Below are 57404 nucleotides of genomic sequence, written 5' to 3' on the forward strand. Positions count from 1 at the left end.
GTTTCCAATCTTGCCAAAAGGAGGCTGTCTATGAAAATGTTGCAGGGCTTGCTGGGCGCAGGGGTTCTGGGTGTGGTCTCTATTTTGCCTGCTGCTGCCGGAACCCTGATTTCTGATAGCGGTCTGACTGAAATCTACGACTACCAATTTAGCCACTTTCCGGGAGATGTCCTGAGCTACACCACCAAGATTAATGGCCGAGTCTATCAGGGCACCATTAACGTCACGGGAATAGGTAATGGACTTGTGCGCGGTTTTTTCAGCGATCGCGATCTTGGTGGTAATTTTGGCTGTAGTGGCGAAGTAACCATTCAATGGGTACGGGATAACCGCTATATTTCCGTGTGGCGAGTTGGCGGTACCTATACGCCGCGTCTGCAATGTCCGCAAGCGGGCACCACAGCTCGTCTGAATATGCGCCTTTACCCCTAGAGAAATCAACCATACTCCTGTTCCGTAATACGCCAGCGCGCCGAAAGAACACTGGGTTCTAAACTCAAGCGGCTCACCAGCCCTTCTACAAAATCATCATTGCGCTCTTGACTGAGGAGTTCTGCCTCAATATGGACGCGATCGGGGGTATCTTCAATATCCTCGCTGAGGAGCGATCGCAACTTCAGCCGACTGCCCGCTAATGACTGCAACAGCAGTGCCCGCAAATGAGCCTCTGCCTCAACACGGCAGACAACATCACAGCGATAGCACAACTCTACTTCAGTGCCCTTGAGGGGCTGCTGATTAATGCGATAGCCGAGGGGACGCAAGAGCAGATTGGCCATGAGCACTGCCACTGCCCCTAAGGTTGCCTGATAGAGTAATCCCGAACCACACAGTGCCCCCACCGCCGCTGCACACCAGAGAGTAGCTGCCGTATTCAAGCCCCGCACTGAGAGGCCTTCCCGCAGGATCACGCCCCCGCCAAGAAACCCAATCCCAGAGACAATTTGGGCGGCAATCCGCGTTGGACTGGCTTCCCCCGGCGTCAAAACTGAGAGCATGACAAATAGTGCTGCTCCTGTTGCCACTAGGGTATTCGTGCGCAGACCGGCCATGCGTTGCCGCCATTGTCGCTCCAAGCCAAGGGCTGCCCCAAGACAAAAAGCCGCCATCAAACGCACAATAAAATCACTCGTTGACATAGCTTAAAACGACAGCCCTAGGAAGGCACTCACCAGATAGAAGTAGAGCAACAGCCCTGTGAAATCTTTAATGGTTGTGATAAAGGGATCTGACGCTGGACCGTGATCAAAACCCAGCTTCAGTAAGAGCCAAGGAAGCAAGGCACCGAGAACCGCAGCAAAAGTGATCACCGCAAAAAGGGAAAGTCCGACAGCCAAGCCCAGTTGGGGAATTCCGTTGGGTAGTCCCTGCCAGAGAAGGGCAATCAAGCCGCCAGCGGTTCCTAAGATGAGACCCATGAGCGCACCAATGCGAAACTCGCGAAAGAGATAACCGCCATAGCGACGAATATCAATCTGCTGCCAAGCAAGGCCACGGGCAAAGATGGTTGTGGATTGGGTACCGACATTGCCTCCCATGTCCATGACCACAGGAATAAAAATGGCCACGGCAACCACGGCTGCGAGAACTTCCTCAAAGTACTGAATGACGCCGCCAACCATCATACCGCCAATGAGGGTAATGATCAGGCACACAATCCGCAGTTGCACCGCGTAGCGAATGGGGCCGCGCACTAGGCTTTCACTCCAGATTTGGTCACGGTTGAGCAAGTTGCCCACACCCGCTTGCGCCAGAATTGTGCCTGTGGCCTCTTCTTCGATCAGGTCAATCACATCATCAAAGGTGATATCGCCCACCAGTCGGCCCTCCTGATCCACAACAGGAATAGCCGCGACATCGTATTCCTTGAGGAGTTTGGCTGCTGCGAGTTCCGGCGCGCTAACAGCGATCGCCAGCTCCTGTCCTTGCACCAAATCTTGAAGCGGCTGGTGGGGATTTGCTTTTATCAACTGAATCGGCTGCACAAAGCCACGATAAAAGCGCTGTTCATCAATCACGAAAATAATGCTCAGGCCATCGGTATCTAGGGAGCTTGCGCGAATACTGGCAATCGCCTCCCCCACGGTCAACTGTTGCCGCAGCGCCAAGTAGCGCAAATTCATCCGCCGACCAATCGTGCCCTCAGGATAACCCAACAGCAAGTTCACTGCATCCCGCGATTCTGGACTCAATTGACTCAGCAGGCGTTTGGTGACCTTGGCGGGCAACTCCTCAAAGAGCCGCACCCGTTGATCCGCCTCAAGGGCTTCTAGAAAATGGAGAATCTCTGGATCGGTCATCCCTTGAGTCAGGGTCGCTTGCTCCTCCGGAGTCAGGGCTTCAAAGACCGCGATCGCCTTGTCTTTTTCGAGGAGGCGAAAAGTCAATACCCGCTTGTGGGGGTCAATTTGGCGCAGGGCACGCACCAGCTCAGGAATCGTCAATTGGTTGGCTGTCCGTTTGGCAGCACCGAGACCCTGAGGATAGGTCAGCAGAGCATCGAGGGGATTAATTACCATCGCCTGGCTCCTTCTATGGCTGAGAATTTAAGGTGGGTGAGACAGGGGCATAGGCTTCACTCAATTGATGCCAGAGATTGGCTAACTCACTGTAGGCCTGGGCGGTGGAAAGCTTGCCACTGGTATGGAGGGCAGCAATAAACCCTGCCCGTTGAGCAAATTTCTGGAGGTAGGCATCAAAGGTCAGCGCGTCTAGGGTGACGTGCCCGCGGTAAAGGGTATAGGGGCAGAGAAATGCCTGCTTTACATCGTGGGTCATCATGGTTCTAAGCTCCATTGAGAAACGACAATTGGGTTCTCTGGGGTTTAACGGGAGAACTCGAAGGGTGAGTATTCTCCCAAACTGGCGATCGCTTGGCTCATAGCTGTAATCATCAGGTGTCCAAGGGCAACACCCAGCACTTCCGAAAGCGTAATTCCCAGCATTTCGGCCATCATGCTGAACAAACAAACTTCAAACATAGAAACTCTCCGTTGCTAATGGTTTTGCCACGCAACAACTTGAGCGATGAAAAGTAGTCGTTCAATAAAAACGCGAAAAACGCTTGACTACGGGCGATCGCTCTCAACAACAACTGCTTTCGAGCCAGCCAACTCTAGGCAGACTCACGTAGATACGAGACTAAAACCCATTGAGCGATTTGCTTCGTGATCCATCTCCATTTGCAGATCAACTGCCTTGGAACGCGCGGAGATGAACCAGAAGTTCAAGCCATTAGCCAGCAGAAAAGTCTGAATTCACCTCGGCGATCCTTAGGGAAGAGAAGCTCCACCTATGGCAGGGATCTTCGCTAGCGGAGATGGGGTCAGCAGAAGCAACGCTACAGTGACTACTACTAGACTCCATCAAGAAAATCTCCAAAAATAGACAACTCCAAGCAGCCTTAGAAATCTCCTAGCTGCTTTTCGTTATCCTAAGGGGTGAGCAAACATTTGTCAAGTACGGATCATACGCGCTTAGAGAGTTCCCGTAGAGCGTTTCTGGTTCTACAGCCCTTTTCTCGAACACCCTCAACCCTGTAAAACCCACGATGGCAAAGCACCGCCTTCCCGTTATGCCGCCCATATTTCAGGAAAGGGCTGTCATTCGCTAAAATTGTCAATGATTACTTGGAGTTTCATGGTGTAAAACGTCCAGAAGTGTCTTAATGCGTGATAAAAATTATGGATTCTAGCGAATGATCATAGCTGAATTTGAACATTTTACTGAATTATTGGTCAACTACACAGATGATCTCATTTGCCTGCACGAACCCGATGGCAACTATCTATATGTGACTCCCTCCAGCAAAACCCTTTTGGGTTATTCTCCTGAAGAACTAATTGGGAAGAGTCCCTACACATTATTTCATCCTGAAGATGCCGAACGAATCCGCAGTGGTGCCCATGCCCTCGCTCTGCAAGGCAGTGTGAATGTCACCGAAACCTATCGCATGCGGAAAAAGAGCGGCGGATATATTTGGTTGGAAACCCTGACGCACCCCATTTGTGATGACGCGGGAAATGTTTTATTTTTAGTGAGCACATCACGAGATATTACCCGTCGCCGTCAACTGGAACTAGAATTACAGGCCAATCAAGAACTCCTAGAAGCTTTCTTTCAACACTCCCTTGAAGCGTGCTTTTTCATGATGTTGGATCGTCCGATCCGCTGGGATGACACGGCCAATAAAGAGGAACTCTTAGAATATGTCCTTGATCACCAGCGCATTACTCGCATCAATAGCGCCTTTGCCCAGCAGTATCAACTACCGCCGGAGCAACTCATTGGGCTGACGCCACGCATCTGCTTTAAGAATGATTTAGAACTGGCCAAGCGCCTCTGGCGAGCACTCTTTGATTTGGGCTATTTCCATATTGAAATTGAACTGCAGCGCCAGAATGGCAGTTCCTTTTGGGTGGAGGGGAACTATGTCTGTCTTTACAACCAGAGTAAAGAGATCATCGGCCACTTTGGCGTGCAGCGCGACATTAGCGATCGCATCCGTTTGCAAGCCGAAATTGCCCAAAAAACGGCTGAATTAGAGTATTTCTTTGGCTCCTCCCTACAGCTATTTATGATTGCCGATGGTGAGGGACGGCTGCGGCGGGTGAATCAACACTGGCAAAGCTGCTTGGGCTATGACCTGAATCAGTTGGCAGGGGCAAAGTTTGAGGAATTTCTCCACCCCAGCGATCGCCCCCGCCATCGGGAAATGCAGCAACGTCTCCTTGCCGGGGAGCAAATCACTAACCACACGATTCGCCTGCGCACCCAAGGGGGAGACTACCGCTGGTATGAATGGCAAGGCCTGCTCAGTCAAGGGCGCATCTATGGCGCAGCACGGGATGTCACGGAACAGCACCAATTTAGCGATCGCCTGCAAGCGGCCTACAACCAAGTGACCGATATTTTGGAGAGCATGTCGGATCACTTTTTTGAAGTGGATCGCGACTTCACAGTTATCTATGTCAACGGGAATTTTTGCCGTCTAGTGGGGAAATCTGCCTCAGAGATGTTAGGCAAAAACTTCTGGGATCTCTTTCCCGATGCCCGCAACTCAATTTTTGAAAGCCAAAGTCGGCAGGCAATGGCGGAAGCAACTCCTGTCCAATTTGAAGCCTTCTGTGAGGGGCTGAACCAATGGTTCGCGGTACGGACTTTTCCCACGGCGCGAGGTCTTGCGGTCTTCTTCCAGAATATTACGCTTCAGGTGGACTCCACCACTTCATTACAGCGACGGCAAACCCAAGCGGAACTCCTGCATCGCCTAACGCTGAAAATTCGCCGTTCCCTTGATCTGGAAACGGTTCTCAAAACTGCTCTTGAGGAAGTGCGTCAGTTGTTGGGGGTCGATCGCACGCTGATTTTCCAGTTCTATGCCGATGGCTCGGGTGAGGTGGTGGCTGAATCGGTGGCGGCACCGCAGTTTTCTCTCATCCACCGCACCTTCTACGACCCCTGCTTCCACCGCGAGTCTGCTGCAGCCTATGTCCAAGGACGGGTACTGGCGGTTGCTGATATTAACACCGCTGAAATAAGCCAGTGTCATCGCGACTTTCTTAGTCAATTGCAGGTGCGTGCCCTATTAGTAGTACCGATTATTGAGGAGGAACGCCTCTGGGGATTATTCCTGTGCCACCACTGCTCTTCTCCTCGACCTTGGGCAACTGACGAGGTGGAACTGCTCCGCCAACTGGGGGAACAACTGGGCTTTGGCATCAACCGTGCCGAATTGGTCAGTGCCCTGCATCAGGAAAAGGAACGCTATCGGCGGGTTCTTGAAGCACAGACAGAACTGCTCTATCGTTGTACCCCTGAGGGACACTTGACCTTCGGCAATCCTGCCTTCTTTCGCTATTTGGCTGAGGCGGGGATCAGTTGTGACCTTGGGGATCTGCTCCAACCCCCCTTTGATGCCCTCACACGGCAACGTTTCCAACAACACCTGCAAGCCCTCACCCCCACACAGCCCATGAGCACGATTGAATGTGGCGTGACCTTTAGTGAAGGACGTTTTGCTTGGTTTGAATGGACAATCCGTGCCTTCTTTGACAACCATGGCCGCTGTGTGGAGTATCAATGTGTGGGGCGCGATATTACCCGCCGCAAGGAAATGGAGAATCGCTTAATTCACGATGCCCTCCACGATGCCCTGACGGGACTCCCCAACCGCACGCTGCTCCAAGATCGCTTAAAACACTGCTGGCGCCAGTATCAACGCCATCGCAATCGCCCGTTTGCCGTTGTTTTTATTGATATTGATCGCTTTAAGCGGGTTAACGATAGCTTGGGACACCAAGCCGGCGATCAGGTGCTCATTACCCTTGCCCAACGCATGCAGAGTGTGGTGCCGGAGGGGGATACCTTGGCTCACCTGAGTGGCGATGAATTTGTGGTGCTGTGTGAAGACCTTGATCCCGAACAGATGGTGGCACAAGTGCAAGCACGGGTGACTGACCTAGAGCGGGTGATTGAGGAACCCCTGATCATTGATGGGCACCTGCTGAGTTTGAGTGCCAGTATTGGCGTGGCCTTTAGCGATCGCGACGCTGTCTCCGCCGCTACCCTCCTGCGGAATGCTGACATTGCCATGTACCAAGCGAAAAAACAGGGATTGGGGCAGTATCGGATTTTTGACCCGCAAATGCACACCCAAGCCCAGAGTTGCTTTACCCTTGAAAGCCAACTGCATCAGGCGATCGCCAACAGTGAGTTGCAAGTCTATTTTCAGCCCATTGTTGAACTGGAGAGCGGGGCGATCGTGGGTCTTGAGGCGCTGAGCCGTTGGTTTGACTCTGAAAAGGGTGAGATTCCTGCCGCTGAATTTATTGCCCTTGCGGAGCAAGCAGGTCTCATTGTCAGCCTTGGCCAACAGGTTTTTGAACGGGCGATGCAGGAATTTAGCCAGTGGCGACAGCAGGACAGCCGTCGCCAGACCATAACCTTGGGCATTAATATCTCGCCTCAACAACTGGTGGATGCCAACTTTGTCAGGGGTATTTTGGCGGCGCTGCGCAGGGCCCAATTGCCCCCTCATCTGTTGCATCTGGAGATCACGGAAACGACCATGATCCGCAACCTTGAAGCCACATTGCAGGTGGCTGAGGAACTGCAGCAACTGGGGGTTGCCCTCAACATTGATGACTTTGGCACAGGCTACTCCTCCCTGAGTCGGTTGCATCAGTTGCCGATCCACGCCCTGAAAATTGATCGCTCCTTTGTCCAGAACTTAGAGAAGAGCCAAGCGGCGCAGGAAATCATTGGTGCCGTGATTGCCCTAGGCAAAAGCCTGCGCTTAGATGTGGTGGCAGAGGGGGTGGAAACGACGACTCAAGCCGCTCAATTAATCGACCTCGGTTGTTGCTATGGCCAAGGCTACCTCTTCTCTCCACCATTGCCCATCAATCGCTTGTGCTAGGATTTGCTGCTGGTATCCTCATGGGGAAGAAAGGGCAGGCTTTCCCACCAACTTTGATAGTTTTTCGTCATTTCCTGCCACCAGTCGGCGGGCTGTTGCAGTGCCTGTTGCAGGCGATCGCGCTCCTGTTCGAGGCGTTGAAGATTCATCTCCAGTTGGTGATATGTGGCTTCTAGGGTGGTGAGTTGATCATTGAGGGCTTGATGCTGCTGTTGCCAGTAATCGCGCTCTGCTCGTAAGTGTTGATTTTCGGCGGCTATTGCCTGAAGTTGCTGTTGAAGTTGATTGCAGTGATCTTGCAGTCGCGCTACTTCGGCTTCAAGGGGGGCTTTTTGCGAGGGGTGTCGTAGCGATCGCAGAATTGTCCACAGCAGAATCAGGGTGGCAACCACGCCATAACTGGCCAGTCCCCACGTCCCCTGTGTAGATAATGCCGCCCACACCATGAATGCACCTTAGGAAAGAGATACCGCTAAGGGGGGGGCGATCGCCTCTGCAAGATATTGCCGCAGCACCATGGCCAACCAATCAACATCGGCAGCGGTAGTCTGTCGCCCCAAGGTAATGCGAATTCCGGCTTTGGCGGTGTCAGGATCGTAGCCCATGGCCAAGAGGGAGGGACTGGGTTGGGTTTGGCCACTTTGACAGGCGGATCCCGCACTAATGCCAATGCCCGCAAGGTTTAGTTGCCGTACAAAGGTTTTGCTATTCAAGGGCTGGCCGTGGCGATCGCGCACAATCAAACTCAAATGATGGGGCAATCGCTGCCATGGATGCCCTGTTCGTTCCACTTGGGGATGATCCTGCAACTGCTGCCACAGGCGATCGCGCAGTTGAGCAAGGCGCATTGGCTCTGTCGCTAGTTCAGTGGCTGCCCATTCCGCCGCCACCCCAAAACCCACGAGGGTCGGTACTGCCTGCGTTCCTGCCCTGAGGCCCAGTTCCTGTCCACCACCGCGCAAGAGCGGTTCTAGGGACACCCCCGATCGCACATAGAGCGCCCCCGCCCCCTGAGGGCCATAAATTTTATGACTGGACAGCGAGAGTAAATCCACCCCCAGCCGTTGCACATCCAAGGGAACTCGTCCCGCCACTTGAACCGCATCCGTATGGAAAAGCACCCCTGCCTCTTGGCAAATGGCTGCGAGTTCAGCAATGGGTTGGAGCGTGCCCACCTCACTTTGGCCGTAAATAATGGAGACCAAGGCCGTGTTCGGTTGCAGCGCCTGCCGCAGTTGGGCGGGTTCCACCTGTCCCCAGTGATTCACCGCTAAGCGGGTCACTTGCCAGCCTTGGGCTTCAAGGGCGGCAGCCGGTTTGGCCACCGCCGAATGCTCGACCGCCGAAATGATTAAATGCTGAGGCTGGCGATAGCGTTGGCAAATTCCCCACAGGGCAAGATTATCCGCTTCTGTGCCCCCAGAGGTAAAAATGATCTCATCCGCTTGGGCATGAATCAGTGCCGCCACCTGCATCCGTGCCTGCTCAAGGGCGATCGCCGCACGTTGCCCCCACTCGTGAATACTCGATGGATTGCCCCACTGCTGTTCATAGACCGCCATCATCGCTGCAATCGCTTCCCCTCGACAGGGGGTCGTTGCACCATAGTCGAAATACAGTTGCATGGGCAGGAGCAGCTCCCAAAAACCAATGGCGGAACTGTCATAAAACCCAGTCCCTTAAGCCAATTGTAACCGATTATTCCCTAGCTCCTTTTTGCTGCCAAACCGCTGAATCTGAGAGATGACTTGAATTTCTCCCGCAATAATCCCCGTAACCAGCTCCTGCAGTGCTTGATACTCCGTAACGCTCAGGGAACGCTGCCACAACAATTCATTGATCTGCCGCTCTTGAGCAGGGGTTACGATCCGAGTCGCCTGAATGCGGCGGACTAGCTCCAGCAGCGTCATACATCAATCTCCTTGAAATTTGCGTGTATGGTCTCAACTATGCCACTACTGCACAAAGCTTAACTGTGATTAACAGCACCCAAAGACGTTGATCTCAATCAGAAGTTCCCATTTGAGATGCAAAAAAATCAATCTTTAGAACTCCACGTTGAGGGTTTCCCATGCCACCTGGGGATACAGCCGTTCGAGTTCCTCTAGGCAGGTAAACTTTTGCTGCCGCCGCCGCTCCAAAATCGCATTGGCTGTAGCAGCGTCAATTCCCAGTTTCTGCTGCATTTGTTGGCGGGTGGCACGGTTGATGGCGATCGCTGGCGCAGTTTTCTGAGCAACAGCAACCGTTGTCTCCTCACCTCGCTTGAGCAGTATACCCCCTTGCTCTGGCGCAATAGCTACGGCTGGATTGTCTTGGGGCGCGTCCTCACCACGGGGAATTTCGTATTGGAGAAAATCATGCGCCAAGCGAGTATTGGGGAAAATGGCTTGTGCTTCCGCGAGTAGATCCTCCACCTGCACGGGATTGCCGGGGGCGTAGCGGGCACTAAAGTGGGTGAGGAAGAGCAATTTCACTTGGGCAAAGGCCGCCACCTGAGCCGCCATCGTGGACGTAGAGTGCAGCCGCGCAAAAGCAAGATCCGCCTCCTGATGGGAAAATGTCGCCTCGTGGATGAGAACATCCGCCTGCTGAGCCAATTCAACGGCGCTTTCACAAAAGACCGTATCGGTGCAATAGACCATACTGCGCCCCCGCTGCGGTGGATCACAGAAGTTGCGGCCATCAAAGGTGCGGCCATCTGCGAGGGTGATCGTTTTGCCCTGCTTGAGTTGACCATACAGCGGCCCAAAGGGAATTCCCAAGGCTTGGGCTTTTTCCACATGAAAGCGACCGGGGCGATCGCTCTCGGTGACGCGGTAGCCAAAGGCGGGAATGCGATGATGCAGCAGCCGACAGGTCACGGTAAACTCGCCATCACTAAAGACTTCCCCTGCCTCCACCGTATGCACTTGCAACTTGTAGGGGAGCCGCATCACAGACCAGCGCAAACAACTGGCAATGTAGCGATCCAGTGTCGGTGGGCCATAGACATCAATTTGACTCACGGTTCCTGCAAGGCCACAACTGGCAAGCAAGCCCATTAGGCCAAAGATGTGATCGCCGTGCATGTGGGTAACGAAGATGCGGCGGATCTGACTGGTTCGCAGGTCGCTCCGCAGCAATTGGTGCTGGGTGGCTTCACCGCAGTCAAAGAGCCAAATTTCCTTGCGCTGGGGCAGCCGCAGAGCCACACTGGAAACATTGCGTGTGCGGGTGGGTACCCCAGAACTGGTGCCTAGAAAGGTAATTTCCACGCTTAGTCGTCTAGGAGTTGCAGGTCATCAAAACAAATTTCAAAGGTGCTGGTTTGGCCATTTTCATGGGTGCGCACCACCTGCCGACTCATCAGGTAGTAATTACCCACGGGCACATAGGTATCCTCAAACTCCATTTGCCGTAGCACTTCGTTGGTTTGCGGATTGCGGAAGACGGCCACATAGTTGGTGGAAATGTAGCCTGCGCCGGTATCAAGGGCTTCACGGTGGGTAATGGCAAAGGCGACCCGCCCCATAACACGGCTGACATAGACAATTTGATTGTCCCGCACCTTATAGTTCGACCCCATGGCGTCACCGCTAACGAGGATTTCCACCGCCCCACTGGCGTCGGTTTCCCCAGTTTGGAACGTGTTTTTGCCGTGGGCCTCTTCAAAACGGTTACGCTTGCGATGGACAATCACATCCCGCAATTGGTTGTAGAGGGACTCGCGCACTTGCTCATCTTCAATGCCACTCACTTCAACGGTGTAGTCGCGGCTAACTTTTACCTGCCCTTGGTAGGTGCCATCCTCCCCTATGAGTGTGACTTTGGCCGTAAAGCCGGGAAAATTCTCATCCCATGTGTAACGATTTTCGTAGGCAGCGCGAAAGAGCGCCTCAGCATCAAGAGCCTGTGTCGCAGGCATGGGGGCATCCTCAGTAACACTCACTTTGTTTTAAGATAACTCAATTTTCTGATCTCTTGACGGCCACATATATCTAGTGTTCACTAGGGTTAAATCATTACGTACTACACTAGATGTAGATGTATAACCCCTAGGGGGTTGTTCTCCTTTTTAACTGGACAGGAACACTATGGTGGCACAACTCTCGGTTTCCGTTTCTGAGGCAGGCTTGCCCCTAACCTATGGCATTGAGGGAGTGGTGCAGGTGTTTACCTGTCCGCAGCGACACTTTTTCACTACGGTCATGGCTCAGGCGTTGCGGGTTGCTGCCCAAGGCAGTGGTGTCCTGATTCTGCAATTCCTCAAGGGGGGCATTCAAACGGGGATCGCCCATCCGATTCAGTTAGGCCAGCATCTCACGTGGTGGCGACCGGCGCTGCAACGCTGTTTAGGTCAAGGAGATTCGATCACTCCCCAAGAAAGGGCAGCAGTGCGTGAGCTGTGGCAGCATCTGCAAACCACGGTGCAAGGGGGACAGCATCGCTTGGTGGTCTTAGATGAGGTGAGTGTGGCCATTCAACTGGGGGTGCTGACTGAAGCAGAGGTACTGGATTTTCTCAAGAATCGCCCACGTACCCTCGATGTCATGCTGACAGGGCCTGAAATGCCGCAATCGTTGCTGGCGATCGCTGACCAAATTACGCAGTTACGGCGTTTAACTTAGGTTTTAGGTCTAATTTAGGGCAGCAGAAACGGTTTCTAACCACTCTAGTAGATACTCATTCACCAAGGCGGCCTGCTCCTGCTGCACAAAGTGGCCACAGTAGTCCAAGTATTGAATTTTCAGTTCCTTAACGTAGGCTTCGGTGTCGTAGGTGAGTTCCATACCCAAGGTGGGATCTTGGCGCCCCCAGAGCATCAAGGTTGGTACATCTAGTATCCCCCACTCGCGACTCCAGAGACTTTGCAACCCCGCACGATAGTAGTTGAGCATTCCCGAGAGGGCACCCCGCTGGGCGGCGGCATCTTGATAGAGCGCCAAGTCTGCGGGTCGAATGGCCTGCTGGTTCACTGCGGCCCAGCGAAAAATTTGGGCGATCGCTCCATAGCCCCCCCACTGCAAGAGGATCTCTGGTAGCCACGGCAGTTGAAACAGCAGCATATAGCTACTGCGCAACCATTGCTCCAAACTCAACTGTTGAAACTTCGCAGGATGGGGACAGGCTAGCACACTCAGAGTTTGAATCCGCTCAGGTACGGCATAGGCGACCCCCCAAGCCACCATTCCCCCCCAGTCATGCCCCACCAAGTGACAGCGCCGATAGCCAAGGCCGTCAATGACACCGACAATGTCAAGAATTAACTCATCAAGGACATAGCTAGCAGTATCTTGGGGTTTATCGCTGAGATTATAGCCACGCAAATCTAGGGCAACGACTTTGTGCTTTTCCGCCAAGACCGGAATTTGATGTCGCCAAGAGTACCAAAACTCGGGAAAGCCGTGGAGCAGCAGCACCAACTCCCCTTCTCCTTGGGTGACATAGTGGAGACGGATACCATTGGAGACAATAAACTTATGGATCCACGGGCCTTCAATCATACGCACCTAGGAGGCTAGCACTTTCCACTATAGCCAAGGAAACTCCGAAGGATGGTGTTGCCTGTTACTCCAAAATAAAGCCCCCAGAGGGAATGCGCTGTCGGGGCAATATGTGACCTAAGGAGTCAGAATGCTCCTCACTATCTTGGCTCATGACCCACCGCAGGCTATTGATTCACAGCATCCTCTTCATCAGGGTCACTCAAGGTCATGCCATTGGCTTCGCGCCGAAGGGTTTGCCGCTGCTGCTGGGTGACTTCGATACCCACGGCGATCGCTTCCTTGAGCCGTTCTAGGGTGGCCTGCCAACGCTCTTGGGTGGTTTCTGAGAGGCGATCGCGATGTTGCTCAAAACTGGCAGTAATGTCTTCGAGCAGTTCGGGCAGGGCATCAGCAGATTTGCGCAGCAGTTGTCGGGTTTCCTTACCAGAGCGAGGAGCAATCAACAGCCCCACGACTGTCCCGATCGCGCTCCCTAGGAGCAGCCCCCCCCAAAAAGCACCACCGCCACCCTGTTGCTGACTCATCGCTTTCTCCTTTGCAGGCGGACACCATATCGCCCTATCCAGCTTATCAAGGTTAAAAACAGACGGACATTGCGCTGTTGCCGCCGCCATTTGGGCAATTGCAATCGCAAGCCCGACACCCCCCGCTGGCCAAGGATAATCACCTCAGGAGCGCCACCTAAGACCCCGTGGGTACTCCGCTCCGCATCCAGTAGCGCGCGGGACACCCCCCGCAGAATCTGGCGCAGCTTGACCAACTGCCACGCCGACCATAATGCAATCAGCGCAATCAGGCAATTGCAGCCAATCACAATCCAGACCATTCGTGGCGTAGGGGGCATTGGCATTCGCAGCTACGGGTTCATCTTTTCATAGATTGCCACAGCGGAGGGCGATGTGCGGCTGAGTAGACTATGAATTGATAATCCTCAGCAGGGTGGTGAAATTGCTCTCAAAACGAAACCGTCGGCGAGAGATATGGCCTTGGCTGGTGTCACTGTTGTTGGCGGCACTGATTGTTGGCGGTGGGCTGTTCAGTTGGTACCACTGGCGATCGCCCTCGTTGACGCCCCTTTACACGCTCACCGTTGAGGCACCCCCCCAAGCTCTGCAAGCACTGGAGCAATGGGCCCAGTCTGCGGATCCCCTCAAACGCGATCGTGCGCGCTATCTCTTGGCCGTAGAAAGCCTGAGTCAACAGCAACCCCAGGCCGCGCTGCAATGGCTCCAAAACCTTGAACAGACCTACCGGCCAATGGCGGCACCTATTCTCCTACTGCGGGCTGAGGCCTATCGCCAACAGGGAGACAATCGCAGGGCCAAGGAAACGTGGGAACAGTTGCTGCGGGACTATGGCAACGAACCTGAAGCGGCAGTGGCACTCCTAAGCCTCAATCAACCGCAGCGAGCGATCGCCCGCTTTCCACAGCATCCTGCCGTCGTTAACTACGTGGCGCAACAGTTAGAGAAAAATCCCGATCAACTGCCCTACCTGAAGCTGGTGGCACGCTACGGCCTGTTTCTTAAGGAATACGGCACCTACTTGGCAATTTTGCGCCAGCGCTACGCCAATCAACTCACACCCGCCGATTGGGCAGCGATCGCCTTTGGCTATTGGGAAAAAATGCAGTATGCCCCGGCAGCAGCGGCCTATGCCAAGGCACCGCCGACCCCCTTGAATCTCTATCGCGTCGGACGAGGACGCGAACTCAGTGAGGATATCCCCGGGGCGATCGCCGGCTATCAAGCCCTGATCAACCGCTTTCCCCACAGTTCGGAAGCCGCCCTTGCCCAACTGCGCCTTGCCCGTTTAGCCAAAACGCCGGCGGAGCGTCTCCCTTTGCTGGCCAAGTGTCTTCAGTTAGCTACCCAAAATCAAGCACCCGCGATCGCGGCCAATGCCCTTCTAGCACGGTACCAAGCTTATCAGGAACTAGGGAATACCAAAGGGGCACAACAGAGCCAACAACAACTCTTCAAGACCTATCCCCAAAGCAGCGCCGCAGCGGAACTGCGCTGGCAACTGGCCCAAGGGGCTGCCCAAAAACGGCAGTGGTCTCAGGCACAACAGTGGGTTAGCGAGATTCTCAAATGGAACCCTGAGAGTGAGCTTGCACCGCGAGCCGCCTTTTGGCAAGGAAAATGGCAAGGGGAAGCGGGACAACCCCAAGGGCAACGCCAAACTTGGCAACTGGTTATAGAGCGCTATCCCCACACCTACTATGCTTGGCGAGCCGCCAGTCTGCTCAAGAAACCCGTGGGTACCTTTACAACCCTGCGGCAACAGCGACCCTCAGTAGCGGGCGATCGCCAAACCATACTCCCGCTGGGGACGGGCAGCCCAACATTGCGGGAACTGTATCTACTGCGGCAATCTCAGGAGGCTTGGCAGCGCTGGCAGTGGGAATTCCACAATCGGGTGACACCGACAGCGGCAGAGCAACTCACTGATGGCCTGATTCGCCTTGGCGTGGGCGAATACCTCGATGGCATCTTTATGCTGCAAAACTTGTTTACGCGGGCAGGGAGTGAACCCGAGGTGGCAAGGTTCTTTGCGCCCATTCGCCGTGATGTCCGCTTCTGGTATGCCCTTTACCCCCTGCCCTACTGGGAGTTGGTGGAAAAGTGGTCACTGGCACGCAACTTAAATCCCCTATTGGTGATGGCTTTGATTCGCCAAGAATCTCGTTTTGAAAAGGAGATCCGCTCAGTGGTGGGGGCAACGGGGTTGATGCAGTTGATGCCAGAGACGGCCGCTTGGATTGCCGAGAAGTTGAACCTAGAGGGCTATTCCCTTGTGGATCCAGAGGACAATATCCGCTTGGGCACATGGTACTTTGACTACACCCACAACCAGTACAATCAAAACACGCTCTTAGCTTTGGCCAGTTACAATGCAGGTCCCGGCAATGTTAGTCAGTGGTTAGAGCGGTTCGATATTGGCGATAGCGATCGCTTTGTGGAATCGATTCCCTTTCCTGAGACCTATGGCTATGTCAAGAGCGTCTTGGAGAACTACTGGAACTACTGGCAACTCTATGCCCAGCCCTAGGAAAAATCGTCTATTCTCTTAGAAAGGTACAGCACTAAGTCATGGATCAGGATATTCCTGTTGCGGAGCGGCTACAACCAATCACGAAGGGCAAAGCGGAATCTCAGCGAGGGGGGTGGGCGATCCCCAGCGCTATGATCCTTGTGGGTCTTGTGGGCGTAGGAGCAGTGTGGTTCCTCAATCGTGCCACGGAAGCGCCAACGGCTACGGAAACGGAGCCAACGGAGAATCTGCTGGGACATCTGCCCTACGATGAAGCCCCCCTCTCAGAACTTGAACCAGTGAGCGCCGATGGCCAAATTAAGTTACGGCGAGCCGCAGCAGAGCGGTTCCGGGCGATGGTCGCCGCCGCGCAGCAGGAGGGGGTGGTGTTGATGCCCCTCTCTGGATTTCGCTCCAAACAGGATCAGGACTATCTGTTTTTTGAGGTCAAGGAGCAACGGGCACAACGGGCAAGTGAGCGGGCATTGGTGAGTGCGCCCCCCGGCTATAGCGAACACCATACCGGCTATGCCGTTGATATTGGCGATGGCGCCCGGCCGGACAGCCATCTCAAGGAGACCTTTGAGGATACCCCTGCTTTTCGCTGGCTGGAAAAGAATGCGGCTCGTTTTAGTTTTGAACTGTCTTTTCCCCGTAATAACCCTCAGGGGGTGAGTTATGAGCCTTGGCACTGGCGATTCGTTGGCGATCGCCACAGTCTGCAAACCTTCTACAAAGCACGACAACTGACACCGAGGGATCAGCCATGAGAGGATTTGCCCATCGGGCGGTTTTAGTGACAGGGGGCACAGGCGGACTCGGTCAAGGGGTAGTGCCAGTTCTCTTGAGTCAAGGCTATACGCTGACGATTCCCTATATTGATGCGGCGGCCCGAGACGCCCTCGAAAAGCAATTGGCGGCGGCGGAGTTGGCCAACGTGCGGTTTGTGGCAGCGGATTTGAACAATGAAAGTGAAGTGGCCGCTCTCGTGGAGCGCATGCCGCAATTGGATGCCGTGGTTCACCTTGTGGGTGGTTTTAGTATGGGGGCAACAGCACAATTTGCCCTCAGTGATTGGCAGCAAAGTTTTCGCCTCAATGTGGAGACCACCTTCTTGGTCTGTAAGCACGCCCTCAAACGTATGCAGGCTCAGCAATATGGGCGCATTGTCACCATCGGCTCACGGGGTGCAGTTGAACCCGCAGCGGAACTGGCTGCCTATTGTGCCGCCAAAGCAGCGGTGGTGGCTCTGACGCGGGCGATCGCCGCTGAAACCAAAGGCAAAAACATTACCGCCAATGTGATTCTCCCCAGCATTATTGACACGCCTGCCAATCGGGCAGCAATGGGTGAAGCGCAAGCGGTCAATTGGGTGAGTCCTGCGGCGATTGGTGACCTGATTGCCTATCTCATTTCCGAAGGAGCGGCGGCCATCAGTGGTGCGGTGATTCCTATTTATGGCAATGCCTAGACCGAGTCGCCATGCTCTTTATCATTTTGCTGATTCTTCTTTGTACGCTCACCAATCTCTTTACGGCAGTGCTGATTTTAACTCCCCTAGAGGTGTTGCGCTCCATTCATATTCCTGCAATTGTCCTTTGGGGCGGTCTGATTCTGCTCTTGGCATGGATTATGGGCGACTAGGGCACTACACCTTAACGAGTGTTTGGCTAAATTCGGCAATTTGGGCAGCCGCCACTTCTAAACAGGGGCGATCGCGCACCAGGGCAAAGCGCACATAACCCTCTCCCCCTTCACCAAAACCGGATCCGGGAGCCGCTGCAATCCCCGTTGCCTTAACAAGGGCTTCACAAAAGCCAAGAGAATTCCCTTGCCAAGGTTCCGGCAGTTGCGCCCACACATACATTGTTGCTGGCGGGAGGGGCACCGGCCAGCCATGATCGCCAAGGGCTTGGACAAAGGTATCGCGCCGCTTGCGAAAGATCTGCCGCGTTTGCTGGACACAGGTTTGATCTCCTGTGAGGGCGGCAATGGCACCCCGCAGGATGCCAGCGTATTGGTTAAAATCAATCACCGACTTAATTTGGCGCAGGGCAGCAATGATGTCGGCACGGCCAATGGCAAAGCCAATGCGAAATCCCCCCATATTGTAGGACTTGGAAAGGCTATAGAATTCAATACCCACTTGGCGATCGCGATCCACTTCAAAGATCGAGGGGGCTCGCTCCGCATCAAAGACGAGATCAATGTAGGGAAAATCATGCACCAGTAAAATGCCGTGGCGATCGCAAAACTCAACCGCTGTCTTGAAAAAGTCCAAGGGGGCAACTGCCGTGGTGGGATTGTGGGGATAGCTGAGAATTAGCAGTTTTGCCTGCTCTCGCACCGCCAGCGGAATGGCCTCTAAATCCGGCAAAAAGTGATTTTCTGCCCGCAAGCGCAAGGGATACAGTTGTCCCCCCGCAAGATATACCCCCCCTGCATGGGAGGGATACCCCGGATCAAGCACCAGCGCATACTCTTGGGGATTCATCACCGCAAGGGGCAAGTGCGCCGTCCCCTCCTGCGAACCAATCAGCGTCAGCACTTCCCGCTCGGGATCCACCCTGAGACCCAAGCGGCGTTCAAACCAAGTGGCCACTGCCTGGCGAAACGCCGCCGTACTGGCAAAGAGTTGATAGCCATAGGTACTGGCATCGCGCACCGAGGCTTCAATGGCCGCAAGAATGTGATCGGCCACGGGCAAATCCGCAGAGCCAAGGGAGAGATCCACAATCGGCTGACCGGTGGCTGCCACCGCTGCCTTCGCCCGATCCATGGCATCAAAAACATTGCCTTGAAAGTAGCGCAGGCGATCGGCCAGCTTCATGCTGCCACCTCCACTTCACTGGAGAGCAAGGCCTCGACAAATTCAAAACTGGAAAAGGGGCGCAGATCCTTAATGCCCTCGCCTGCACCAATGAAGCGAATCGGTAGTCCCAATTCCTGCACCACCGCCAAGGCCACTCCCCCTTTGGCCGTCCCGTCCAACTTGGTTAAGATCACCCCAGTGAGTTGCGCCGCTTCTGCAAACACCTGTGCTTGGCGCAAGCCATTTTGGCCGAGGGTGGCATCGAGAACCAGTAGCGATTCAATTTGAGCATCACCCGCCTTTTTATCAATGATGCGACGGATTTTCTTGAGTTCCTCCATCAGGTTGGCCTTGTTTTGCAAGCGGCCAGCGGTATCCACCAGCAGCAATTCTGTGCCTCGGGCTTGGGCAGCGCCAATGGCATCAAAGACCACAGCAGCAGGATCAGTATTTTTGCCGGGGTTGGCAATCACCTCGACATCGGAGCGCTGTCCCCAAATTTTCACCTGTTCGGTGGCGGCTGCCCGAAAGGTATCTGCCGCTGCAATCAAACAGCGATAGCCTGACTGGGTGGCAATATGGGCAAGCTTACCAATGGTGGTGGTTTTGCCAACGCCGTTGACACCAGCAATCAACCAGATATTCAGCACGCCCTTTTTCGGGGCAAAGTCGCGGCGGTAGCCGGCTTCAAAGGGGCGATCGAGAATGTCCCGCAGAATCTCCTTCAGGTAGGCGATCGCCTGATCGGCAGGGAGGATTTCTTGGCGGATTTTTGTTTGCAGCGCCGCAATAATCCGATCCGTGGCCTTGACCCCCACATCCGACTGCAACAGCAGCATCTCAATTTCTTCGATGGCATCCCGACTTAAGGGGCCTTGGCCGACGATCGCCCGCAGTTGATGCACTAGGCCACGACGGGTTTTGCCCAGACCTTGGCGCAGGCGTTGCAACCAAGTAATTTCCTCAATATCCACCTCCTCTGGGCGTCGGCCTTGAGCTGCCAGCACCTCCGCTGACCACAAAAAGCCCTCATCAAGGACAAGGGAGGAGTCTACCGGCTCAGCTTCCACAGCGGGCGGGACAGGGGCAGGTTCAGCAACAGCGGTCTCTTCAGACTCGATAGAGACGGGAACGGGGGCATCATCGGCAGTCGGTGTTTTTTGAGTTTCTTCAGCGGTTTCAATAGTTGCAGCACTCTGCGATTGCTGTCGCGCTTGAATAGACTGGAGTGCCGTTTTTGCCCAGTTGAGGATGCCGGGGGAAGCAGTGGATTCAGTTGTAGATTGCGCGGATTCTGCGGATGGCGCTTCCGTTGGGGTTTCTGCAGGGGGCGATGGCTCCTCACCACTGCCACCAAACTTGCGCCGAAACCAGTTAAACACCATGGCCTATCCTTTGTCCGACTGAACTTGCCTATTTCCCAGAATAGCCTTCATTTTCCTGTTCCTGTAAAAAGGCTTGCAGGCGATCGCCCACCGTGCGACTCAAAGCCGGATGACACACCACCAGGGGCGGCCAATGCTGCACATCGGCGCGATTGTAGTGGGGCAACTCACCATTGGCATAGGTAAAGGCACCCCCCGCCTCCTGCATGATCAAATCCGGTGCCGCTAAATCCCAGTCCTTCGGGGCACTGCGCCCTGGGAGGTTGACGTACAGATCCGCATCCCCTTGGCAAATACTCGCCGTTTTACAGCCCATACTCCCCATCGGAATTTGCTGTACGCATCCTAGGGTTCTTAAAAAGGCCTGTAGGCGCTCTCCGCCGTGGCTCCGACTCATCACCACCCGCAACGGCTGTCCCTTAGTGGGGGGATGCACTCGCAGTCGCGTCGCACCTTGGCGCGTTTCTCGATAGGCGCCTGCTCCGGCAATGGCGGTGTAGATCACCTCCTGCTCTGGCCAGACGACAGCGGCTAAACAAGGGCGATGTTCATGCACAAGGGCAACGTGAATCGCATACTCCCCCGTTTGCTGCAAAAAGTCGTAGGTGCCATCGAGGGGGTCAATGATCCACTGATAGGGCTGGGGCAACGGCTGCCCTGGGGTGTCGGTCTCTTCGGTTAAATAACCAAACTGCGTCGGCGGAAAATGAGCTTGGAGGGCGTGGCGCAAAAAGCGATCAATCGTTTCATCCGCAAGGGTGACGGGATCACCGCCTTTGTCCTGCACCGTTAGATTCTTCACCTGACGGTAAAACTGGCGCAGTTGCTCAAGGGCTTGCCAAAGAATGGGGCGCAGGGTGGCAAGGGTATTCTCAAGATCAAGGGCGGGGGACATCTATGCTGCCTCAAGGGAAAGACCACGGGGAATCGCAGCAATTAACGTGCGGGTATAGTCGTGCTGTGGCTGTTGGTAAACGGCTTCGGCGTCACCCATTTCCACAATTTCGCCATTGTACATAACCATGAGGCGATCGCTCATGAATTTCACCACACTGAGATCGTGGGAAATAAAGAGGTAGGTCAGTTGAAACTCCCGCTGGAGTTCTTTGAGCAAATTCAGTACCTGCGCCTGCACCGACACGTCCAAGGCCGACACTGACTCATCACAAACGACAAACTCGGGATTCAAGGCCAAGGCACGGGCAATACAAATTCGCTGCCGCTGCCCCCCGGAAAATTCATGGGGATAGCGATTCTGGGCTTGGGGGTCAATGCCCACCCGTTCAAGGAGATAGGCCACCCGCTCTTGGTGTTGCCGTTGCGACTGATGACGGCGGTGAATCCGCAGCGGTTCTGCCACCAACTCGCCAATGGTCATGCGGGGATCTAGGGAACTGTAGGGATCTTGGAAAATGAGTTGCATTCGTTGCCGCAGGGGACGCAATTGGCGAGGCGATAAATGGCTGATGTCGCGATCGCCAAAGATAATTTTTCCCTGCGCGGGTTCTAAGAGGCGCAAGAGGGTCCGTCCCAGTGTTGTTTTGCCACAGCCCGATTCCCCCACCAAGCCAAGGGTCTCCCCGGCGCGAATCGTAAACGAGACATCCCTGACGGCAGTGACAAAGCGCTGCGTGCCCGCCACGGGATACTTGACCCAGAGATGTTCAACCCGCACCAAGAGGGGTTGGCTAGCCAAATGCGCCAAGCGTTTCTGCTGCTGCTCTGGGGAAATCACTTCTAAGCGCGGGGGAGTGGCTGCTAGAAAATCCGCCACTGTTGGCAGAATCGCCAGACGCTGATCCAAGCGAGGACGACAGGCCAGTAGCCCCTTGGTATAGGGATGTTGGGGGTGGCGAAAGACCTGCTGAACTGTCCCCGATTCGACAATTTGTCCTTGGTACATGACAACGACCTGATCCGCCAATTCCGCAATCAGATTCAAATCATGGGTGACAAAAATCAATGAGAGAGGGTACCGCTGCTGCAACTCCCGCAAAAGCCGTAGGATCGCTGCTTGGACAGTGACATCGAGGGCAGTAGTTGGTTCATCGGCAATTAAGAGCGCTGGCGAAGCGGCCATGGCCATGGCAATCATGACCCGCTGAATTTGTCCCCCGGAGAGTTGGTGCGGATAGCGACGGAGAAACCGCTTTTTCTCCTCAAGGGGGTCTGCCGGTTGGAGAAGATGCACCTGTTCAAGGAGAGCGATCGCCCGCTGTTGACATTGCCCTTGCGGAAGTCGTTGCTGCGGATCAATGGCCTCTGCCAGTTGAAAGCCAATAGAATAGACCGGATTGAGGGAACTCATCGGTTCTTGGAAGACCATACCGATTTGGCGACCCCGAATCTGTTGCATTTGGCGGGGGGTGCAGCGCAGCAAGTCAATGGCCTCCCCCTCTGGCTGAAACCACGCTTCGCCGTGGCTGATCTGTCCCGGCGGCAGGAGCAACTGCAAAAGTGCCAAACAGGTCACCGACTTCCCTGACCCCGACTCACCGACAATGCCAAGGGTCTGACCGCGCTCCAAGCGAAAGGAAATCCCATCCACTGCCCGTAGGGTTTGATCGGCTTGGCGAAAGTCAACGGTGAGTGCTTCTACACGCAAAAGGGGTGACGACATCACAGGGCAAACCAACTCGGAATAATCCTAGAATAGAGGCGATTCTGGCACTTAGGTATGGAATTGATCTTTTTTGGGGTTGGCCTGCTGTTGGGGCTAATGGTCTGGTTCTGGCAGTGGCAGCAAGGGCGACACACTTTGGAGACGCTCCTTGAGCAGTACGCTGCCCGTCCCTTCAAATCCTCACCGTGGCAACGCTTGCGAACCCTACTTAGCCAACAGCTTCAGGAACAGGAACGCTGCCGTCAGAAAATGCTGCGCTGTCAAACGCTCCTTGAATATGCCCCCATTGCCTATTTGGAGGTGGATGAAGCCAATTGCGTGGTCTGCTGTAACGAGGCGGCGCGATCGCTCTTCGGTTGTGCCCATCCCCAAGGCCGCCTTTTTTTGGAAGTGGTGCGCTCCTATGAATTGGACTGTCTCATCGAAGAGGTGCGCCAAGAGGAAACGATGCGGGAGCAGGAATGGCTCTATGCCTACCTCACACCGATGGGGCAAACCAAGCGCAAACCCCTGCGGGCACGGGGACTCTGCCTTGGCGAGGGGCATGTGGGTGTATTTATTGAGGACTGCGAAGAGGTGGTGCAGCTGCGGGATGAGCGCGATCGCTGGGCAGCGGATGTCGCCCATGAACTGAAAACCCCCTTGACCTCGCTGCGCTTGGTGACTGAAACCCTCCAACAACGGGTGCCGGAGTCCTTACGGGGTTGGGTTGATCGCCTCCTCGAGGAAATTATTCGCCTCAGTCTCCTCGTTCAAGAACTCCTAGAGTTAAACCGCCTTAGCCACACGCCCGCCGATAGCCTTGAGCGGCATCCCCTCGACCTTGTCCAACTCATTGATGCTGCGTGGCAATCCCTCGCTCCCCTCGCTGCGGCCAAAAACATTCACCACGAGTACACCGGCCCAGAGCAATTTCCCTACTGCGGCAATGAATCGCAACTGTTTCGGCTCCTAGTCAATCTCTACGACAACGCCATTAAATACGGTCCTAGGAGCGGTCAAGTGCTGACAGGGCTGCTGAGCGATCGCGAGGGGGGCTATCTGTGTCTCGAAGTCATTGATAGCGGCAGTGGCTTTTCCCCCAAGGACTTGCCCTATGTGTTTGAACGCTTTTATCGGGCACACGCACGCCGGCAGCGCTTTGTGATTCCTGCAGATAGTGAAGGGCGGATGCCCCCCGTCGGTAGTGGTAGCGGCTTAGGATTGGCCCTTGCTCGCCAAATTGTTGAATGCCATGGCGGCTATATGCAGGCGGCGAATCATCCCGACTATGGCGGCGCATGGTTGCGTATTTATCTCCCCCTGACTTCGCTATAGTTCCTTGGCGACCCAGCGATCGCGCCCAAGGGTCTTCGCCTCGTAGAGACACTGATCCGCCAGATGCAGCAACAGGGCTGGCTCATGCTCTGGAGTGGGCAGCGTCGTTGCAATCCCAAAGCTGGCCGTCAATTGCGGGCCGACTGTACTTTTTGGGTGGGTAATCTTGGCCGCCGCCAAGGCATGTTGTACTTGCTCAACAACATGGATTGCTCCGGCTTGATCCGTACTGGGCAAGAGTAGCGCAAACTCCTCACCCCCAAAGCGACTGGCCAAATCCCCCGCCCGCCGCAGATGACTCTCTAAAATTTGCGCCACCTGTTTGAGAATTTGATCCCCCTGTAAGTGGCCATAGTGGTCGTTGTAGGCCTTGAAATAGTCAATATCCAGCATCACCAAGCTCAGGGGCTGCTGCTCCCGCTGACAGCGTCGCCATTCCTTTGCCAAGAGTTCATCAAAACAGCGTCGGTTGGCAATATCCGTGAGGCTATCCAGATAGACCATCTGTTGCAAGTTGGCATTGGCCAGTTCCAAGGCTTGGTACATTTCCGCCTGTTGCAGTGCCACTGTCAAGGGTTCGGCAATGCGTTGCAAGAGGAACAACTCCTCCCGCTGCCAGAGGCGAGGGCTACGACAATGGTGGGCAATTAGGAGTCCCCAGAGGTCTGGCCCCTGAAGTAGTGGCACCACGAGATTGGCCTGAACTTGCAGGCTGACCAGTAGCTCGCGGTAGCAATCCTGTAATTCGGCTTGATTGACATTGCTAATAGTCAAGGTGCGCCCTTCCAGAAACCGCTGCGCTGTCCCCTTGTGGAAACAGGGATCGTGGATCACTTGACCCAAGATGGAGTACTGGGGCAACGTGGTAGCTTCCACTTCAACAATGCCGCTGCCATCGGGTAAAAAGCGGTAAATCAGCACGCGATCGCTCAAGAGCAGTTGTTGAATACTCGTTACCGCCCGCTGCAAAATCTCCTCTAAGCGAATTGACTGGCGAATATCCTGAATGATTGTGCTGACAATTATTTCCCGCTCAAGGGAAGTTTTCAGCCGTTCCTCTGTGCGCCGTTGATCCGAGACATCCAAAAGAACGCCATGGAGCATGTGACTGTGGGGGTCAAGCTGGCCGCGATCGCTCAACCAGCGGAAACAACCATCGCGGTGTTGAATGCGATAGGAGGTACTGTAGGCACGCTGCTGCCCAATCGCCTGTTCAATATCCCGTTCCGCCAAGGCCAAATCCGGCGATGGGATAATCTGGCGCAGATCCGGCAAATCTTGGGGAAAGTAACCCGTGAGGTGATAAATCTGATCGCTGATATAGCTAAACCGCCACAGGCGATCGCGGCAATAGATCGCAACAGGTAAATGACTAATGAGGGTGTTATAGCGCTGCTCACTCTCGGTAATGGCCACCGTGATTGCCTGTTGCCGTGAGAGTTGCCAGCGCAGTTCCGCTGTGGCCTTATTGAGTTCGCGGGTCAGAACCTGAATCACCCCTTGGGCTTCCGTAATGTCAATTGCCGCCAACAGATCACTTTGGGTCACAATGCCTACCATTTGCCCATCATCGTCCACGACCACCACACGACGGACATGATGCGCCTTAAACAAATGATTCACCTGCCATAGACTTTGCTCGGCCTTCACCGTCAGCACGGGCTGGGACATAATACTGCCAACCGTTCCGGTGAGCCCCACCCCTTGGGAATGCAGTGCCTCAAAAATATCCTTTTCCGTAATAATGCCGCGCGGCAGCACACCCCTGGGCGTTTCTTCAGGAACCACCAAACTTGTCACACCCCGTTCCGTCATCAGGACAGCGGCCTCCTGTAACGAAGCTTCAGCCGCAATCGTGACCACATCGGGGACCATGACCTCAGCCACCCGTTTAATCCGCAGGAAATCCACAGGACGCAGGCTCTTGAGAAAAGCTTGGCGGGTCAGTAATCCCTCGACACCCCCTGAATTATTCACCACTGCAAGGGCATCCACACCCAAGTAACGAAACCGCCCCAAAACCGCCAGTGGATCGTCGAGATCATTGAGGCGCAGACAATAGTCAGACGCTAGCATAATTTTGGAGGCGGTGATCTCCTGAGGAGGCATGCCTTGACCGAGGGCACGGATCACCTCCCGCTGGGTAATCAGTCCCTGAAACTGTCCCTGCTCTTCGACGACCAAGCCAAATCCTTGGTTGGTTTGTAATCCTTGGAGAATCTCATTGAAGGAACCCCTTGGAGCGATCGTAACTAACTGAGCCTGTACCAAGGCTTGCAAATTTAAGCCTGAACTCAATTGCTCCATCGTGCCCCTCATGCACCAAGATACATTGTTAAAGTAATTCGGGCTATCATCTTTAATTGTTCTGATAAATAAAAATAAGATTTATAAAAATTTGTATCACTAATTTTCATGTTCTCCACCACAGGTTGATTATTCCAATTCTATCTTGATTGTTTGGCGGCAACATCAGGAATATTTAGAGTGCCGAATAAGCCCTTTTCTAAAAAAAATAAGGGATAGGGGATGTGAGTCTCTCCTGTAGCGGCTTTCACCGTTTTGAGTGCGTTGGCTCCATCGGCAAAGGGCTGTCACTGGGATATTCCGCTGTTGCAGGAGAAAAGCTAGGATAGGGAATTGAATGCATTCTATTCGCCCCTGCTATGGACTAGCGAATTACTGGATCAGAAACTTTATGCGTACCTGCTGCGGGTGATTGTGACTGCGGCAGCCATCTCAGGATTGAAACGATGAATCCACCTGCGCCTCATCTTATTTGCCCGGAGTGCGGCACTGCAAATTCCATTCACCAAGTTGAGTGTTGCCACTGTCAGGTGCCACTCTTGAAACGCTACTTGTGGGCGATCGGTTCTGGTTTGGATCGCTACACTGTGGGTGAACGGGTGGGCGATCGCTATCTGGTGCAAGGGAAACACTTGCTCTTAGACCTATTGCCGGGGGAGCCAGCGCCGAGTGTGGACAACACCTCCCAGCTCTACCGTCCCTATCTGCGCCTATTTCCCAAGCGTCCCCATGTCCCGGAGTTATTTGGCGCCCTTTCCCTTCCTGAAGGAGAACTGTTGCTCCTTGAGCATGCCCCCGTCAGTTGCATTGACATTGCCGATGCCAAAGTTACCCTCGGTCTCACCCATGCCGCTCCCCTCACCACCATCTGGGAGAAAGCCAATTTAGTGCGCCGCCTCAACTGGTTATGGCAAATCATCTCCCTTTGGCCAGCGTTAGTGGCAGAAAATGTGGCTCTCACACTGCTCAATCCCCAGCTTTTGCGAGCTGAGGGATCCCTTGTGCGGCTTCTGCAACTGCAAGCGGGCAATAATCCCACCTTGGCTGACCTTGGCAAATTCTGGCAAACCCATTTCAGGTTTAGCGATCAAGGGGAAAATTTTCAGCAGGCCTTCATGATCCTGTGTCGACACATGCAGGACATTCAGGACACTACCCCTGAATTTATTCGTGACAGCCTAGAGACCCTCTTTCAACAGGCTCTTGATCACCTCGGCTATGAGTACCACTACGATATTGCCAGTCGCTCTGACCAAGGGCCTAGTCGGACTCGCAATGAGGACAAGTGTTTTCCAGAGTGCGATCTCACGAGCCAATCACAGGTGCTTGCCTTGGTGTGTGATGGCGTCGGGGGGCATGAAGGGGGCGATGTCGCTTCGGGCTTAGCCGTTCACATTCTCAAGGAGACGCTAACCCCCCTCAAACTGCTGGAGATGTCCCCTGCGACGGTTGAGCAGGCGATTCAAACCGCCATTCGCCGCACCAATGATGCGATCAATCAACGCAATGATATGGAGCAGCGCCACGAACGCCAGCGCATGGGAACCACAGTTGTCGGTGCCCTGATTGAACACGCCTATCTTTACCTTGCCCACATTGGCGATAGCCGCGCCTACTGGATTAACCGCTGGGGCTGTTACCAGCTCACCCTCGATGACGATGTGGCCAGCCGTGATGTGCGCTTGGGGATGAGTACCTACCATCAAGCCCTTGAACTCCCCTACGGTGGTTCCTTGGTGCAAGCTTTGGGTATGGCACCCTCCCAGCATCTGCACCCCACAGTTGAACGCTTTTTGCTGGATGAAGAGGGAATTCTTTTGCTGTGTTCCGATGGCCTCAGTGATTTTGACCGTGTCGACACCTACTGGCCGCAGTACCTCCTGCCTGTGCTCCAAGGTCAGCTTTCCCTGACAGTTGCGGCCGAGCAGCTAATTGATCTTGCCAATCACCTCAATGGCCATGACAATGTGACAGTGGTGCTTATTCACTGTCGGGTGAAGAATGCATCGGGTGTCATTGACTTGGACTACAGCGATATTGTCTGTCAAGGGGAGTTGCCAGAGGTGACAGACATTACAATGAGCTACGTCCCCCCACCCGAGCCATCGGATCTCGATCTGACGGTTTCCCAGATTGTGGAACCCCCTCAACCCCAACCCAAACCGCAGCCAGCCCAAAGGCCTCGTTCCCAAGCGTGGCTGTTACTACTGGTTGCGGTGGGCGTTGCTACCGCTGCCCTTGGCTTTCTGGCTGTGATGACTTCTATGAATCGCTCTGTGGTAGAGCCATCCCCTTCACCGTTGACCCCACCCCAATAATGCCTGGTTGTGACGATTTTTCCCTCGACGCCTACGACTATCACCTGCCTCCGGAGCGGATTGCCCAACACCCCGTTTCTCCCCGCGATCATTCCCGCCTGATGGTGGTGGCACGGGACACTGCTACAGATCACTACTTCTATGAGCTACCGCAGCTGCTGCAACCGGGAGATTTGCTGGTACTCAATGATACACGGGTGATTCCGGCGCGGCTGATAGGTCAAAAAGTGGGCGGCTCTGGCCGCACTGTTGAGGTGTTTCTCCTCGAAGAATTGAGCGATCGCCGGTGGTTGGCCTTGGTCAAGCCCGGTCGAAAATTGCGCCTTGGGGCGGTGATTCAAATCGGCACGCTGCAAGCAAGAGTACAGGCCATTGATGAGGAGACCCGAGGCCGAGTGATTGAATTTGACCTGCCGCCGGGCGATCGCCTGTGGTCATATCTCGATCAACTAGGAGAAGTGCCCTTACCTCCCTACATTGACAACCCCATTGAAGATACTGAGCAATACCAAACCGTCTATGCCCGCCGTCCCGGTGCCGTGGCTGCGCCAACCGCTGGCTTGCACTTTACCCCCGAACTCTTTAGTAAGTTGGCCGATCGCGGCATTGATCACTGTTTTCTGACGCTCCATGTGGGCATTGGCACCTTTCGTCCTGTGGAGGCCAGCGATATTCGCCATCACCATCTCCACGAAGAATGGATTGAGGTACCGGCTGCTACCGTCGAGCAGATTCAGACCACCAAAGCTGCTGGAGGACGGATTATTGCCGTCGGCACCACCGTTATTCGCTCCCTAGAAACGGCAGCCCAGTCAGGCACCCTTCAGCCGTTTTGTGGGAAGAGTGATCTCTATATCTATCCGGGGTATCAGCCCAAGATTGTCGAGGGCTTCATTACCAACTTTCATCTGCCCCGCTCTAGCTTGATGATGCTCGTCAGTGCCTTTATTGGCCGCAAACGGCTACTTGAGTTGTACCAACAGGCCATCGATCGCCAGTACCGCTTCTATTCCTTTGGCGATGCCATGCTCATTTTGCCCAGCGCTTGCCACAATGCTGTTTGAGTGTGCTATCTTAAAGCCAGTTGTTTTGCAAATTACCGTTCAGGGAGATGGAGGTGATGCCCATGGCAGATAGTAGTAAACGCTTGGGTCGTCGTTTTGGAGTAGCTCAGCTCTAGGGAAGAGTTATTCTCCATCTGTTGATTTGAAATCGACACCTAGGAGGCCACTTCTCCTAGCAGTTGATACCCACGATAACCACCAGACCGCTCCTGAAGCCTTCTTTGGGAGCGGATGGCTTTTTAGGGGTGTTTTGGGTATCTCTGAGCGATACTGTCGTTGTATGACTAGGCATTAAAAAACATTTCAGATGCTGGGTTGCCAATGGGGCAGCGATCTACAGTAGGGGCAACCGGAACGTCGCCATTATTGGCCAGAGAAGACAAATTAAGAGTGAACAACGACTAATGATGGTGGACTCTGGAACTGTAACTGTTGCGTTCTGAGAGTAGCCATGGCCGTTCAATTCCTACCCCAAAAAACGCCGCGCTCGTATCCCATTAGTGGTACCAAGCTACTGCTAGTCGTGCTGTTGAACCTCTTGATTGCCGGCTATATCTTCTGGGCATACCGCACTGCCCATGAGCATCAGCTCCCGACCCAACGCAATCCGATCTTCCGCAACCTGCGTTCTCGCTAGACTTGCCCTAGGCAGATTGCGACGATAGAATGAGAGATTGCTGTCTTTTTTTTAACGGGCATGAAATCCTATCTCGCTGCCGCAGTGCAAATGACGAGCCAACCCAATCTTGAGACGAATCTGGCTCAGGCAGAAGAGTTGATTGAATTGGCGGTGAGACAGGGAGCAGAACTCATTGGGTTGCCAGAAAACTTTTCCTTTCTCGGTGACGATCGCGAGAAAGTCGCCCAAGCGGCAACAATCGCTGAGCGGACTGAGGCTTTTTTGAAACGCATGGCACAGCGATTTCAGATTACCTTGGTGGGGGGTGGTTACCCGGTACCAGCAACCGAAGGCAAAGTCTATAACACAGCCGTACTCATTGGCCCTAACGGAGAAGAATTGAGCCGTTACCAAAAGGTGCATTTATTTGATGTCGATTTGCCCGATGGCAATATCTACCACGAATCGGGCACAGTGCTCGCCGGGCGGCAATTGCCCTCTGTTTATCCCAGTAAGGAACTGGGGAATATCGGCTTGTCGGTGTGCTACGATGTCCGCTTTCCAGAACTTTACCGCGCGCTCTCCCAAGCGGGGGCAACGGTGCTCTTTGTGCCGGCGGCCTTTACCGCCTTCACGGGTAAGGATCACTGGCAAGTTCTACTGCAAGCTCGGGCGATCGAAAATACCTGTTATGTTATTGCGCCAGCTCAAACGGGCATTCACTATGCGCGGCGGCAAACCCACGGCCATGCCCTGATTGTGGATCCTTGGGGAACTATCCTCGCAGATGCGGGCGATCGCCCTGGCCTCGCGATTGCGGCCATTGAACCTAGCCGCCTTGAGCAAGTGCGCCAGCAGATGCCCTGCCTGCAACACCGTGTCTTTTGCTAATGCGTGGGCAAATTTGAAATAAATCGTAACATAGCATACAGCCGGGGGGAGTTTCCTAGGCTATCGTAGAATCATAGCTGAATCCTTGCCCTCACTCCAAACCGACTAGGAGAGTATCTATGGAAAGCGTTACGGTACCTAACCCGCAAGCCTCCGCCGAGGTTTGGAACTCTCTGAAGCGAGCGATCGCCCACAGTTCAGGTTTTCAGCGTTGGCTGAGCGAAAAGCAGGCCAGTGTTGTCGTCGAGCAGCCCACGGATCTCGATGCCTGCGTTACCGCTTACCTGCGCCAGGCTCTCGAAACCCTTGCCTATTAAAATTGGTAAGAATTCTAAGCTTTGCCCCTATCCTGGGAGACCGGTTGACCTGCTTCGGTGCAATACGCAGCAGGCCGCAAGCCGAATGCGATGGCCCTAAAAAAGCAGCGATTCAGTTAGTGCGTACAGAACTTAGGGCATGAGATGAGAAAGCTGCTGATCTGAGCGATCACCAGCGGGTGGTGGATGCCCGCCTATGGGTCTTTATTGTGGCCCTTGCTGGGGGGATTTTGGCTTATCTTTCTTTGATAAAAGTTAGCGCACAAACACACCAGGCAAGAAGGTTTCGAGATAAAGATGAATCAATTGGCGGCCAAAGAGACTACTGACAATAGCCGCCACTGCCAAAAAGGGGCCAAAGGGAATCGGTTGCCGCCGCTGAATCCAACCGAGGGCAATCCCCAGTCCACCCATCAGGCCACCGAGGGCACAGGCCAAGAAAAAGGTAACGAGCAATCCCTGCCAACCTAACCAAGCCCCGATCATCGCTGCCAGTTTGCTATCGCCTCCCCCCATGACCTCCTGACCAAGGGCGATCGCCCCCCCCCAGCGGATCAGATCAAAGAGCCAAATGCCAATCACTGCGGCAATGATGCCTTCCGTGAGTCCGCCTAGACCCGTCATTAACCCTCTCACGAGCAAGCCAACAATCAACCCCCACTTTGTCAGAGGATGGGGCAGCGTCATCGTGTCTAGATCAATTAAGGCCAAGGCCAAGAGCCACGCACTCAGCAGCCATAGCACAAGGGTTTGCACTTGCCACCCACTCACAGCCACAATCAGGACGTACAGCAGTGCCATCAACAGCTCAATCGCAGGATACCGCCAAGAAATCGGCGCATGGCAGTAGCGACATTGCCCCCGCAGGAATAGCCAGCCCAAAATCGGGATATTGTCCCAGGGCTTGAGTGTGGTCAAACAAATCGGGCAGCGAGACGGCGGATAAAGGAGCGATCGCCCACTCGGCACACGGTAGATCACAACATTGAGAAAGCTCCCCACCGCTGCCCCAAGGCCAAAGACAAGGCAGTAGCTGGCAAAGGTCAAAACAGTTAGTGCAGTTATAGGCGTGTTACTTCCGGCAGATGATCGTAGGGAATAAAGCATTCTTGGGGCAGCAGCACTGGTTGGCTAGTAAACAGCACATAGCCCCGCAGGGTTTGCCGATTAACAGCGACACCCGCAGGCACCGTTTTTGCCCCATGAACCTGCTGGTAGAGATTATAGATGGATTGAGCAGCGACTAATAGGGGGGTCTCAACGGTTTCCATGGTCGGCAAAACTGGCATGTGCCCCACTCCTCGGCAATCGAACAATTAGAAACGGTTATGTTTGGTTTTAAGCCAATCATCAGTTCTCATCAAGCGCCCTACCTATGCAAAAGCAGATTTGAAATCCTCTGCCTGAAAGTCAATCGTTTTGTCTGAGCAAAGCGATAGCCTAGAGGTAGGACGGAGCTAAGACATCTTCCCCGTGAAATCACCTCAGGAGAGTACTCACTAAAGAATGAATTGTTTCACCATGCCAAGCCCCCTGGCGATCGTTGACGTAGCCCTGTAGCCATTTACCGTGTTCTTTGTTTCCTCACACTACCCAACCATGAACTCACAGCAGGTCTCCCTTGCCAATCATCTGCACCGTTTGCCTCATCCTGTCTTGGCGGGCGATCGCAAGGGCACCATTCTTTATGCCAACGCTGCGGTGCAACGGTTATTGAACCACGCTACTACCGATTTAGCGGGCCTCTCCGTCATCGAGCGACTGTCCGCCAACTTTGATTTATCCCTAGAGCGGTTCCAGCCGGTGCTCAACACCCAAACCCCGGCACAATGGGACTGCTATGATCCGCGCCAACAGCAGTGGTGGCAACTGGATTTAACCGCTGATGCTCACGGCTGGACCCTGGCCCTAACGGAAATTACGGCACGCTATCGCCATTGGCTGCTCCAAGAAACGCGGGTTAATGAACTGGAAAAATGTTGGCAGCGATTTCACACCCTGACGGAGATAGGTCAGCAGCTCCTCTGGGAAATCCAAGGGGAGCGGTGACAGTCAAGGGGTGCTGGGGTATCCCTTAGAACAACTGCCCAAAACCCTGCGAGCGTGGCAGCAACTAATCTACCCAGAGGATCAAGAGCGCTTTTGGCAAGCCATCCTTCAGCAAGGGGGGCACCACCCTGCGACTTGGAATATCGCCTGCGCCATGCCAATGGTGCGTATGTTTGGGTGCGCGATCGCTGGGAATATCGGCAGCAACCACCAAACACTACGACAATTATCGGCGTCATGGTCAATATCCATGACCAAAAGATACAGGAAATGCGCCTGCGAGAGAGCGAACAACGCTATCGCAACCTCGTAGATCACCTACCCGCCGTGGTGTATCGCTGTGCCATCGATGCTTCGTGGACAATGGAATACCTAAGTCCCAAGTTCGCTGACCTGACGGGGTATTCCCCTAGCGAACTGGTGTACAATCAGCTTCATAGCTACGCTGGTATTACACATCCAAAAGATAGCGATCGCGTTGATTGCAGCATCCATGAGGCTCTTGCCAAGGGCTTGGCCTTTAGTTTCGGCTACCGCATTCTTTGCGCCGATGGGTCGGAGCGTTGGGTGCATGAGTACGGTCAGGGAGTTTATGACGTGACCGGCAAGGCCTATGCAATTGAGGGCATCATTGTGGATGAAACAGAACGGATTCAGTCAGAGGAAGCCCTCAGAGAAAGTGAGCATCGCTGGCGTGCGGTCTTTGAAAATGCCCAAGTCGGGATTATTGTCACTAGCCCTGCTAACCACTACCGCCTGGTATATTGTAACCCCTTTTTTTGCCAATTTGTCGGCTACACCGCTCCTGAACTGGCAAATCTTACCGCCCATGATCTGACCTTTACTGAAGATTGGCCTGAGGAAGCTGCCCTCATCCAAGAGTGTCAACTGGGACTGCGCAATACCTATCAAATTGTCAAGCGTTACCGCCACAAAAAGGGGCACACCGTCTGGGGAAATTTAACCCTCTCCTGTGTGCGCAATGCCAATGGTGAGCCTCAGCTGCTGATTGCCCTGGTTGATGACATTACCAGCCAACGCCAACTGCAACTAGCCCTCGATCGCGAGCGCAACCGCTATGAGCAGTTAGTAAACAATTGCCCCGTCATCATTTTGACCCTCAATCGCGACAAAATTCTCTTAACCAGTAATTGGGTTGGCTTGAAGACACTGGCAGCGGCTCAAGTCGTTCCCGGCATGTCATTTTCGGCACTGCTCCATCCCCAAGAATCAGTGACTCGGGTGGAAGCCCTGATTGACCGCGTCTTGGCGGGAGAAACCATTAACGACGAGGAAATTCTACTGCGTTGCCGCACCGATGCCCCCTGTGATATGCTGAGCCACCTTTTTCCCCTGCTGGATGAGGAGGAAGAAATTGCGGGTTGTGTGGTGGTCTGTACTGACATCAGCGATCGCAAACGTGCCCTTGCTGAACTGGATGAGCGCGAGGCTCAATATCGCAGTGTTTTCGAGTCCGTGGCCGATGGCCTAGTGATCTATGACACTGAAACCCTTCGGGTCATTGAGGTCAACCATGCCACTTGTGCCATCTATGGTTATCGTCGCAGTGAATGCCTTGAACTCCAACCCGAGGATTTTTTGCACCCCGACTACCGCGATCAGTTTCAGGAATTCCTACACACGATTCAGCATCAGCACAGTTGGCGCGGTGTCAGTAGGCATCGCCGTAGGGATGGCCAGATCATTGATGTGGATATTTTTGCCACAAGGTTGCGCTACAAAGGCAAAGATCAAGTCCTTTGCGTCATCCGCGATATTACGCAAATCAAGCGTTTTGAAGAGACTCAAAGGGCGATCGCCAAAGAACTCGGCCGACGGGAGGCGCTCTTTCGCAATCTGATTAATGATTTAGATGTGGGAGTGATGCTGCTGGCTGCCGATCTCTCCGTAAAAGTGATTAATCCTCGGGGGTGTGAGCTGCTAGGGGCTACAGAAGCAAACCTCATTGGTCAAAACCCAACGGAGATGGCTTGGGATGCCCTCAACGATGCCGGGGAACCAATGCGGCCAGCGGCTTTTCCGCTGAGGATTGCCATTGCCCAAAAGCAGCGAGTACAAGGGGTGATGGGTATTCTCAATCAACAAACCCAACAGCGGGTCTGGCTGCAAGTGACCGCTGATCCAGAAGTAACGGCAACGGGGAGCATTGAGCAGGTAATTCTCACCTTTAGCGATATTAGCGATCGCAAGCGCTACGAGGCCTACCTTCACGATCAAGCAGTTCGCCAGCGAGAACTCAACCAACTCATTCAGGAGATTCGGGAGGCTCCTAACCTCCATCAGGCCTTTGCCAAAGCAGTGCAGCGGGTGTGTCATATTCTGCGGATCGATCGCGCCATTGTTGTCAAGTACGAGCCAGAACAGCAGCACTGGCTTCCCCTAGTAGAGTTTCTCAACAAACCGCATATGACCCCTAGCCTGGGGCTGACGATTCCAGACGAGCATAATCCAGTTGCCGTAACCCTACGCCAAGGAAAGATTGCTGAGCTGCCTGCCCTAGAGAATCTCAATCCCACAGATGTCGTTAACCGTGCAATCGCTCAAGTGCTCGGTGGCGGTTGGCTTATTGCCCCAATTCGGATCAATGAGCAGATTTGGGGGGCTTTTTCCTTTCAGCGTTTTAATCATTCCAGCGGCTGGACAGATGAGGAACGCCAACTAATTCTCTCCCTCACCGATCAACTAGCGATTACCATTCAGCAGAAAAACTTGTATGCCTCACTGCAATTGGCGAATGCCGAACTCTCCCGCCTTGCGACCATTGATGGCCTCACCCAAATTGCCAATCGGCGCTATTTTGACCAGTATTTACAGCAGCAGTGGCAGTTGGCCCAACGAGAACAGACGAGCATTTCCCTGATTCTCTGTGATGTTGATTTCTTCAAGAACTTCAACGACCACTACGGCCACCAAGCAGGGGATGAGTGCCTGATCGCGATCGCGAAAATATTAACCCAAGCGGCACGTCGTCCCACCGATTTAGCCGCACGCTACGGCGGTGAAGAATTTTCCTTGATTTTGCCCAATACCGATCTCAGGGGCAGTCTGCGGGTAGCCGAACGCATCCAACGGCTGCTCTATGCCTTGGAAATTCTCCATGTTGCCTCATCGGTGAGCGATCGCGTCACCCTAAGTATCGGCATTGTCAGCTTGTTACCCCAAGTTGGCCAAGGAGTCAATGAATTCATTACCCTTGCTGATCAGCAGCTCTACCTGGCCAAGCGCGGCGGGCGCGATCGCTATTGCTATGCTTAAGTTAATGAGCAAAAATCGCCAGTAGAAGGGCCAGAGTCCATTGGGGAGAGCATGACTTGCACGGGCTTTGACGCCAAATACGCTTCCCTTGGTGCAGCAGTGTATGGGCATGAATGACGCAGTTGCCACGGTAGAGCGGTAATTCAGTGGGAATCGGGTGATCCAGCAAAAACTGACGGCGAAAAAGAAAGTAGCCCGCCGCAGGTTCCATACCCGTCGCTTTCTCCGCTGCCCACATTTTCACCTCGTAGTAGCCAAGTTCCTTAGGCACAGCGCAAAATGTCAGCCAAGGGTAGGCATCGGCCAGTTGCGCAAGATACGCTTGGGAGGCATCCCCTGTTTAGCAGGACTGCATTAGCGGCAGTGGGGGGTAAATCTTGGCTAGCAAGGGACTGGAGAACATAGACATCCTGCAGAGGTAGCCGTTCTGTGGGTACAAATCCAGTGTTATTCTCCCAAAAGCCATAAATCAGCCGCCAAAACCGTAAAGAATTGCAACATGCGCCCTTGTGGGGTTAAGGGTCAGCAGAATTGCCTATAATACTGTGAGCACGCCAATGCTTGAGGGAGTTGACGTTGACCACAACCGTTTTTCAAACCACAAAATCCCAAGAAATTTTTGCCGCTGCCCAAAAACTCATGCCCGGTGGCGTCAGTTCACCCGTGCGTGCCTTCAAGTCCGTCGGCGGCCAGCCCATTGTCTTTGATCACGTCAAGGGTGCCCACATTTGGGATGTGGACGGCAATCAATACATTGACTATGTGGGGTCTTGGGGACCCGCGATCGTCGGCCATGCCCACCCCGAAGTCATTGATGCTCTCCATGCCGCCCTTGAAAAGGGAACCAGCTTTGGCGCCCCCTGCGTGCTTGAGAATATCTTGGCGGAAATGGTGATTGCTGCTGTCCCTAGTGTCGAGATGGTGCGCTTTGTCAATTCTGGCACTGAAGCCTGTATGGCAGTGCTGCGGCTTATGCGTGCCTATACCCAGCGGGAAAAGGTGATCAAGTTTGAGGGCTGCTACCACGGTCATGCCGATATGTTCTTGGTCAAAGCAGGGTCAGGGGTGGCCACCTTAGGCTTACCCGATTCTCCCGGCGTGCCGAAAGCAACCACTGCCGCCACATTAACGGCACCCTACAATGATCTCGAAGCGGTCAGTCGCCTCTTTGAACAGTATCCCAATGACATTGCGGGGGTGATCCTTGAACCCGTGGTTGGTAATGCTGGCTTTATTCCGCCGGATGCTGGCTTTCTCGAAGGGCTGCGGGAGCTGACGAAACAGTACGGTGCCCTCTTGGTCTTTGACGAAGTGATGACCGGCTTTCGCATTGCCTATGGCGGTGCTCAGGAGAAATTTGGTGTGACACCAGACCTCACCACCCTCGGAAAAGTGATTGGCGGTGGCCTACCGGTGGGTGCCTATGGCGGCCGCGCCGACATTATGAAGATGGTGGCACCGGCGGGACCAGTGTATCAGGCGGGTACCCTCTCTGGTAATCCCTTGGCGATGACAGCGGGTATTAAAACCTTGGAGATTCTCAGCCGTCCCGGCAGTTATGAACAGCTGGATCGGATCACAGGCAAGCTGATCCAAGGACTGTTAGACGCCGCACGGGAATTTGGCCATGGGGTGTGTGGTGGGCACATCAGTGGCATGTTTGGTCTCTTTTTCACCGCTGGTCCGGTGACGAACTATGAGCAAGCCAAGCAGTCTGATTTGAAAAAGTTTGCGGCCTTCCACCGGGGCATGCTGGAGCAGGGGATTTACCTTGCGCCATCCCAGTTTGAGGCGGGCTTTACTTCCCTTGCCCATACGGAAGCGGATATTGAGCGCACCATTGCGGCAGCGCGGACAGTGCTGAGTCAGCTGTGAGTTTTTACCGTTGTAGCAAGGAGCACCACATCCATTAAGTCCGCAAGGTTGAGGCAGGGAAAGACCATGACATCCCCCAATTGATGAATGGCTCGGCTGCTCTCTTCGGCCAAGGTAATCATGGGGAGTTTTCGCAGTTTGGGATGATTTTCTAGATGGGCGACCTCGCCAGCGGGTAAATCCCAAATTAGAATGTCGGGTTGCCAAATCTCCACTAGGAGGTCGGCCTGTTCAAGGTCTTCTGCTTCGAGAAGCCGCAGGTGGGGCAGGCTGATTTCATGGAGTAGGCCGAGGCGGAGTACCGTTTGATTGAGGAGGGGACGCTCAAAGGTTGCTTCTTTCAGTCGTGGAAAACACCAGCGATCGAGGACATCAATGAGCAGGCTGGGATGACTACTTAAGGGCAGCCGTTGCACAAAACCGGTCAAGCCCAAGGGAGTGGCTTCATCGGAGAGGATGATCAACGGAACAGTGGCCGTGAAGGGGCTGGTGGCCAGACTTTCAACCACATCAGCCAAGCTCAGACTACTGGCGGGACGGACGACAATGGCCGTGGGCTGCAGTTGCTCCAGCTTATCCAGGGCTTCAAGGGGATGGCGAGCGACCACATAGCCGTAGTGATTGCGCCGCAATGCAGCAGTGGTGTCCATGATCCACGTGGCATCATTGCTCACCAAAAGGATCAATTGAGCTGTAGTGGGCAACTCAGGGGGAAGTTCCTCAGCGAAGGGCAGCAGCACTGTCCACTCACTGGAGTCGTCAGCTTGGGCAATGAAGGAAAGCTCGCCATTGTGGAGACGACAGAGTTGGCGGGCGAGCATCAGCCCCATGGTGATTTCGGCATAGTCCTCGAGGCATTCGTGTAGCAGGCGATCGTGATCCTTAAGGGGAATACCGTGTCCCTCTTCCCACAGTTGCAGTGCCAGCCAGTTTTGCCAGCGACTCAAGCGCAGTCCATAGCGATCGCTGGGAAAGAGCAGCAGCCACCCCAAAAGATGAGCAAGAATCTGCCGTAGCCGCAGAGCATCGCCGTAGAGGTACACATGGCTCAAGGGTTGATCAATTTGCCATTGCCAACTCGGCAGGGTCAGATTGTAAAGATGCTCCGCCAATTCCTGCGATCGCAACCACAAACCCACCAATTCTACGGTTTCCCATTGCAATTCCAACTCTCGCCAAAGGGCACGGGTGTAGTCCTGCCACGCCTGAATGAGGCGATTCATTTGCCAACCGCTACGCTGGATCAGGGCAAGGTAGTCCTGTTGCTCTGGTAGGGGGTGCTGCCACAGGAGTTGGGTGAGGCCGAGAATCGCCGTTAGGGGATTTTTGAGTTCATGTCCCAAGCTCAGGAGGAGGCGCTTTTGCTGATGGAGGCGCAGTTGGTGCAAATGGGTGGGGGGCGTCGGATCAGCCTCTTGCCGCCGTTGGGCAAAAAATAACCAATAGCGATCGCTGGCCACCGCGACACCGCTTTCTGCCTTCTCCCAGTCCAACGACGTCAAATTCAAGGGAAAGGAACACACCTGCCAGAGCGATCGCGCCTCTAGTGCCTGACAATTCATGCCTTCAAATTTGGGCTGCACCAGTGGCAAGAAATCTGCCAAGTGTTCTGACCAAGCACAATTTTGCCAAACGACTCTCCCTTGGGCGTTTTGAATTTGTAGCGGCAAAGGCAATTGTTCAATCACCTCCAGCCAAGGCAAAGGGGGCTGGCAGGCCCAGCGATAGAGCAAACGTTGCTGATCCAGCAGTCCCAAAAAACAACCTTGTGCATCCACAACCGCAATATGGGCTGGCATCTGGGCTTGGCTGCGCAACCACCCCTGAAACTGCAATAGTGTCCACGTTGCAGGTACCACCATCACGGGCGATCGCCAAGAAGCCGTCACACTCCCCACCGCCAAGTCGGCTAACGTCCCTTCCCGCTCCAAACTCAACGCCAACCGCCAGCCCTGCACCACTCCCAAGGGTTTTTGCTCCTCATCCACAATGACGATCGTCTCTGGGAGGGTTTCTTGCCAACGCTGGCACACCTCGCTGAGAGACAAACCTGCCCCCACCGTCATTGCTGGTTCAGTAAAGCTGGCTAGGGAGAGGGAATTCATGGATACAGCCCTTTTTTGATGGGGGATACATCAAATAATGAAATAGGATGCCGTTTTACGCCGGCTTTGCCATTCCTGAGCGTGTCCTGTCCTTGTGAGCAGGGCTGTCGATCCTAAGCTTGTAATGAAATGGCAACACTCCTCCAGAAAACACTGCCACCACCAGCGAGAAAGTGATAGGATGCTATCAGATGCAAACCCAAGTTCTGAAAGTACGTGGCGCAGTCAACCGCACTAACAATCTGTGGCTTAGTTTACTCGCCCGCTATTGGCCAAGAATTGGTCCGTTTGCACAACTCCAACATCGATGAACTGGTTTACTTTTGCGACGAGAGAGAGTTTTGCACCTACCTAGAGCAGCGGCGCAATAATGTCGCTTGTTTAATTTTAGAATGGGGAGAGGGAACTCCGCAAATCATTACCTATCTTCACCACAGCGCCACACTCCTGCCCGCGATCATTATCTTTCCTGCCGGCACCTCACCCGTTCCGCCGGGTCCGCACTACCACATTGCTGAAATCATTCTCACCGCTGACAACCTCCACCAGCTCAACCACCAAATTGAGGAAGCCATTACGGGATTTGTCAAACTCTGTCCGGGCTGTGCGGTGCCGCCCCATGTCATGTTTCGCATGCCAGCCCTGAAAGAGAGCAGTAATGTCGATCCCCAGCATCGTCTTTCCCAAAAATTGAAGGAACGGCTCGGCTACCTAGGGGTCTATTACAAACGAGACACGGAATTTTTCTTCCGCCGTATGTCCCCTGCCGATAAACGCAAGCTGCTGGACGAATTGCGCTCAATCTATCGTACCATTATCCTTGAATACTTTAACACCGATGCCAAAGTTAATGAGCACATTGACGAGTTTGTTAGTAAAGCGTTCTTCGCGGATATTTCTGTTTCCCAAGTGCTAGAGATTCACGTCGAACTCATGGATAACTTTTCCAAACAACTCAAACTCGAAGGTCGTAGTGAGGATATTTTGCTGGACTATCGCCTGACGCTCATCGATGTCATTGCCCATCTGTGTGAAATGTACCGTCGCTCTATTCCGCGTGAGGTGTAGCTTCTATGACCCCACTGCGGAAAACCTACGTTCTCAAGCTCTATGTGGCTGGCAACACCGCCAACTCCGTGCGTGCCCTCAAGACCCTCAATAACATTCTTGAAAAGGAATTTAAGGGGGTTTATGCCCTCAAAGTCATTGATGTCCTAAAAAATCCGCAACTGGCGGAGGAAGATAAAATTCTAGCAACCCCAACCCTTGCCAAAGTCTTGCCCCCACCGGTGCGCCGCATCATTGGGGATCTCTCGAATCGCGAAAAGGTGCTTATTGGTCTTGACTTGCTGTATGAAGAGATTGGTGAGCAAGCCGAAGACGATCTTGATTTGGAATGAGACCTTTCTTCCCCTCGGTTTAGAATAACCCTTTGGAAATCCCTTTAAGAGTGCCGACTTAGAACCTCTATGACTGATACACCAGACAACCAGCCCAGTTCAACGCCGAAGGTGGCTGCCGAAGTCAAAAAAATCCGCACGATGATCGAGGGCTTTGATGACATTAGTCATGGTGGCCTGCCCCAAGGACGCACGACACTCGTCAGTGGCACATCGGGTACCGGCAAGACCCTCTTTGCGGTGCAGTTTCTCTACAACGGCATTACGATTTTCAATGAGCCGGGGATCTTCGTCACCTTTGAAGAGTCTCCCCACGACATTATTAAAAATGCCCTGAGCTTTGGCTGGGATCTCCAACGTCTCATTGATCAAGGGAAGCTTTTTATCCTTGATGCCTCCCCAGATCCCGATGGCCAAGATGTGGCGGGAGACTTTGATCTATCGGCGCTGATTGAGCGCATCCAGTACGCCATCCGCAAATACAAAGCCACACGGGTTTCCATTGACTCCGTGACAGCGGTCTTTCAGCAATACGATGCGGCCTCGGTGGTGCGGCGGGAAATTTTCCGCTTGGCCTTCCGCCTCAAGCAACTGGGGGTCACTACCATTATGACCACGGAGCGCATTGAGGAATATGGCCCAGTGGCACGCTTTGGCGTCGAAGAGTTTGTCTCCGATAATGTGGTGATTTTGCGTAATGTGCTGGAGGGAGAACGGCGGCGGCGCACGGTCGAAATTCTCAAGCTGCGGGGCACCACCCACATGAAGGGGGAATATCCCTTTACGATCAACAAGGGTATCAATATCTTCCCGTTGGGGGCGATGCGTCTTACCCAGCGCTCCTCCAATGTGCGGGTGTCTTCGGGGGTCAAGACCCTCGACGAGATGTGTGGCGGCGGCTTCTTCAAAGATTCGATTATTTTGGCCACGGGCGCCACGGGTACTGGCAAGACCCTCTTGGTCAGCAAATTCTTGGAGACGGGCTGCCAACAGGGAGAACGGGCACTGCTGTTTGCCTATGAAGAATCGCGGGCGCAGTTGTCGCGCAACGCGTCCTCCTGGGGCATTGATTTTGAGGAGTTAGAACGCCAAGGTCTGCTGCGGATTGTCTGTGCCTATCCAGAATCAGCGGGTCTTGAGGATCACCTGCAAATTATCAAGTCGGAAATTGCCGACTTTAAGCCTTCGCGGGTGGCCATTGACTCCCTATCAGCGCTGGATCGGGGGGTGAGCAATAATGCCTTCCGGCAGTTTGTGATTGGGGTTACGGGCTTTGCCAAGCAGGAGGAGATCACTGGCTTTTTCACCAACACCACGGATCAATTTATGGGGTCGAACTCGATTACGGAGTCCCATATCTCGACCATTACAGACACGATTTTGCTGTTGCAGTATGTGGAAATTCGCGGTGAAATGTCACGGGCGATTAACGTCTTCAAGATGCGTGGTTCTTGGCATGATAAGGGCATTCGTGAGTATGTGATTAGTGAGAAGGGGGCGGAAATTCGCGATTCCTTCCGTAATTTTGAGGGGATTATTAGCGGTACCCCCACCCGTATTGCTGTGGATGAAAAAACTGAGTTGGGACGCATTGTGAAAGAGGTGCAGGATCTAGACAACGAGTAACAGAGAGTCCGTTGCAGAAGGAGGGAGTAGGCTCCAATCCTTCTCGTCCTATGGCCACATCCTGTTTATGTACCCCCTGTAGGCACGCTGGATGCAACTAAATCAGGTCATTGTCGTTCATAAGGCGGGCGATCGCCAGAGCAAGGAATGGGCGGATCGCGCCTCCCGTCAACTGCAACAGCGTGGCGCCAATGTGCTCGTTGGGCCGAGTGGGCCTAAGGACAACCCCTACCCCGTTTTTATGGCCTCGGTGACAGAGCCGATTGATCTGGCCGTTGTTCTGGGGGGAGATGGCACTTCCTTGGCGGCGGCACGGCATCTGGCTGCGGCTGGGGTTCCGATTCTAGCGGTGAATGTGGGGGGGCATTTGGGGTTTTTGACGGAACCATTAGAGCTGTTTCGCGATATGGAGGCGGTTTGGGATCGCCTTGAGCGGGATGAGTACGCCATGCAACAGCGGATGATGTTGCAAGCCCAAGTGTTTGAGGGGCCAAAATTGCATCCTGAAGTGGTGGGCGATCGCTACTATGCCCTGAATGAAATGTGTATTAAGCCGGCGTCTGCCGATCGCATGATCACCGCCATCCTCGAAATGGAAATTGATGGTGATGTGGTGGATCAGTACCAAGGGGATGGCTTGCTGGTGGCCACCCCCACCGGCTCCACCTGCTATACGGTTGCCGCTAATGGCCCCATTTTGCATCCGGGGATGGAAGCCCTTGTGGTAACCCCAATTTGCCCCTTAAGTCTCTCTAGCCGCCCCATTGTCTTGCCCTCGCGCTCCGCAGTGAGCATTTGGCCATTGGACGATCACAGCCTCAATACCAAACTGTGGATGGATGGCGTACTGGCCACCTCCATTTGGCCCGGACAGCGAGTCCAGGTGACGATGGCCGATTGTCAGGCACGCTTTATCATTCTGCGGGATCACTACTCCTTTTATCAAACGCTGCGGGAGAAGTTGGCTTGGGCAGGGGCACGCATTCCCTACCACAACAACCACCGCAATTAGATCACAACCGCATACTTGCAACGCATCTATAATGGGCGCATTCCTTACGGGTCTTTTGCGATGAGTGTCAGCCCCCTTGAACGAGCGGTGCTTGGTTCGCGTGCTGAAACCCTTGTCGATCAGCTTCTGGAAATTGGAATCGCCCTTTCTGCGAGCCAATCCCTAGAGGAACTACTGCATCTCATTCTCACGAAAAGTCGCCAAATGACCGCTAGCGATGCCGGCACGATTTTTCTAGTACAGCGACAGACAGAGCCGGCGGTGCTTGAATTTAAGGCGACTCAAAATGATAGTGTTGCTCTCCCTAAGCAAGTACAGGACACTACAGTCCCCCTCACTCCTGATAGCTTGGTAGGCTATGCCGCCCTCACGGGAGACTCGCTGAATATTGCCGATGTGTATGCCCTCAACGGCAGCGAGGTGTACCAGTTTAATCGTTCTTTTGATGAAGCCCTGCGCTATCGAACCTGCTCGGTGCTGGTGGTGCCGATGCAAAGTGTCAGTGGTGAAGTGATTGGCGTTCTGCAACTGATTAACCGCAAGCGATCGCCCGACACTCTACTGACGCCAGAAACCACTGTGGATCTCACCCAGCCCTATAGCCCTTGGGAAGAACACATTGTGCGATCGCTGGCCAGTCAGGCCGCCGTGATGATTGAGCGCAACCACCTGCTGGAAAGTATTGAACAGCTCTTTGAGGGCTTTGTCACCGCTTCAGTGCAAGCAATTGAAGTGCGGGATCCCACCACGGCAGGACATTCGGAACGGGTGGCGGCGCTTACCGTACGCCTAGCGGAGATCACCCATGCAACCTCAAGGGGCATTTTTCGGGAAGTTTCCTTTAGCGATCGCCAACTACAAGAGATTCGCTATGCAGCGCTGCTCCATGATTTTGGTAAGGTGGCCGTACCTGAAGCCATTCTCAACAAGCACAAGAAAATGTTCCCTGAACAACTGGAGGTGATTCGCCAACGGTTTGCCCTCGTGCGCCGCACCCTAGAAATGGAAACGGCTCAAGCCAAAGTAAACTATTTGCTCTCCCATCCCCACAGCCCGCACGCTGCCGAACAGGCCTGTCACCACTGCGCCTTTTTGCGTCACTGCGATGAGGAACTTCGCCAACAACTGGTCACCCTCGAAGCCTATTGGCAGTTGCTCGAGCAGGCCAATGAGCCGCAAATTCTCGATCAAGAACCCCTTGCCCGCCTTCAGGAATTAACCCAGTTTTATTATCGCGGGACTGATGGCGAACTCCATCCCTTGATTACGGCCAGTGAACTGGAACAACTCTTGGTGCGGCGAGGCAATCTCACCCAAGGGGAGCGGCGGATCATTGAAGCCCACGTGACCTATACCTACCAGTTTCTCTCCCGCATTCCCTGGACCCCTCACCTAAAGGATGTGCCGATCATCGCCTATGGTCACCATGAGCGCTTGAATGGCAGTGGCTACCCCCGAGGTATTGGGGCGGCGGAGATTCCTTTGCAAACCCAGATGCTGGCGATCGCGGATATTTACGATGCCCTGACGGCCAAGGATCGCCCCTACAAAAAGAGCCTACCTGTTGATGCGGCCTTAAAGATTTTGTGGCAGGAGGCCAAGGAATTTAAGATTAATCCCGATCTCGTTGAACTCTTTGAGCAACAGGAGGTCTTTCGGGTGCTGGGACACCAGCGCTACGGTTGATGGGGAGACGATCGCAAAAAGGAGACTTTCCAAAGTGTAGCCGCCAGCCAATTGGTACAAATATGGGCCACGATCGCTAGGAGTAAATTATTCGTTGCTACAGCACTATAGGCAAACAGCCCGCCAACAATGGTGGCCCACAGGGCGTAGGGCCACTGCTGCCGCGATCCAGCGTGCAAAATACCAAAGCACACCGAACTGCCGATGATCCCTGCCCAGTTGAGACCCAAACTCGGTAGGAGCGCCCCGCGAAAGAGCAGCTCTTCACTGAGGCCGGGCAGAATGCCAATCCAAAAGAGATCAGGCCACAGCAGCGGTGAAAGTACCAGTTTCAGGTAGGTATCCGACGCATGGCGGTAGGCGGGCCAGAGGCGATACAAAATAGCGCCTATCCCCGTAATTCCTAAGCAGAGGGCAATTCCTAAAACCACTGCCCAACCATCCCAGCGCAGCGGCAGAAGTCCCCCGGAAAAGGGGGTCAATAACCACACCCGCGCCAAAATCAGCCACAGAATGGCCGTCAACGCCATGGCCACTAAGACCTGCGTACGACTCAGAGGCTCATCGGGCAGGGGGGACTCCTCCATAGGTCTATGCTTTCTGGAATTGACCAAATTGGAAGTTATAGACCTCTTCCTCTTTTTCAGAGATGAGTTTGAGATCCGAACAGGGGCGAGCCACACAGAGGAGTACATAGCCTTTTTCCCGCAGGTTGGGACTCAGCCCCATTGCATCGCCGTGATCAACGGTACCCTCTTGAATTTGGGCGGCACAGGTGGTGCACACCCCCGCATTACAGGAACTGGGGAGATCAATTCCGGCAGCGGTGGCCGATCGCAGGATGGGTTTATCGGCACTGGCTTCAAACGTGTAGGTTTGTCCTTGGTGCAGGATTTCAACACGAAAGGTTTGGGTCATTCTTGCAGTGAGCTATGACGCAACATCTTCCCTATTATCCCCCTAATCCTCGCGATCGCTGGTTTCCTCTGGTGCGGACTTTAGCCAGCGGCTCAAAGGTTCAGGGATGGCCACCCGTTGGCCTTCTTGCAGGCAAATGTGTTGCGTCTGGGCAATGGCCACCCGATCGCCCCGCGCATTGTAGAGTGTGTAGGTTAGTTGAAAACGGCTGTGATCCAGTCTTTGGGGATCAATGGTCACCCGCAGGCGATCGCCACAGTAGAGAGGTTTCAAAAACCGCACCTGCGCCTCCGTAATCGGTACAATCAGGCCACTGTTGCTGAAAAATTGCCGCAGATCCATCCCCAACTGGGCAAGGGCATCCTCATAGGCCTCATGGCAAAACCGCAGCAGATTGGCAAAGTAAACCACTCCAGCCGCATCTGTATCAGCAAAATGAACCGTGCGCTTATAGTCGTGAAGGGGTGTTGTATTCATTTATCACCATCCCATAGGGTTGCCCAACACAAGTCATCCGCAAAAACGCGCCACAGCCTTTATTGTTAATGTAGGGTACAGCCCTTTTGCAAGCTATTGGGGTACGGGACGGATGAGTAACAAAGGCAGTTCTGATCTTCGAGTTCTTTTGAGCACACTTGTAATCAGCGGCTTGGTCGCAGGACTGGCCTATTGGCAACTCAGTCAACGCTGGACGCCCTCCCCCGCTCAAAACGGCGAAACCACCTCCAATTGGCAAAAAATTGCCCTCGCTATGACGCTGCGCGGCCAGCAAGATGAAGTGAACGCGATCGCCCTCAGTCCTGATGGCAATTTACTCGTGAGTGGTGGCGACGATCGCAGGCTGTATTTTTGGAACTTGGCTACGGGAACTGCCCTCGGACAAGCCACAGGTCACACCGATTGGATCTATGCCCTTGTGATCACTCCCGATGGTCAAACGGTGATTAGCGGCAGCAAAGACAAAACCATCAACTATGGGGTGTGGGCGATCGCCAGCTCCAAGCCACCCTCAGTGGTCATCAAGATTTTGTCAATGGTTTAGCCCTCAGCCCCAATGGCCGCACCCTTGCCAGTGCCAGTTATGATCACACCGTCAAACTGTGGGATGTCCCTAGCCGTCAGGAAATCACCACCCTAAAAGGGAATGAGGGCATCATGCTCAGCGTTGCCATTAGTCGCGATGGGCGTTTTTTAGCCACTGGCGGAGTAGATAAGCTGATCCGCATTTGGGATTTGCCCTCCCGCCGCCTTCTGCGCACCCTCGAAGGACACACTGGCGATGTCAATAGCCTCGCCTTCACCCCCGACAGCAGCCAACTAGTGAGCGGCAGTGACCAAGACGGTATCAAAGTCTGGAACCTGACCACAGGGGAACTCCAGCATCAATTTGGCACCGAAGGCGGGCAAGTCTTTAGTGTAGCGGTGAGTCCCGATGGCCGCACCATTGCCAGTGGCCACGGCGATCAAACCGTCAAACTCTGGTCCCTCTCTGGTCAGCCATTGCGTAACCTCAAGGGACACTCTGGTGCAGTGTATAGTGTCGTCTTTGATCAGGATCAACTGATCTCCGCCAGTGAAGACAGCACCATCAAAGTGTGGCGTCTCTTTCCGGGGACATCTTAGGGATCTCTAGCCAACACTACCTTCTAGCTTCAGACTCAGCAGGCGATCAGCCTCGACGGCAAATTCCATCGGCAATTGGTTAAAGACATCGCGACAGAAGCCACTAATCATCATTGAGACCGCATCTTCGGCAGCAATTCCCCGCTGGGCAAAGTAGAAGAGTTGATCCTCACCAATTTTTGATGTTGAGGCCTCATGCTCCACCTGTGCCGTGGGGTTTTGCACCTGAATATAGGGGAAAGTATTGGCGGCTGCCGTATCACCAATAAGCATCGAATCGCATTGGGAATAGTTGCGTGCCCCCGTGGCCTTTGGCCCAATTTTCACTAGGCCGCGATAGCTATTTTGGGAGTGCCCTGCCGAAATCCCCTTGGAGACAATCGTGCTGCGGGTATTCTTACCAATATGAATCATCTTAGTGCCCGTATCCGCCTGCTGGTAATTATTGGTGAGGGCAACGGAGTAAAATTCACCCACGGAATTATCCCCCACCAAGACACAACTGGGGTACTTCCAAGTAATGGCTGAACCCGTTTCCACCTGTGTCCAAGAAATCTTGGAGTTGCGGCCAAGGCAGAGGCCACGCTTGGTTACAAAGTTGTAGATACCCCCCTTGCCGTTTGCATCGCCAGCATACCAGTTTTGCACCGTGGAGTATTTGATTTCGGCATTGTCAAGGGCGACCAATTCTACCACTGCTGCGTGGAGTTGATTGGTATCGAACATGGGAGCAGTACAGTTGTGAACCGCAATGCCCCGGACAAGGTAGCTGTGGGTTTCGGCAACATCAATGTTGAACACCAGATCATCCCAGGGCTCGCGGCGAATTTCGCGAATGGGGACAAGGAAGTGAGTCTCAGTTTCGCGCACAAGATCCCAGCGTTTATGTGCTGTATAGCCGACTTGATAAAGGGATTGAGAATGAATCCAGCGATCAGACTGGCGAGAAAAATGACTGAAGCCCCCCTTGCGCGTTTGGAGCCAGCCATAAATTCCCAAAGGATTGGGCAGTTGTTGCACTTGCTGGGCTAGGGTTGGCGAGGTTGTGCAAGAGCGCACCATAGTTGAACCTTGGCGATCGCCAACATTGCCGTCCCCTGCTAAGTAAGTATCGAGGAGAATCTGTGTCTGCCGTTGATCCAAGTGCATTAGTTCTGAGCTGAGGCGTTTTTGACTCGCTCCTTTGGCAGAGTGGTCGGAGAGCCAACTAGATGCTTCAGCAGAGTACAACCTAAGACCAAGGGCATGGCGATCGCACTGCTCCGTCAGGTAAGCCTTACGCCCTGTAACCGTCTCCACAAGAGCCTTGGCACGCTCTGCGAGGGGGCGCTCATGTAGGCCAAAACTGAGCTGATTGGTGTATTGACCATTGGCGGAGTTCACATAGGTGCTACCCTCAGCCAAGGAGTATCCCAGCAGTTCCACCTCAGGATTCGAGAGGAACTGTGGAGTGGGCGCGTGGAGCTTGGGTACAAGCAGGAAATCACCAACCTCAAGTTCATCGGCTTTTACCCACTGGGGTTGGGCTTGCTTTAACTTCTTGCTGTCCACTTCTGGCAGCCAATCCCCCCGCCGCTGCCGTTTCGCAGCAACATCCCGACGCTTGACCACTAAAACAGGGTGCTCTGTGGTGAGGCGAAAGGCATGGTAGGGGGAAACGGGGCGCACCGTAATCATATCCCCCTTGTAGTGACGCACCATCGCCGCCCGTACCCGGCGGGGATTCCCTTCATGGTCATAGACTTGGTCGCCGGGCTTGAGACTTTCAATATTCACCCAACCATCGGGCGTACAAACTTGCTCACCGGCGGGATGGCAGCCTTCAAGGTAGCTAACATAACTGCCCTCATCAGCAATAATCAGCGTGCGCTCAAACTGCCCCGACTCGCCATTGTTAATGCGGAAATAGGTGGATAGCTCCATCGGACAGCGGGTGTTTTTGGGAATATAGACAAAGGAGCCATCGGAAAAGACTGCGGAGTTCAAAGCAGCATAGAAGTTATCACCAATGGGGACAACACTGCCCAAGTATTTCTGCACCAACTCGGGATATTCGTGGAGCGCTTCAGAAATGGCGCAGAAAATGATCCCCTGCTTGGCCAACTCTTCACGGAATGTAGTGGCCACTGACACGCTATCAAAAATGGCATCTACGGCCACATTGGTCAGCCGCTTTTGCTCTGAGAGGGGAATCCCCAGTTTCTCAAAGGTTTCCAGCAGGACGGGATCCACTTCATCCAAGCTCTTCCGCTTCTCCTTTTGTTTCGGAGCTGAGTAATAGACAATGTCTTGGTAGTTGATGGGGGGATAGCTCACCCGTGCCCATGTGGGTTCACTCATCTTCAGCCATTGGCGATAGGCCCGCAGGCGAAACTCCAGCATGAACTCTGGTTCGTTCTTTTTGGCAGAGATGAGGCGAATAATGTCTTCGTTGAGACCTCGAGGAATGGTTTCCGTCTCAATTTGGGTGACAAAGCCGTATTTATAGGGCTGATTGACGAGGGATTGTACCGTTGCCGACATCGAGTGTTCTCTGGGGTGAAGGAATGGCCAAAATTTAGAGTATATTAAGCAACAAGATGGTTGCTTTATCTCTAGGACTAATTTAGCAACAAAACGGTTGTTTTAGTCAAGGGGGCGTTGCGTGACGCTCACATCAGATACTAAACAGGACATCTTACACTGCCTTCTCCGCGACGGTCACCTCAGTGCCCAGGAGTTGGCGGCACAACTGGCGATTAGTCCGCAAGCGGTGCGGCGGCACCTCAAGGATTTAGAGGCGGAGCAACTGGTGACCTATGAAGTTCTGTCGGGTACGGTGGGGCGCCCCCAATACCGTTACACGATTAGCGAGGCGGGACGGGAGGAACTACGGCAACTGCAACTGCGGCAACAGTCGAGTCAGACAAAGGGCTTTGCAGTTGAACTCCTAGAATCCGTAGCGGCAACCCTTGGTCCAGAGCAGATGCAGGATGTATTGCAGGCAGCTTGGCAACGCAAGGCATTGGCCTATCGCGAGCAAATCGGGAGCGGCACCTTGGCAGAACGCTTGGCACGACTGGTGGCACTGCGGCGACAGGAGGGCTATATGGCAGAGTTTTACCCCGTGAGTGAGCCTCAAGGTGCCTATCTATTTACGGAATACAATTGTGCGATTTCCGCCGTTGCCCAGTCTTTTCCCACAGTTTGTAATCACGAGTTAGAGATGTTTACGATCGCCCTTGGCGATTGTGCCGTAGAGCGCACCCATTGGCTGGTGGATGGTGAACATCGCTGTGGTTACCTGATTCGTCCTCTGAAGTAGCATGGCCTTTTGTCCGCCCACTTTTGTCCAGCAGAGCTTCAGCACCAGTAGTGGCCGTATGGTCTATTACACCCCCAGCGATCGCTACTGGGGGCAGGTGCAATCTCGCCCTCCCCTTGTCTTTCTCCACAGTTTGGGGGGTGGGTCTAGCCACTATGAATGGTCGCAGGTGTATCCTGCCTTTGCGCCCCACTACCGCGTCATTGCCCCGGATCTCATTGGTTGGGGCGAGTCAGATCATCCTGCTCGCGACTACAGCACTAGTGACTACTGGCTAATGATGGCTGAACTGCTGCGCATGCTGGGCACACCCGTTACCGTTGTCGCCTCCTCCCTAACGGCTGGGATTGTTGTGCGGTTGGCGATTCAGCAACCCCATCTTTTTGAGCGTTTGTGTTTAGTCTGTCCTAGTGGGTTCAATGACTTTGGTGAAGATCAAGGACAGGCGATCGCCAATGCCCTGCTGAGTGTGCCAATTCTTGATCGCCTCATTTACACGGTTGCTGCTGCTAACCCCTTGGCGGTGCGCAACTTCCTCACTCAATTTATTTTTGCTGATCCGCAGCGGCTGCGCTCGGAAACTGTTGAAGCCTACTTGGATGCCGCTTCTCGTCCCAATGCCGAGTGGGCAGCTCTGGCTACCCTGAAGGGAAATCTCTCCTTTGATCTCAGCCAGTATTTACCCCACTTAACGATCCCCACCGTGATCCTTTGGGGGGAAAAGGCCAAGCTCACGCCCCTTTCGCTTGGTGAGCGACTCTATGCCACCGCCCGCGATCGCCTGCAACAGTTTCAAGTGATCCCCAAAGCAGGGGTCTTACCCCATCTGGAGCAGCCTGAATGGGTGATTTACAGCCTGCGGCGCGATTTCTTGGTTTGAGCTGTCCCCAATCCAGGTATCCTAGAAGTATTGCTTGAAGTGTTGGTCCAATGGCAGAAATTCAATTTATCCGTGGCGTTGATGAAAAAGTGGTTCCCGATGTGCGTTTGACCCGGGCACGGGATGGCAGCAGTGGTCAGGCCATATTTTACTTTGATAACCCCAAAATTGTCCAAGAGGGTACCTTGGAGATCACAGGGATGTACATGGTGGACGAAGAAGGGGAAATTGTCACCCGTGATGTCAATGCCAAGTTCATTAACGGCCAGCCCGTTGCCGTTGAGGCCACCTACACGATGCGCAGCCCCCAAGAGTGGGATCGCTTTATTCGCTTTATGGATCGCTACGCCGCCAGCCATGGTCTTGGCTTCCAGAAGTCCTAACGCGTCTTCAATGGATCGGGTGCCGATTCAAAAGAATTGTGCTAACGTAAAGTTACGATGCTTCTTTTGTCTTTATTCAGGACACGCGGCATCTGCAAGTTCTATAGCGATACAGTAGGGACATCAATGGATTATCTAGAGAGCCTGCTTGACACCCTCAAATCGTGGTTAAGAAAACTGTTGGAACTTCTAGGCAGCGCCGAACCCACCCCTGAACTGGAGCCGATTCCGATTCCCGTGCGCGATCGCCAATAGAGCGACAGCATTCAATACAATTGAGTCATTTTTGAACGGTTAGGTTAAGCTTGGCCTTTCATATTTTGGTGCTTCATGGCCCCAATCTGAACCTGTTAGGGCAACGGGAGCCGGCGATTTATGGGGTTGTGACCCTAGCGAGTATCAACCAATCTTTGGAGGCCTTGGCGCAGGAGTTGGGGGTAACCATTGAGTGCCTCCAGTCCAATCATGAGGGGATCTTGGTGGATGCCATTCAGGGGGCAATGGGACGTGCCCAAGGCATTTTAATTAACCCCGCAGCCTATACCCACACCAGCGTAGCTCTACGAGATGCGATTGCTGCAGTCGCCCTGCCAACTGTGGAAGTTCACCTGAGTAACATTCATCAACGGGAAACTTTTCGCCATCATTCCTATGTTGCCCCGGTGGCGATCGGTCAAATTGCTGGCTTTGGTGCTGATAGTTATTTGTTGGGGTTACGGGCACTGGTCAATTATTTACAAGCAAAAGGCTAATTCTCAGCGGGGGGCGCGATCGCCAGCCGTGTTCCCAACTGTCGTGCTAGCCAAAACTCCAGATGACGCACCCAAGACTTACCATCAAGGCGCTTGACAAGAACGGGTTGCACCAAGATCGTAAACATCCCCAAGCGATTGCCCGCGAGAATATCTGTAAACAGGCGATCGCCCACCATGGCCACCTGATTATAGGGCAGATTCATGGCTTGTACGGCTTGACGAATCTTCCGCCGCGACGGCTTGCCCGCCCCCATCAAAAAGGGTAACTCCACCTGCTGGGCAATCCGTTCAATGCGGCGATGGTTCAAATTATTGCTCACTAGCCAGATTGGCATTTGATGCTTGATCTCTAAGAGCCACGCCAGAGTTTTCGGGGGCAGATGCGCATCCCAGGTGGGGAGGAGCGTATCATCCACATCCAGCACCATGCCCCGCAGATGATATTTTGCCAGCAGGCTGGGGTGCAACTGTTCAATGGTGGTTTCAAGAATTAAATCCGGTTGCAGCAGTGCTGCTAGAGACCTAGGGGTCATTGAAAACACAAATAACGAAGAAGAAGCTTCTGCCAGACTATCACGATCCCAGGGGAGAGTGGGAACTGCAAAAATTTTCTCTAGTGTTACCCCAATCACAAAGGATATGCTACTATCTGAGAGAATGCCGCGTGTCAACGGATATGGCGAAGGTTCTGGTACTCAATGCTTCCTATGAACCACTCAATATTACGAGTTGGCAACGGGCAGTTGTCCTTTTAATCAAGGGCAAGGCGGAGCAAGTCGAACACAACGGCAAGATGGTTTACAACAATTTTCCCTTGCCGACCGTCATTCGTCTGCGGCATTATGTCGTCACTCCCTACAAAGAAATTCCCCTTACCCGCCGCAATATCCTGCATCGAGATGGCCACTCCTGCCAGTACTGCGGCTATACAGGCGATGAACTGACCCTTGATCACGTTATTCCCAAATCCCGCGGTGGCGGTGAAACTTGGGAAAATATTGTGACCGCCTGTGTTCGCTGTAACGTCAAGAAAGGGAATCGCACCCCCAAAGAAGCGAATATGTCCCTACGGCAGACACCGCGTCGTCCCATTAGTAGTTTGTACTTTGAAGTCACGAAACACGTCCGTACCGGCACTCATCAAGAGTGGCGGAAGTATGTCATTGGAGTTTAGTTCTCATTGAGAAAGCAGTGACACTTTTAGCGTAGCGTTTGCATGGTTACATCACAACCTTGTTCACAATAGTTGAGGACTTTCAGCAAAACTTCTTTTTTCCGAGGTCGGGTCTATCGCCAGAGATAATGAAGCTGTGGCTAAGGCATATCGGATATTCTAGTATCCTAGGGGAGAAACATTACCTTTGGAAAGCTCAAGTTCAGGTTGTTATGTCAAGTATTGAGACCGAAAACTTTAGTCAACTCTTTCCGCTTTTTGGTGCCAGTTCCCAAGAGGCACTTTCCTCGATGCTCTCAGTGGCTTGGCATAACACCTACCCGGCGGGGCGTGCCATTCTAATTGAAGATGCGTGGGGCAATGCGGTTTACTTTATCCTCTCAGGCTGGGTGAAGGTGCGGCGACTGCTCCCTAATGGAGATTTCATGACCCTAGCGATCCTTGGGCCGGGGGATTTTTTTGGTGAAATGGCCATTCTTGACCAATCACCCCGCTCAACGGATGTGGTGGCACTGTGTCCAGCGGAAGTTTTGTCCGTGCCGGCGCAAAAATTTGTCCATGTCCTGCGCCATGAGCCGGATTTGCACTATCGGATGCTGCAATTGATGGCACAACGGCTACGCCTGACTAATACTCGCATTGAACTGTTGCACAAACCTCCTGCCGTCAAACTAGCCCATGTCTTGGTGAATTTGGCACGGCGCTATGGTCAGCATCCGGGGGGCAATGCCAACACAGCTATGATTTTCAATGTACCCATCAAGGATTTAGCGGATGTGGCTAACATGAGCCCTGATGAAGCACATCAACTGCTGGATAAACTGGTGGCGAAAAACTGGATCAAGATTGATGCGGCCAAGCAACAACTCCAAATCCTCAATTTGCCACAACTAGAGCAATTAGCACAGCAAGCGGTGAGTTAAAGTTCTGTTGGCTTGTTGAGGAGCAGTGACCTGCTCTAGGATAGCAATAGTTGCAAGTGCTTTCTGCTATGGCGATCGCCCCCAACCTCTACGAAGACACCTTGGTTCGCTACACGGATCCGCTGCATGCGACAGAACTCTTGCGGCAATATCGCCCGTACCTAGAGATGCTTCCCAGTATGCGGCGACCTCAAGAGAGTTTAATTCCGATTCCGCTGCCGATCGCCCATATTCAGGTTCCTGCCGCCACAACCTCGAACCAACGTTCCCAAGTCAAGTCAGTGATGGTGCCCTGTGACTTGGTCTTTGTCATGTGCGATCCCGAGTGGAAAGTCAAAACCGACATTGAACTGCTAGTCTTTATCCATCGTCCGGGGGAAAGCTTTACGGAACTGCTGGGGCGCTGGCGCCAATCCCAAGTGCTTCTCAGTCGCAGTTATAGCTGGGATATGCCCTTGCAGCATCGGGATGTCTTTAGTGAGGGCGCGAATCGTCAATTTCCCCTCTTTGTCCTCTTTCAAGAAACCCTTCCGGTGATTAAGCGCGGTTTCAAGGCTGCCCGATTGCCCTGCGTGATTGATACCACGATTCTCAAGGAACAGCCGTCTTCAGCCACAAAGCTTATGACGAGTTCATCAGAAAGCACAGAATAGCGACGGAGAAATGTCAGAGGCATCTAAATCCTTTGTGTCAACCTTTGATCAAATGCTCATTCCCACACTTCAAGCACTGCAAAATTTAGGCGGGTCAGGCACAATTGAGAAAATTTATAGGAGTGATGTGGGCAGGCTAAAACCCCTCCGCTTCAGCGAGGGGA

General features: G+C 53.7%; 57 protein-coding genes. 31 read left to right on the top strand and 26 right to left on the bottom strand.

Annotated elements, in window-relative coordinates; translation table 11 throughout:
• Positions 1–30 precede the first annotated feature (30 nt).
• Positions 31–432, top strand: a complete 402-nt coding sequence (locus tag IGQ15_RS04435; RefSeq protein WP_297049004.1) for a hypothetical protein — start codon at positions 31–33, stop codon at positions 430–432.
• A 5-nt stretch (positions 433–437) separates the two neighbouring features.
• Here the strand turns inward: IGQ15_RS04435 and IGQ15_RS04440 are convergent, their stop codons facing one another.
• From IGQ15_RS04440 to IGQ15_RS04455, 4 genes are read right to left on the bottom strand one after another with little or no spacing between them, the layout of a single operon-like run.
• On the bottom strand, positions 438–1139 hold the full coding sequence (locus IGQ15_RS04440) for an MgtC/SapB family protein (protein WP_297049005.1): 702 nt from the start codon (positions 1137–1139) through the stop codon (positions 438–440).
• A gap of 3 nt (positions 1140–1142) precedes the next feature.
• Complete coding sequence (gene mgtE, locus IGQ15_RS04445; RefSeq protein ID WP_297049008.1) at positions 1143–2519, bottom strand: magnesium transporter; 1377 nt, start codon at positions 2517–2519, stop codon at positions 1143–1145.
• 13 nt (positions 2520–2532) lie between these two features.
• Positions 2533–2778, bottom strand: coding sequence for a hypothetical protein (locus IGQ15_RS04450; RefSeq protein WP_297049009.1), 246 nt, complete (start codon positions 2776–2778; stop codon positions 2533–2535).
• Positions 2779–2825: 47 nt separating this feature from the next.
• Positions 2826–2981: a hypothetical protein gene (locus IGQ15_RS04455; RefSeq protein ID WP_297049012.1), complete on the bottom strand. Its 156-nt coding sequence runs from the start codon at positions 2979–2981 to the stop codon at positions 2826–2828.
• 716 nt (positions 2982–3697) lie between these two features.
• Here IGQ15_RS04455 and IGQ15_RS04460 point away from each other — a divergent pair.
• Entirely contained in the window at positions 3698–7420 is a 3723-nt protein-coding gene (locus IGQ15_RS04460) for an EAL domain-containing protein (RefSeq protein ID WP_297049014.1), read from the top strand.
• Here the strand turns inward: IGQ15_RS04460 and IGQ15_RS04465 are convergent.
• The 5 genes from IGQ15_RS04465 to IGQ15_RS04485 all read right to left on the bottom strand — a co-directional run bounded on the left by IGQ15_RS04465 (position 7417) and on the right by IGQ15_RS04485 (position 11327).
• Positions 7417–7866: a hypothetical protein gene (locus tag IGQ15_RS04465; protein ID WP_297049016.1), complete on the bottom strand. Its 450-nt coding sequence runs from the start codon at positions 7864–7866 to the stop codon at positions 7417–7419. The two genes, IGQ15_RS04460 and IGQ15_RS04465, sit on opposite strands and share 4 nt — an antisense overlap.
• A gap of 9 nt (positions 7867–7875) precedes the next feature.
• A complete protein-coding gene (locus IGQ15_RS04470; protein ID WP_297049018.1) occupies positions 7876–9045 on the bottom strand; it encodes a cysteine desulfurase family protein in 1170 nt (389 codons plus the stop codon).
• Positions 9046–9099: 54 nt separating this feature from the next.
• On the bottom strand, positions 9100–9330 hold the full coding sequence (locus tag IGQ15_RS04475) for a hypothetical protein (RefSeq protein ID WP_297049020.1): 231 nt from the start codon (positions 9328–9330) through the stop codon (positions 9100–9102).
• A gap of 135 nt (positions 9331–9465) precedes the next feature.
• Complete coding sequence (gene rnz, locus IGQ15_RS04480; protein WP_363315786.1) at positions 9466–10677, bottom strand: ribonuclease Z; 1212 nt, start codon at positions 10675–10677, stop codon at positions 9466–9468.
• 2 nt (positions 10678–10679) lie between these two features.
• Positions 10680–11327: a DUF3386 domain-containing protein gene (locus tag IGQ15_RS04485; protein ID WP_297049023.1), complete on the bottom strand. Its 648-nt coding sequence runs from the start codon at positions 11325–11327 to the stop codon at positions 10680–10682.
• 169 nt (positions 11328–11496) lie between these two features.
• Between IGQ15_RS04485 and IGQ15_RS04490 the strand changes: the two genes are divergently transcribed.
• Complete coding sequence (locus tag IGQ15_RS04490) at positions 11497–12030, top strand: P-loop NTPase family protein (protein WP_297049024.1); 534 nt, start codon at positions 11497–11499, stop codon at positions 12028–12030.
• A 9-nt stretch (positions 12031–12039) separates the two neighbouring features.
• Here IGQ15_RS04490 and IGQ15_RS04495 read toward each other — a convergent pair whose 3' ends face one another.
• The 3 genes from IGQ15_RS04495 to IGQ15_RS04505 form a co-directional block, all read right to left on the bottom strand.
• Entirely contained in the window at positions 12040–12906 is an 867-nt protein-coding gene (locus IGQ15_RS04495) for an alpha/beta fold hydrolase (RefSeq protein ID WP_297049026.1), read from the bottom strand.
• A 167-nt stretch (positions 12907–13073) separates the two neighbouring features.
• Positions 13074–13433 carry a YtxH domain-containing protein gene (locus IGQ15_RS04500; RefSeq protein WP_297049028.1) on the bottom strand — a complete coding sequence of 120 codons (360 nt, stop codon included), beginning with the start codon at positions 13431–13433 and terminating at the stop codon, positions 13074–13076.
• Positions 13430–13759, bottom strand: a complete 330-nt coding sequence (locus IGQ15_RS04505; protein ID WP_297049030.1) for a hypothetical protein — start codon at positions 13757–13759, stop codon at positions 13430–13432. The genes IGQ15_RS04500 and IGQ15_RS04505 overlap by 4 nt, the downstream gene beginning before the upstream one ends.
• Positions 13760–13857: 98 nt before the next feature.
• Here IGQ15_RS04505 and IGQ15_RS04510 point away from each other — a divergent pair, with 98 nt between their 5' ends.
• The 4 genes from IGQ15_RS04510 to IGQ15_RS04525 are packed head-to-tail and all read left to right on the top strand — an operon-like array spanning position 13858 to position 17589.
• Positions 13858–15963 carry a transglycosylase SLT domain-containing protein gene (locus IGQ15_RS04510; RefSeq protein WP_297049032.1) on the top strand — a complete coding sequence of 702 codons (2106 nt, stop codon included), beginning with the start codon at positions 13858–13860 and terminating at the stop codon, positions 15961–15963.
• Between the two features lie 41 nt (positions 15964–16004).
• Entirely contained in the window at positions 16005–16715 is a 711-nt protein-coding gene (locus IGQ15_RS04515; protein WP_297049035.1) for a M15 family metallopeptidase, read from the top strand.
• A complete protein-coding gene (gene fabG / locus IGQ15_RS04520; RefSeq protein WP_297049037.1) occupies positions 16712–17416 on the top strand; it encodes a 3-oxoacyl-ACP reductase FabG in 705 nt (234 codons plus the stop codon). The genes IGQ15_RS04515 and fabG overlap by 4 nt, the downstream gene beginning before the upstream one ends.
• An 11-nt stretch (positions 17417–17427) precedes the next feature.
• Positions 17428–17589 (top strand): hypothetical protein, encoded by a 162-nt coding sequence (locus IGQ15_RS04525; RefSeq protein WP_297049038.1) that lies wholly within the window; start codon positions 17428–17430, stop codon positions 17587–17589.
• Positions 17590–17593: 4 nt separating this feature from the next.
• On the opposite strand, the gene IGQ15_RS04530 is transcribed toward IGQ15_RS04525, so the two are convergent.
• Genes IGQ15_RS04530 through IGQ15_RS04545 form a run of 4 tightly spaced genes read right to left on the bottom strand, consistent with a single transcriptional unit; the run spans position 17594 to position 22762 of the window.
• Positions 17594–18775, bottom strand: coding sequence for an LL-diaminopimelate aminotransferase (locus IGQ15_RS04530; protein WP_297049040.1), 1182 nt, complete (start codon positions 18773–18775; stop codon positions 17594–17596).
• Positions 18772–20142 carry a signal recognition particle-docking protein FtsY gene (gene ftsY, locus IGQ15_RS04535; protein ID WP_297049042.1) on the bottom strand — a complete coding sequence of 457 codons (1371 nt, stop codon included), beginning with the start codon at positions 20140–20142 and terminating at the stop codon, positions 18772–18774. Before ftsY ends, IGQ15_RS04530 begins: the two co-directional genes overlap by 4 nt.
• A 28-nt stretch (positions 20143–20170) precedes the next feature.
• Positions 20171–21037, bottom strand: a complete 867-nt coding sequence (locus IGQ15_RS04540; RefSeq protein WP_297049044.1) for a 3'(2'),5'-bisphosphate nucleotidase CysQ — start codon at positions 21035–21037, stop codon at positions 20171–20173.
• Positions 21038–22762 carry an ABC transporter ATP-binding protein gene (locus tag IGQ15_RS04545; protein ID WP_297049046.1) on the bottom strand — a complete coding sequence of 575 codons (1725 nt, stop codon included), beginning with the start codon at positions 22760–22762 and terminating at the stop codon, positions 21038–21040.
• A 57-nt stretch (positions 22763–22819) separates the two neighbouring features.
• On the opposite strand from IGQ15_RS04545, the gene IGQ15_RS04550 reads away from it, so the two are divergent.
• On the top strand, positions 22820–24082 hold the full coding sequence (locus tag IGQ15_RS04550; RefSeq protein WP_297049047.1) for a PAS domain-containing sensor histidine kinase: 1263 nt from the start codon (positions 22820–22822) through the stop codon (positions 24080–24082).
• Here IGQ15_RS04550 and IGQ15_RS04555 read toward each other — a convergent pair.
• The gene (locus IGQ15_RS04555) at positions 24077–26389 is read right to left on the bottom strand and encodes a diguanylate cyclase (protein WP_297049050.1); all 2313 of its coding nucleotides are present in this window, start codon (positions 26387–26389) and stop codon (positions 24077–24079) included. The genes IGQ15_RS04550 and IGQ15_RS04555 overlap by 6 nt on opposite strands.
• Positions 26390–26928: 539 nt before the next feature.
• Here IGQ15_RS04555 and IGQ15_RS04560 point away from each other — a divergent pair.
• From IGQ15_RS04560 to IGQ15_RS04580, 5 genes are all read left to right on the top strand, one after another.
• The gene (locus IGQ15_RS04560; protein WP_297049052.1) at positions 26929–28707 is read left to right on the top strand and encodes a PP2C family serine/threonine-protein phosphatase; all 1779 of its coding nucleotides are present in this window, start codon (positions 26929–26931) and stop codon (positions 28705–28707) included.
• Positions 28707–29771 (top strand): tRNA preQ1(34) S-adenosylmethionine ribosyltransferase-isomerase QueA, encoded by a 1065-nt coding sequence (queA, locus tag IGQ15_RS04565; RefSeq protein WP_297049054.1) that lies wholly within the window; start codon positions 28707–28709, stop codon positions 29769–29771. Before IGQ15_RS04560 ends, queA begins: the two co-directional genes overlap by 1 nt.
• A gap of 451 nt (positions 29772–30222) precedes the next feature.
• Positions 30223–30408 carry a hypothetical protein gene (locus tag IGQ15_RS04570; protein ID WP_297049056.1) on the top strand — a complete coding sequence of 62 codons (186 nt, stop codon included), beginning with the start codon at positions 30223–30225 and terminating at the stop codon, positions 30406–30408.
• Positions 30409–30468: 60 nt separating this feature from the next.
• Entirely contained in the window at positions 30469–31281 is an 813-nt protein-coding gene (locus tag IGQ15_RS04575; RefSeq protein WP_297049058.1) for a carbon-nitrogen hydrolase family protein, read from the top strand.
• A gap of 119 nt (positions 31282–31400) precedes the next feature.
• A complete protein-coding gene (locus tag IGQ15_RS04580; protein ID WP_149817410.1) occupies positions 31401–31598 on the top strand; it encodes a hypothetical protein in 198 nt (65 codons plus the stop codon).
• Between the two features lie 255 nt (positions 31599–31853).
• On the opposite strand, the gene IGQ15_RS04585 is transcribed toward IGQ15_RS04580, so the two are convergent.
• Positions 31854–32600: an A24 family peptidase gene (locus tag IGQ15_RS04585; RefSeq protein WP_297049104.1), complete on the bottom strand. Its 747-nt coding sequence runs from the start codon at positions 32598–32600 to the stop codon at positions 31854–31856.
• 59 nt (positions 32601–32659) lie between these two features.
• The gene (locus IGQ15_RS04590; protein ID WP_297049059.1) at positions 32660–32887 is read right to left on the bottom strand and encodes a hypothetical protein; all 228 of its coding nucleotides are present in this window, start codon (positions 32885–32887) and stop codon (positions 32660–32662) included.
• 310 nt (positions 32888–33197) lie between these two features.
• Between IGQ15_RS04590 and IGQ15_RS04595 the strand changes: the two genes are divergently transcribed.
• Both IGQ15_RS04595 and IGQ15_RS04600 read left to right on the top strand, forming a co-directional pair.
• Positions 33198–33647 carry a PAS domain-containing protein gene (locus tag IGQ15_RS04595; protein WP_297049061.1) on the top strand — a complete coding sequence of 150 codons (450 nt, stop codon included), beginning with the start codon at positions 33198–33200 and terminating at the stop codon, positions 33645–33647.
• A gap of 93 nt (positions 33648–33740) precedes the next feature.
• Positions 33741–36923, top strand: coding sequence for a PAS domain S-box protein (locus IGQ15_RS04600; RefSeq protein WP_297049063.1), 3183 nt, complete (start codon positions 33741–33743; stop codon positions 36921–36923).
• 1 nt (position 36924) lies between these two features.
• Here the strand turns inward: IGQ15_RS04600 and IGQ15_RS04605 are convergent, their stop codons facing one another.
• Entirely contained in the window at positions 36925–37194 is a 270-nt protein-coding gene (locus IGQ15_RS04605; RefSeq protein WP_297049064.1) for a hypothetical protein, read from the bottom strand.
• A gap of 368 nt (positions 37195–37562) precedes the next feature.
• Here IGQ15_RS04605 and hemL point away from each other — a divergent pair, with 368 nt between their 5' ends.
• The gene (gene hemL, locus IGQ15_RS04610) at positions 37563–38798 is read left to right on the top strand and encodes a glutamate-1-semialdehyde 2,1-aminomutase (protein WP_363315788.1); all 1236 of its coding nucleotides are present in this window, start codon (positions 37563–37565) and stop codon (positions 38796–38798) included.
• Here hemL and IGQ15_RS04615 read toward each other — a convergent pair.
• Entirely contained in the window at positions 38789–40903 is a 2115-nt protein-coding gene (locus tag IGQ15_RS04615; RefSeq protein WP_297049068.1) for a histidine kinase dimerization/phospho-acceptor domain-containing protein, read from the bottom strand. The genes hemL and IGQ15_RS04615 overlap by 10 nt on opposite strands.
• 216 nt (positions 40904–41119) lie before the next feature.
• Between IGQ15_RS04615 and IGQ15_RS04620 the strand changes: the two genes are divergently transcribed.
• The 5 genes from IGQ15_RS04620 to IGQ15_RS04640 all read left to right on the top strand — a co-directional run bounded on the left by IGQ15_RS04620 (position 41120) and on the right by IGQ15_RS04640 (position 46627).
• A complete protein-coding gene (locus tag IGQ15_RS04620) occupies positions 41120–41971 on the top strand; it encodes a circadian clock protein KaiA (protein ID WP_297049069.1) in 852 nt (283 codons plus the stop codon).
• Between the two features lie 5 nt (positions 41972–41976).
• Positions 41977–42303 carry a circadian clock protein KaiB gene (gene kaiB, locus IGQ15_RS04625; RefSeq protein WP_297049071.1) on the top strand — a complete coding sequence of 109 codons (327 nt, stop codon included), beginning with the start codon at positions 41977–41979 and terminating at the stop codon, positions 42301–42303.
• Between the two features lie 69 nt (positions 42304–42372).
• Entirely contained in the window at positions 42373–43929 is a 1557-nt protein-coding gene (gene kaiC / locus IGQ15_RS04630; RefSeq protein ID WP_297049073.1) for a circadian clock protein KaiC, read from the top strand.
• A gap of 91 nt (positions 43930–44020) precedes the next feature.
• On the top strand, positions 44021–44941 hold the full coding sequence (locus IGQ15_RS04635; protein ID WP_297049075.1) for an NAD(+) kinase: 921 nt from the start codon (positions 44021–44023) through the stop codon (positions 44939–44941).
• Positions 44942–45028: 87 nt separating this feature from the next.
• Complete coding sequence (locus IGQ15_RS04640; protein WP_297049077.1) at positions 45029–46627, top strand: HD family phosphohydrolase; 1599 nt, start codon at positions 45029–45031, stop codon at positions 46625–46627.
• On the opposite strand, the gene IGQ15_RS04645 is transcribed toward IGQ15_RS04640, so the two are convergent.
• The 3 genes from IGQ15_RS04645 to IGQ15_RS04655 are packed head-to-tail and all read right to left on the bottom strand — an operon-like array spanning position 46618 to position 48022.
• On the bottom strand, positions 46618–47214 hold the full coding sequence (locus IGQ15_RS04645) for a CPBP family intramembrane glutamic endopeptidase (RefSeq protein ID WP_297049079.1): 597 nt from the start codon (positions 47212–47214) through the stop codon (positions 46618–46620). The genes IGQ15_RS04640 and IGQ15_RS04645 overlap by 10 nt on opposite strands.
• Positions 47215–47218: 4 nt before the next feature.
• Positions 47219–47545, bottom strand: coding sequence for a 2Fe-2S iron-sulfur cluster-binding protein (locus tag IGQ15_RS04650; RefSeq protein ID WP_297049081.1), 327 nt, complete (start codon positions 47543–47545; stop codon positions 47219–47221).
• Between the two features lie 42 nt (positions 47546–47587).
• A complete protein-coding gene (locus IGQ15_RS04655) occupies positions 47588–48022 on the bottom strand; it encodes a thioesterase family protein (protein ID WP_297049083.1) in 435 nt (144 codons plus the stop codon).
• Positions 48023–48170: 148 nt separating this feature from the next.
• Between IGQ15_RS04655 and IGQ15_RS04660 the strand changes: the two genes are divergently transcribed.
• On the top strand, positions 48171–48587 hold the full coding sequence (locus IGQ15_RS04660; RefSeq protein ID WP_297049085.1) for a hypothetical protein: 417 nt from the start codon (positions 48171–48173) through the stop codon (positions 48585–48587).
• A complete protein-coding gene (locus IGQ15_RS04665; protein WP_297049087.1) occupies positions 48527–49168 on the top strand; it encodes a WD40 repeat domain-containing protein in 642 nt (213 codons plus the stop codon). The genes IGQ15_RS04660 and IGQ15_RS04665 overlap by 61 nt, the downstream gene beginning before the upstream one ends.
• A gap of 6 nt (positions 49169–49174) precedes the next feature.
• On the opposite strand, the gene IGQ15_RS12015 is transcribed toward IGQ15_RS04665, so the two are convergent.
• Positions 49175–51691, bottom strand: a complete 2517-nt coding sequence (locus IGQ15_RS12015) for a SufD family Fe-S cluster assembly protein (RefSeq protein ID WP_363315787.1) — start codon at positions 51689–51691, stop codon at positions 49175–49177.
• A 121-nt stretch (positions 51692–51812) separates the two neighbouring features.
• Here IGQ15_RS12015 and sufR point away from each other — a divergent pair, with 121 nt between their 5' ends.
• The 5 genes from sufR (at position 51813) to aroQ (ending at position 54487) form a co-directional block, all read left to right on the top strand.
• Entirely contained in the window at positions 51813–52472 is a 660-nt protein-coding gene (gene sufR / locus IGQ15_RS04685; protein ID WP_297049089.1) for an iron-sulfur cluster biosynthesis transcriptional regulator SufR, read from the top strand.
• A 1-nt stretch (position 52473) separates the two neighbouring features.
• On the top strand, positions 52474–53352 hold the full coding sequence (locus IGQ15_RS04690; protein ID WP_297049091.1) for an alpha/beta hydrolase: 879 nt from the start codon (positions 52474–52476) through the stop codon (positions 53350–53352).
• 50 nt (positions 53353–53402) lie between these two features.
• A complete protein-coding gene (gene psb28 / locus IGQ15_RS04695; protein WP_297049093.1) occupies positions 53403–53735 on the top strand; it encodes a photosystem II reaction center protein Psb28 in 333 nt (110 codons plus the stop codon).
• A 126-nt stretch (positions 53736–53861) separates the two neighbouring features.
• Positions 53862–53990, top strand: coding sequence for a hypothetical protein (locus IGQ15_RS04700; protein WP_297049095.1), 129 nt, complete (start codon positions 53862–53864; stop codon positions 53988–53990).
• Between the two features lie 50 nt (positions 53991–54040).
• Positions 54041–54487, top strand: coding sequence for a type II 3-dehydroquinate dehydratase (gene aroQ / locus IGQ15_RS04705; protein ID WP_297049097.1), 447 nt, complete (start codon positions 54041–54043; stop codon positions 54485–54487).
• Here aroQ and IGQ15_RS04710 read toward each other — a convergent pair.
• On the bottom strand, positions 54484–55023 hold the full coding sequence (locus IGQ15_RS04710; protein WP_297049099.1) for a YqeG family HAD IIIA-type phosphatase: 540 nt from the start codon (positions 55021–55023) through the stop codon (positions 54484–54486). The two genes, aroQ and IGQ15_RS04710, sit on opposite strands and share 4 nt — an antisense overlap.
• Positions 55024–55166: 143 nt before the next feature.
• Between IGQ15_RS04710 and IGQ15_RS04715 the strand changes: the two genes are divergently transcribed.
• The 3 genes from IGQ15_RS04715 (at position 55167) to IGQ15_RS04725 (ending at position 57240) form a co-directional block, all read left to right on the top strand.
• Positions 55167–55664: an HNH endonuclease gene (locus IGQ15_RS04715; protein ID WP_297049101.1), complete on the top strand. Its 498-nt coding sequence runs from the start codon at positions 55167–55169 to the stop codon at positions 55662–55664.
• Positions 55665–55876: 212 nt separating this feature from the next.
• The gene (locus IGQ15_RS04720; protein WP_297049102.1) at positions 55877–56587 is read left to right on the top strand and encodes a Crp/Fnr family transcriptional regulator; all 711 of its coding nucleotides are present in this window, start codon (positions 55877–55879) and stop codon (positions 56585–56587) included.
• A gap of 56 nt (positions 56588–56643) precedes the next feature.
• Complete coding sequence (locus IGQ15_RS04725; RefSeq protein WP_297049106.1) at positions 56644–57240, top strand: hypothetical protein; 597 nt, start codon at positions 56644–56646, stop codon at positions 57238–57240.
• The last annotated feature ends 164 nt before the right edge of the window (positions 57241–57404 follow it).

It is taken from the genome of Thermosynechococcus sp. M98_K2018_005 (genome assembly GCF_015295825.1).
In the GTDB taxonomy this organism is placed as follows: Bacteria; Cyanobacteriota; Cyanobacteriia; order Thermosynechococcales; family Thermosynechococcaceae; genus Thermosynechococcus.

Coding starts and splice junctions, on each gene's coding strand:
- IGQ15_RS04435 (WP_297049004.1), top strand. CDS start 31: ATGAAAATGTTGCAGGGCTTGCTGGGCGCAGGGGTTCTGGGTGTGGTC.
- IGQ15_RS04440 (WP_297049005.1), bottom strand. CDS start 1,139: ATGTCAACGAGTGATTTTATTGTGCGTTTGATGGCGGCTTTTTGTCTT.
- mgtE (WP_297049008.1), bottom strand. CDS start 2,519: ATGGTAATTAATCCCCTCGATGCTCTGCTGACCTATCCTCAGGGTCTC.
- IGQ15_RS04450 (WP_297049009.1), bottom strand. CDS start 2,778: ATGACCCACGATGTAAAGCAGGCATTTCTCTGCCCCTATACCCTTTAC.
- IGQ15_RS04455 (WP_297049012.1), bottom strand. CDS start 2,981: ATGTTTGAAGTTTGTTTGTTCAGCATGATGGCCGAAATGCTGGGAATT.
- IGQ15_RS04460 (WP_297049014.1), top strand. CDS start 3,698: ATGATCATAGCTGAATTTGAACATTTTACTGAATTATTGGTCAACTAC.
- IGQ15_RS04465 (WP_297049016.1), bottom strand. CDS start 7,866: ATGGTGTGGGCGGCATTATCTACACAGGGGACGTGGGGACTGGCCAGT.
- IGQ15_RS04470 (WP_297049018.1), bottom strand. CDS start 9,045: ATGCAACTGTATTTCGACTATGGTGCAACGACCCCCTGTCGAGGGGAA.
- IGQ15_RS04475 (WP_297049020.1), bottom strand. CDS start 9,330: ATGACGCTGCTGGAGCTAGTCCGCCGCATTCAGGCGACTCGGATCGTA.
- IGQ15_RS04485 (WP_297049023.1), bottom strand. CDS start 11,327: ATGCCTGCGACACAGGCTCTTGATGCTGAGGCGCTCTTTCGCGCTGCC.
- IGQ15_RS04490 (WP_297049024.1), top strand. CDS start 11,497: ATGGTGGCACAACTCTCGGTTTCCGTTTCTGAGGCAGGCTTGCCCCTA.
- IGQ15_RS04495 (WP_297049026.1), bottom strand. CDS start 12,906: ATGATTGAAGGCCCGTGGATCCATAAGTTTATTGTCTCCAATGGTATC.
- IGQ15_RS04500 (WP_297049028.1), bottom strand. CDS start 13,433: ATGAGTCAGCAACAGGGTGGCGGTGGTGCTTTTTGGGGGGGGCTGCTC.
- IGQ15_RS04505 (WP_297049030.1), bottom strand. CDS start 13,759: ATGCCAATGCCCCCTACGCCACGAATGGTCTGGATTGTGATTGGCTGC.
- IGQ15_RS04515 (WP_297049035.1), top strand. CDS start 16,005: ATGGATCAGGATATTCCTGTTGCGGAGCGGCTACAACCAATCACGAAG.
- fabG (WP_297049037.1), top strand. CDS start 16,712: ATGAGAGGATTTGCCCATCGGGCGGTTTTAGTGACAGGGGGCACAGGC.
- IGQ15_RS04525 (WP_297049038.1), top strand. CDS start 17,428: ATGCTCTTTATCATTTTGCTGATTCTTCTTTGTACGCTCACCAATCTC.
- IGQ15_RS04530 (WP_297049040.1), bottom strand. CDS start 18,775: ATGAAGCTGGCCGATCGCCTGCGCTACTTTCAAGGCAATGTTTTTGAT.
- ftsY (WP_297049042.1), bottom strand. CDS start 20,142: ATGGTGTTTAACTGGTTTCGGCGCAAGTTTGGTGGCAGTGGTGAGGAG.
- IGQ15_RS04540 (WP_297049044.1), bottom strand. CDS start 21,037: ATGTCCCCCGCCCTTGATCTTGAGAATACCCTTGCCACCCTGCGCCCC.
- IGQ15_RS04545 (WP_297049046.1), bottom strand. CDS start 22,762: ATGTCGTCACCCCTTTTGCGTGTAGAAGCACTCACCGTTGACTTTCGC.
- IGQ15_RS04550 (WP_297049047.1), top strand. CDS start 22,820: ATGGAATTGATCTTTTTTGGGGTTGGCCTGCTGTTGGGGCTAATGGTC.
- IGQ15_RS04555 (WP_297049050.1), bottom strand. CDS start 26,389: ATGGAGCAATTGAGTTCAGGCTTAAATTTGCAAGCCTTGGTACAGGCT.
- queA (WP_297049054.1), top strand. CDS start 28,707: ATGCCTGGTTGTGACGATTTTTCCCTCGACGCCTACGACTATCACCTG.
- IGQ15_RS04570 (WP_297049056.1), top strand. CDS start 30,223: ATGGCCGTTCAATTCCTACCCCAAAAAACGCCGCGCTCGTATCCCATT.
- IGQ15_RS04575 (WP_297049058.1), top strand. CDS start 30,469: ATGAAATCCTATCTCGCTGCCGCAGTGCAAATGACGAGCCAACCCAAT.
- IGQ15_RS04580 (WP_149817410.1), top strand. CDS start 31,401: ATGGAAAGCGTTACGGTACCTAACCCGCAAGCCTCCGCCGAGGTTTGG.
- IGQ15_RS04590 (WP_297049059.1), bottom strand. CDS start 32,887: ATGCCAGTTTTGCCGACCATGGAAACCGTTGAGACCCCCCTATTAGTC.
- IGQ15_RS04595 (WP_297049061.1), top strand. CDS start 33,198: ATGAACTCACAGCAGGTCTCCCTTGCCAATCATCTGCACCGTTTGCCT.
- hemL (WP_363315788.1), top strand. CDS start 37,563: ATGCCCGGTGGCGTCAGTTCACCCGTGCGTGCCTTCAAGTCCGTCGGC.
- IGQ15_RS04615 (WP_297049068.1), bottom strand. CDS start 40,903: ATGAATTCCCTCTCCCTAGCCAGCTTTACTGAACCAGCAATGACGGTG.
- kaiB (WP_297049071.1), top strand. CDS start 41,977: ATGACCCCACTGCGGAAAACCTACGTTCTCAAGCTCTATGTGGCTGGC.
- kaiC (WP_297049073.1), top strand. CDS start 42,373: ATGACTGATACACCAGACAACCAGCCCAGTTCAACGCCGAAGGTGGCT.
- IGQ15_RS04635 (WP_297049075.1), top strand. CDS start 44,021: ATGCAACTAAATCAGGTCATTGTCGTTCATAAGGCGGGCGATCGCCAG.
- IGQ15_RS04645 (WP_297049079.1), bottom strand. CDS start 47,214: ATGGAGGAGTCCCCCCTGCCCGATGAGCCTCTGAGTCGTACGCAGGTC.
- IGQ15_RS04650 (WP_297049081.1), bottom strand. CDS start 47,545: ATGACCCAAACCTTTCGTGTTGAAATCCTGCACCAAGGACAAACCTAC.
- IGQ15_RS04655 (WP_297049083.1), bottom strand. CDS start 48,022: ATGAATACAACACCCCTTCACGACTATAAGCGCACGGTTCATTTTGCT.
- IGQ15_RS12015 (WP_363315787.1), bottom strand. CDS start 51,691: ATGTCGGCAACGGTACAATCCCTCGTCAATCAGCCCTATAAATACGGC.
- IGQ15_RS04690 (WP_297049091.1), top strand. CDS start 52,474: ATGGCCTTTTGTCCGCCCACTTTTGTCCAGCAGAGCTTCAGCACCAGT.
- psb28 (WP_297049093.1), top strand. CDS start 53,403: ATGGCAGAAATTCAATTTATCCGTGGCGTTGATGAAAAAGTGGTTCCC.
- IGQ15_RS04700 (WP_297049095.1), top strand. CDS start 53,862: ATGGATTATCTAGAGAGCCTGCTTGACACCCTCAAATCGTGGTTAAGA.
- IGQ15_RS04710 (WP_297049099.1), bottom strand. CDS start 55,023: ATGACCCCTAGGTCTCTAGCAGCACTGCTGCAACCGGATTTAATTCTT.
- IGQ15_RS04715 (WP_297049101.1), top strand. CDS start 55,167: ATGGCGAAGGTTCTGGTACTCAATGCTTCCTATGAACCACTCAATATT.
- IGQ15_RS04720 (WP_297049102.1), top strand. CDS start 55,877: ATGTCAAGTATTGAGACCGAAAACTTTAGTCAACTCTTTCCGCTTTTT.